Origin of the sequence: Amycolatopsis sp. cmx-8-4 (genome assembly GCF_046548675.1) — a bacterium.
Taxonomy (GTDB): Bacteria; Actinomycetota; Actinomycetes; order Mycobacteriales; family Pseudonocardiaceae; genus Amycolatopsis.
This window is the reverse complement of record NZ_JAEBDZ010000007.1, coordinates 1-57,671: the sequence shown is the minus strand read 5'-3', so window position 1 is coordinate 57,671 and position 57,671 is coordinate 1. Positions and strand designations below refer to the sequence as shown.

At 72.0% G+C, this 57,671-nt stretch carries 43 protein-coding genes and 1 pseudogene (1 of these 44 running past the window's edge); 28 read left to right on the top strand and 16 right to left on the bottom strand.

The features are described 5' to 3' along the window. From pucD to ACLJQZ_RS16435, 7 genes are all read left to right on the top strand, one after another. On the top strand, positions 1–867 hold the final stretch of the coding sequence (gene pucD, locus ACLJQZ_RS16465) for a xanthine dehydrogenase subunit D (RefSeq protein ID WP_410620854.1). The gene continues 1,425 nt to the left of window position 1, outside the view; only the last 867 of its 2,292 coding nucleotides appear in the window; the start codon falls outside the window, past its left edge; the stop codon is at positions 865–867. A gap of 1 nt (position 868) precedes the next feature. After that, positions 869–1,351, top strand: a complete 483-nt coding sequence (locus ACLJQZ_RS16460; protein WP_410620853.1) for a nucleoside deaminase — start codon at positions 869–871, stop codon at positions 1,349–1,351. Between the two features lie 124 nt (positions 1,352–1,475). Beyond that, positions 1,476–2,930 (top strand): NCS2 family permease, encoded by a 1,455-nt coding sequence (locus ACLJQZ_RS16455; RefSeq protein ID WP_410620852.1) that lies wholly within the window; start codon positions 1,476–1,478, stop codon positions 2,928–2,930. Positions 2,931–2,939: 9 nt separating this feature from the next. Further along, positions 2,940–3,317 carry a gamma-glutamylcyclotransferase gene (locus ACLJQZ_RS16450; RefSeq protein WP_410620851.1) on the top strand — a complete coding sequence of 126 codons (378 nt, stop codon included), beginning with the start codon at positions 2,940–2,942 and terminating at the stop codon, positions 3,315–3,317. Beyond that, the gene (locus ACLJQZ_RS16445) at positions 3,314–4,414 is read left to right on the top strand and encodes a glycerate kinase (RefSeq protein WP_410620850.1); all 1,101 of its coding nucleotides are present in this window, start codon (positions 3,314–3,316) and stop codon (positions 4,412–4,414) included. Before ACLJQZ_RS16450 ends, ACLJQZ_RS16445 begins: the two co-directional genes overlap by 4 nt. A gap of 35 nt (positions 4,415–4,449) precedes the next feature. Next, positions 4,450–5,148, top strand: coding sequence for a TetR/AcrR family transcriptional regulator (locus tag ACLJQZ_RS16440; protein WP_410620849.1), 699 nt, complete (start codon positions 4,450–4,452; stop codon positions 5,146–5,148). A 347-nt stretch (positions 5,149–5,495) separates the two neighbouring features. Continuing rightward, positions 5,496–7,718, top strand: coding sequence for a glycoside hydrolase family 15 protein (locus tag ACLJQZ_RS16435; protein ID WP_410620848.1), 2,223 nt, complete (start codon positions 5,496–5,498; stop codon positions 7,716–7,718). On the opposite strand, the gene ACLJQZ_RS16430 is transcribed toward ACLJQZ_RS16435, so the two are convergent. The 5 genes from ACLJQZ_RS16430 to ACLJQZ_RS16410 form a co-directional block, all read right to left on the bottom strand. Then, a complete protein-coding gene (locus tag ACLJQZ_RS16430) occupies positions 7,706–8,575 on the bottom strand; it encodes a hypothetical protein (RefSeq protein ID WP_410620847.1) in 870 nt (289 codons plus the stop codon). The two genes, ACLJQZ_RS16435 and ACLJQZ_RS16430, sit on opposite strands and share 13 nt — an antisense overlap. Beyond that, entirely contained in the window at positions 8,572–9,867 is a 1,296-nt protein-coding gene (locus tag ACLJQZ_RS16425) for a hypothetical protein (RefSeq protein WP_410620846.1), read from the bottom strand. The genes ACLJQZ_RS16430 and ACLJQZ_RS16425 overlap by 4 nt, the downstream gene beginning before the upstream one ends. Before the next feature lie 37 nt (positions 9,868–9,904). Further along, the gene (locus tag ACLJQZ_RS16420; RefSeq protein WP_410620845.1) at positions 9,905–10,207 is read right to left on the bottom strand and encodes a DUF6403 family protein; all 303 of its coding nucleotides are present in this window, start codon (positions 10,205–10,207) and stop codon (positions 9,905–9,907) included. 124 nt (positions 10,208–10,331) lie between these two features. Then, entirely contained in the window at positions 10,332–11,201 is an 870-nt protein-coding gene (locus ACLJQZ_RS16415; RefSeq protein WP_410620844.1) for a hypothetical protein, read from the bottom strand. Then, the gene (locus ACLJQZ_RS16410) at positions 11,198–12,199 is read right to left on the bottom strand and encodes an SPFH domain-containing protein (protein WP_410620843.1); all 1,002 of its coding nucleotides are present in this window, start codon (positions 12,197–12,199) and stop codon (positions 11,198–11,200) included. The genes ACLJQZ_RS16415 and ACLJQZ_RS16410 overlap by 4 nt, the downstream gene beginning before the upstream one ends. A gap of 85 nt (positions 12,200–12,284) precedes the next feature. On the opposite strand from ACLJQZ_RS16410, the gene ACLJQZ_RS16405 reads away from it, so the two are divergent. Continuing rightward, the gene (locus ACLJQZ_RS16405; protein WP_410620842.1) at positions 12,285–12,962 is read left to right on the top strand and encodes an NUDIX hydrolase; all 678 of its coding nucleotides are present in this window, start codon (positions 12,285–12,287) and stop codon (positions 12,960–12,962) included. Between the two features lie 20 nt (positions 12,963–12,982). Here the strand turns inward: ACLJQZ_RS16405 and ACLJQZ_RS16400 are convergent, their stop codons facing one another. Further along, a complete protein-coding gene (locus tag ACLJQZ_RS16400) occupies positions 12,983–14,128 on the bottom strand; it encodes an FAD-dependent monooxygenase (RefSeq protein ID WP_410620841.1) in 1,146 nt (381 codons plus the stop codon). Between the two features lie 91 nt (positions 14,129–14,219). Here ACLJQZ_RS16400 and ACLJQZ_RS16395 point away from each other — a divergent pair, with 91 nt between their 5' ends. Continuing rightward, the gene (locus tag ACLJQZ_RS16395; RefSeq protein ID WP_410620840.1) at positions 14,220–14,909 is read left to right on the top strand and encodes a TetR family transcriptional regulator; all 690 of its coding nucleotides are present in this window, start codon (positions 14,220–14,222) and stop codon (positions 14,907–14,909) included. Positions 14,910–14,927: 18 nt separating this feature from the next. On the opposite strand, the gene ACLJQZ_RS16390 is transcribed toward ACLJQZ_RS16395, so the two are convergent. The 4 genes from ACLJQZ_RS16390 to ACLJQZ_RS16375 form a co-directional block, all read right to left on the bottom strand. Further along, complete coding sequence (locus ACLJQZ_RS16390; protein WP_410620839.1) at positions 14,928–15,548, bottom strand: hypothetical protein; 621 nt, start codon at positions 15,546–15,548, stop codon at positions 14,928–14,930. A 61-nt stretch (positions 15,549–15,609) separates the two neighbouring features. Further along, the gene (locus ACLJQZ_RS16385; protein ID WP_410620838.1) at positions 15,610–17,772 is read right to left on the bottom strand and encodes a glycoside hydrolase family 2 TIM barrel-domain containing protein; all 2,163 of its coding nucleotides are present in this window, start codon (positions 17,770–17,772) and stop codon (positions 15,610–15,612) included. A 114-nt stretch (positions 17,773–17,886) separates the two neighbouring features. Then, the gene (locus ACLJQZ_RS16380) at positions 17,887–18,423 is read right to left on the bottom strand and encodes a sugar-binding domain-containing protein (RefSeq protein WP_410620837.1); all 537 of its coding nucleotides are present in this window, start codon (positions 18,421–18,423) and stop codon (positions 17,887–17,889) included. A gap of 242 nt (positions 18,424–18,665) precedes the next feature. Further along, positions 18,666–20,057: an amino acid permease gene (locus ACLJQZ_RS16375; RefSeq protein WP_410620836.1), complete on the bottom strand. Its 1,392-nt coding sequence runs from the start codon at positions 20,055–20,057 to the stop codon at positions 18,666–18,668. Positions 20,058–20,226: 169 nt separating this feature from the next. Here ACLJQZ_RS16375 and ACLJQZ_RS16370 point away from each other — a divergent pair, with 169 nt between their 5' ends. Continuing rightward, positions 20,227–21,129 (top strand): glutaminase, encoded by a 903-nt coding sequence (locus tag ACLJQZ_RS16370; protein ID WP_410620835.1) that lies wholly within the window; start codon positions 20,227–20,229, stop codon positions 21,127–21,129. Here the strand turns inward: ACLJQZ_RS16370 and ACLJQZ_RS16365 are convergent. After that, positions 21,126–21,743, bottom strand: coding sequence for a transcriptional regulator (locus ACLJQZ_RS16365; protein ID WP_410620834.1), 618 nt, complete (start codon positions 21,741–21,743; stop codon positions 21,126–21,128). The two genes, ACLJQZ_RS16370 and ACLJQZ_RS16365, sit on opposite strands and share 4 nt — an antisense overlap. Continuing rightward, complete coding sequence (locus ACLJQZ_RS16360) at positions 21,740–22,879, bottom strand: threonine synthase (protein ID WP_410620833.1); 1,140 nt, start codon at positions 22,877–22,879, stop codon at positions 21,740–21,742. The genes ACLJQZ_RS16365 and ACLJQZ_RS16360 overlap by 4 nt, the downstream gene beginning before the upstream one ends. A 757-nt stretch (positions 22,880–23,636) precedes the next feature. Between ACLJQZ_RS16360 and ACLJQZ_RS16355 the strand changes: the two genes are divergently transcribed. The 8 genes from ACLJQZ_RS16355 (at position 23,637) to ACLJQZ_RS16320 (ending at position 39,996) form a co-directional block, all read left to right on the top strand. Continuing rightward, the gene (locus ACLJQZ_RS16355) at positions 23,637–30,557 is read left to right on the top strand and encodes an SDR family oxidoreductase (protein WP_410620832.1); all 6,921 of its coding nucleotides are present in this window, start codon (positions 23,637–23,639) and stop codon (positions 30,555–30,557) included. 5 nt (positions 30,558–30,562) lie between these two features. Next, the gene (locus tag ACLJQZ_RS16350) at positions 30,563–34,861 is read left to right on the top strand and encodes a beta-ketoacyl synthase N-terminal-like domain-containing protein (protein ID WP_410620831.1); all 4,299 of its coding nucleotides are present in this window, start codon (positions 30,563–30,565) and stop codon (positions 34,859–34,861) included. Next, entirely contained in the window at positions 34,858–35,163 is a 306-nt protein-coding gene (locus tag ACLJQZ_RS16345; protein ID WP_247051642.1) for an acyl carrier protein, read from the top strand. Before ACLJQZ_RS16350 ends, ACLJQZ_RS16345 begins: the two co-directional genes overlap by 4 nt. Further along, positions 35,160–35,966 carry an alpha/beta fold hydrolase gene (locus tag ACLJQZ_RS16340; protein ID WP_410620830.1) on the top strand — a complete coding sequence of 269 codons (807 nt, stop codon included), beginning with the start codon at positions 35,160–35,162 and terminating at the stop codon, positions 35,964–35,966. The genes ACLJQZ_RS16345 and ACLJQZ_RS16340 overlap by 4 nt, the downstream gene beginning before the upstream one ends. Continuing rightward, complete coding sequence (locus ACLJQZ_RS16335) at positions 35,966–37,129, top strand: glycosyltransferase (RefSeq protein ID WP_410620829.1); 1,164 nt, start codon at positions 35,966–35,968, stop codon at positions 37,127–37,129. Before ACLJQZ_RS16340 ends, ACLJQZ_RS16335 begins: the two co-directional genes overlap by 1 nt. A gap of 47 nt (positions 37,130–37,176) precedes the next feature. Continuing rightward, the gene (locus ACLJQZ_RS16330) at positions 37,177–37,632 is read left to right on the top strand and encodes a GNAT family N-acetyltransferase (RefSeq protein ID WP_410620828.1); all 456 of its coding nucleotides are present in this window, start codon (positions 37,177–37,179) and stop codon (positions 37,630–37,632) included. 80 nt (positions 37,633–37,712) lie between these two features. After that, entirely contained in the window at positions 37,713–37,865 is a 153-nt protein-coding gene (locus ACLJQZ_RS16325) for a hypothetical protein (RefSeq protein WP_410620827.1), read from the top strand. Between the two features lie 91 nt (positions 37,866–37,956). Further along, on the top strand, positions 37,957–39,996 hold the full coding sequence (locus ACLJQZ_RS16320; protein WP_410620826.1) for a DHA2 family efflux MFS transporter permease subunit: 2,040 nt from the start codon (positions 37,957–37,959) through the stop codon (positions 39,994–39,996). Positions 39,997–40,198: 202 nt separating this feature from the next. Here ACLJQZ_RS16320 and ACLJQZ_RS16315 read toward each other — a convergent pair whose 3' ends face one another. Continuing rightward, a complete protein-coding gene (locus ACLJQZ_RS16315) occupies positions 40,199–41,038 on the bottom strand; it encodes a PHP domain-containing protein (RefSeq protein ID WP_410620825.1) in 840 nt (279 codons plus the stop codon). Between the two features lie 39 nt (positions 41,039–41,077). On the opposite strand from ACLJQZ_RS16315, the gene ligD reads away from it, so the two are divergent. Next, complete coding sequence (gene ligD / locus ACLJQZ_RS16310; RefSeq protein WP_410620824.1) at positions 41,078–42,031, top strand: non-homologous end-joining DNA ligase; 954 nt, start codon at positions 41,078–41,080, stop codon at positions 42,029–42,031. 19 nt (positions 42,032–42,050) lie between these two features. Beyond that, entirely contained in the window at positions 42,051–42,485 is a 435-nt protein-coding gene (locus ACLJQZ_RS16305) for a hypothetical protein (protein WP_410620823.1), read from the top strand. On the opposite strand, the gene ACLJQZ_RS16300 is transcribed toward ACLJQZ_RS16305, so the two are convergent. Further along, positions 42,416–43,612, bottom strand: a complete 1,197-nt coding sequence (locus tag ACLJQZ_RS16300; protein ID WP_410620822.1) for a thiolase family protein — start codon at positions 43,610–43,612, stop codon at positions 42,416–42,418. The genes ACLJQZ_RS16305 and ACLJQZ_RS16300 overlap by 70 nt on opposite strands. Positions 43,613–43,745: 133 nt before the next feature. Here ACLJQZ_RS16300 and ACLJQZ_RS16295 point away from each other — a divergent pair, with 133 nt between their 5' ends. From ACLJQZ_RS16295 to ACLJQZ_RS16285, 3 genes are all read left to right on the top strand, one after another. Further along, positions 43,746–44,180, top strand: a complete 435-nt coding sequence (locus ACLJQZ_RS16295; protein WP_326949498.1) for a helix-turn-helix domain-containing protein — start codon at positions 43,746–43,748, stop codon at positions 44,178–44,180. Between the two features lie 331 nt (positions 44,181–44,511). Then, a complete protein-coding gene (locus ACLJQZ_RS16290) occupies positions 44,512–48,117 on the top strand; it encodes a discoidin domain-containing protein (protein ID WP_410620821.1) in 3,606 nt (1,201 codons plus the stop codon). Between the two features lie 85 nt (positions 48,118–48,202). Next, complete coding sequence (locus tag ACLJQZ_RS16285) at positions 48,203–48,964, top strand: SDR family oxidoreductase (protein ID WP_410620820.1); 762 nt, start codon at positions 48,203–48,205, stop codon at positions 48,962–48,964. A 144-nt stretch (positions 48,965–49,108) separates the two neighbouring features. Here the strand turns inward: ACLJQZ_RS16285 and ACLJQZ_RS16280 are convergent, their stop codons facing one another. Both ACLJQZ_RS16280 and ACLJQZ_RS16275 read right to left on the bottom strand, forming a co-directional pair. Beyond that, the gene (locus tag ACLJQZ_RS16280; RefSeq protein WP_410620819.1) at positions 49,109–50,539 is read right to left on the bottom strand and encodes a carotenoid oxygenase family protein; all 1,431 of its coding nucleotides are present in this window, start codon (positions 50,537–50,539) and stop codon (positions 49,109–49,111) included. 36 nt (positions 50,540–50,575) lie between these two features. Beyond that, the gene (locus tag ACLJQZ_RS16275; RefSeq protein WP_410620818.1) at positions 50,576–51,187 is read right to left on the bottom strand and encodes a TetR/AcrR family transcriptional regulator; all 612 of its coding nucleotides are present in this window, start codon (positions 51,185–51,187) and stop codon (positions 50,576–50,578) included. Positions 51,188–51,298: 111 nt separating this feature from the next. On the opposite strand from ACLJQZ_RS16275, the gene ACLJQZ_RS16270 reads away from it, so the two are divergent. The 5 genes and pseudogenes from ACLJQZ_RS16270 to ACLJQZ_RS16250 all read left to right on the top strand — a co-directional run bounded on the left by ACLJQZ_RS16270 (position 51,299) and on the right by ACLJQZ_RS16250 (position 57,087). Then, positions 51,299–52,504: a lipase family protein gene (locus ACLJQZ_RS16270; RefSeq protein ID WP_410620817.1), complete on the top strand. Its 1,206-nt coding sequence runs from the start codon at positions 51,299–51,301 to the stop codon at positions 52,502–52,504. A gap of 112 nt (positions 52,505–52,616) precedes the next feature. Further along, positions 52,617–54,968 carry a glycosyl hydrolase family 95 catalytic domain-containing protein gene (locus tag ACLJQZ_RS16265; protein WP_410620816.1) on the top strand — a complete coding sequence of 784 codons (2,352 nt, stop codon included), beginning with the start codon at positions 52,617–52,619 and terminating at the stop codon, positions 54,966–54,968. Between the two features lie 60 nt (positions 54,969–55,028). Then, positions 55,029–55,397: a DoxX family protein gene (locus tag ACLJQZ_RS16260; protein ID WP_326949505.1), complete on the top strand. Its 369-nt coding sequence runs from the start codon at positions 55,029–55,031 to the stop codon at positions 55,395–55,397. A 20-nt stretch (positions 55,398–55,417) separates the two neighbouring features. Then, a pseudogene (locus ACLJQZ_RS16255) lies at positions 55,418–56,146 on the top strand (alpha/beta fold hydrolase); the annotation flags it as partial. Between the two features lie 59 nt (positions 56,147–56,205). Then, positions 56,206–57,087: a LysR family transcriptional regulator gene (locus tag ACLJQZ_RS16250; RefSeq protein WP_410620815.1), complete on the top strand. Its 882-nt coding sequence runs from the start codon at positions 56,206–56,208 to the stop codon at positions 57,085–57,087. Positions 57,088–57,671 lie beyond the last annotated feature (584 nt).

The window sequence follows — 57,671 nt, the reverse complement described above, 5'->3', positions numbered from 1 at the left end:
GCCCGCGTCCGGCTGGAGGTGATCGGCGGCGAGCCGGTCGCGCTCGTGCACACCGCGGCCGCCGAGGTCGGCCAGGGCCTGGTGACGCTGCAGCAGCAGATCGCCCGCACCGAGCTGGGGTTGACGCGGGTGAGCGTGCACCCGGCCGACACGAGCGTCGGCGACGCGGGTTCCAGCTCGGCCTCCCGCCAGACCTACGTCACCGGCGGCGCGGTCCGCAACGCCTGCCGCGCGGTCGCCGACGCGGTGTACGCCCGGCTCGGCCTGTCGTCCGAAGGCATGTCCCTGACGGGCGGCAAGATCGTCGCGGCCGACGGCGAAGTGGTCGCCGACCTCGCCGACCTGCTCGGCGAGACGGCCGTCGAGGAGACCCGCGAGTTCCACCACCGCAAGACCTACCCGCTCGACCCGGAGACCGGCCAGGGCGACGCCCACGTGCAGTACGGCTTCTCCGCCCACCGCGCGGTCGTCGACGTCGACTTGGACCTCGGCCTGGTCAAGGTGGTGCAGCTGGATTGCGCCCAGGACGTCGGCAAGGCGATGAACCCGGACGCCGTCGTCGCCCAGATCCAAGGCGGCTCGGCCCAGGGCCTCGGGCTCGCGGTGATGGAGGAGATCCTGGTCAAGGACGGGAAGGTGCGGAACCCGTCGTTCACCGACTACCTGATCCCGACCATCCTCGACATGCCGCCGATGCGCGTCGACGTCCTCGAGCGCCCCGATCCGCACGCGCCCTACGGCGTCCGCGGCGTCGGCGAACCGCCCACGATCTCCGCCACCCCGGCGATCGCCAACGCCATCCGCGCGGCCACCGGCCTCGAGCTGCCGCGCGTCCCCATTCGCCCCGAACACATCACTGGAGTTTGAGATGACCACGTCGATTTCCGCCGAGCAGGAGTGGCTGGCGGAAGCCATCCGCATCGCGGAGACCAACGTCGCGAACGGCGGCGGCCCGTTCGGCGCGCTGATCGTGCGGGACGGCGAGATCGTCTCGACCGGCGTCAACCGCGTCACCGCGAACCTCGATCCGACCGCGCACGCCGAGGTCGTCGCCATCCGCGCGGCCTGCCAGGCCCTGGGCACGTTCACGCTCGACGGCTGTGTGCTCGTCTCCAGCTGCGAGCCGTGCCCGATGTGCCTGTCCTCGGCGCTGTGGGCGCGCGTCGACAAGGTCCTCTACGCCGCCGACCGCGACGACGCGGCCCGGGCCGGCTTCGACGACCGCGTGTTCTACGAGCTGTTCGACCGTCCCCGGGAGACCTGGACGGTCCCCGTCACCCGGCTGTCCGCAACGGACGGCTTCGCGCCTTTCGCGGCCTGGCTCGACAAGAGCGACCGCACGGACTACTGACCCGCCGCTTACTGACCCACAAGGCCAGCTGACCGGAGCATTCCCGAAGAGAACGTCCCGCTCGCCCAGGCACGGTGTGGTGCCTTGGCCTGGCCGAGCACACCCACCGGCAAGGGCAGGACGCATGACCCAGGCAGAAACCCAGGACCCCGTACTCGACGAAGTACCCGAACCGCCGCCCGGCCGCAGGACGCTGCTGGACCGGCTGTTCGAGATCCGCGCCCGGCAGACGACGATCGGCCGCGAAGTCCGCGGCGGTCTCACGACGTTCGTCGCGATGGCGTACATCGTGCTGCTCAACCCGCTCATCCTCGGCGCCGCCACCGACATCACCGGCGCCCGGCTGTCGGCCGCGCAGGTCACGACGGCGACCGCGCTGGCCGCCGCCGTGATGACCATCCTCATGGGTCTCGTCGGCAACGCGCCCCTCGCGCTGGCCGCCGGCCTCGGCATCAACGGCATCGTCGCGTTCCAGATGGCGCCGACGATGACCTGGCCCCAGGCGTTCGGGCTGGTCGTGCTCGAGGGCGTCTGCATCGTGCTGATGGCCGTCAGCGGCGTCCGCGAGCGGATCATGAACGCCATCCCCCGGCCGCTCAAGACCGCGATCACCGTCGGCATCGGGCTCTACATCGCCCTGGTCGGCCTGGTCAGCGCCGGGTTCGTGACCCGGGTGCCGGACGCGGCGGAGACCACCGTCCCGGTGCGCCTCGGGGCGAGCGGGCACCTGCACGGCTGGCCGATCGTGGTGTTCTGCTTCGGCCTGCTGCTGATGATCGTGCTGATGGCCCGCAAGGTCCCGGGCGCGGTGCTGATCAGCATCGGCGTGGCGACGGTGTTCGCCGTCGTGCTGCACGAGGGGTTCGGCGTCGGCGGCTGGGGCCTTACCGCCCCGGCGTTGCCCGACCACGTCGTCGCGGCGCCGGACTTCGGGTTGTTCGGCCACATCGACCTGTTCGGCGGGTTCGCCTCGGCGGGTGCGCTCGCGGCCACGGTCTTCCTGTTCACGCTGGTGCTGTCCGGGTTCTTCGACGCGATGGGCACGATCACCAGCGTCTCCGACGAGGCCGGGCTGTCGAAGAACGGCAAGGTGCCGCGGATGGGCCGGATCCTGCTGGTCGACGGCGCGGGCGCGATCGCCGGCGGCGTCACCGGCTCGTCGCCGAACACCGTGTTCCTGGAGTCCGCGGCCGGTGTCGGGGAGGGCGCCCGGACGGGCCTCGCCAGCGTCGTCACCGGGCTGCTGTTCGCCGGGACGCTGCTGTTCACGCCGCTGGCGGGAGTCGTCCCGGCCCAGGCCGCGGCGCCCGCGCTGGTCGTCATCGGCGGCATGATGGTCGCCCAGTGCCGCAACATCCCGTGGCACGACCCGGACTACACCATCCCGGTGTTCTTGACCGCGGCCCTGATCCCGTTCACCTACTCGATCACCAACGGCGTCGGCGCGGGCCTGATCGCGTTCGTGCTGATCAAGATCGGCCGTGGCAAGTGGCGTGAGGCCGGCTGGCTGCTTTCGCTGCTGGCCATGGTGTTCGCGGTGTACTTCGCCGTCGACGGCGTCGAAGCCCTCTTCCGTTAGGAGTTCCCGGTGGCCTTGATGTTCTTCAACGGCGGCGCCATGCGTGGCGAGCCACTGCACCACCTGCTCGACGGATCGCCCTTCGTGACGAGCGCCAAGACCGCGCCGAAGTACCGGTTCTACGCCGTCGGCGAGCAGTGCCCGGCGCTGTACCCGGTGTCGCACGGCGGCGCGGAGGTGACCGGCGAGGTGTACGACGTCTCACTGGACGCGTTGCGGGACAAGGTACTCCCGTCCGAACCGCACGAGCTGGAACTGGGTGTGGTGGAGCTGGCCGACGGCAGCTCGGCGTTCGCGATGCTGCTGCGGCGGCCCTACACCTCGCACGTCGCCCTGCGCGACATCACCGAGGTCGGCGACTGGCGGGCGTACAAGGCGAGCGCGTGAGGGTCCTGGTCGCGCCCGACAAGTTCAAGGGGTCGCTGACCGCGGCCGAGGTGGCGTCGGCGGTGGCCCAGGGCCTCGCCGACGTCCACCCGGCCCTCGCGGTGCGGTGCCTCCCGGTGGCGGACGGCGGTGACGGCACGGTCGACGCGGCCGTCGCCGCCGGCTTCCGCCGGGTGCGGGTGCCGGCGCGCGGGCCGACCGGGTGGCCGCTGACCGCCTGTTACGCGGTGCGCGGCGACACCGCCGTCGTCGAACTGGCCGAGGCGTCCGGGCTGCACCGCCTGCCCGGCGCGCCCGCGCCGCTCGAGGCCACCAGCGCGGGCACCGGCGACGTCATCGCGGCCGCCCTGCGCGCGGGGTGCCGCCGGATCGTGCTCGGCGTCGGCGGCAGCGCCTGCACCGACGGCGGCGCCGGGATGCTGGCGGTCCTGGGCGCCCGGCTCCTGGACGGCGCGGGTCGCGAGCTGCCGCCCGGCGGGGCGGCCCTGAGCCGGCTCGCCGAGCTCGACCTGTCCGGTCTGGACCCGCGGTTGTCCGAAGTGGACATCGAGCTGGCGAGCGACGTCGACAACCCGCTGTTCGGCCTCAACGGTGCCGCTGTGGTCTACGGGCCGCAGAAAGGGGCGTCGCCCGACGACGTCGAGGTGCTCGACGAGGCGCTGCGGCACTGGGCGTCCCACGCCGGCCCGGAGTTCGCGGACCGGCCGGGCGCGGGTGCGGCCGGGGGAGTGGGGTTCGCCGCGATGGCGGTGCTCGGCGCCCGGATGCGCCCGGGCATCGGGCTGCTGCTGGAGTTGCTCGGCTTCGACGACGCCCTCGCCGGCGCGTCGCTGGTCGTCACCGGCGAGGGATCGCTGGACCGGCAGACGCTGTCCGGCAAGGCCCCGGCCGGCGTCGCCCGGGCCGCGGCGGACAAGGGCATCCCGTGCGTCGCCGTCGCCGGGCGTTGTCGACTGTCCACTGAGGAGCTTTCGGGCGCGGGCCTTTCGGCCGCTTACGCCCTGACGGACCTCGAACCCGACCCGGCCCGCTGCATGGCCGATGCCTTCGCGTTGCTGCGCCGCGTGGCCCACCGGGTCGCGGTGGACCGGCTCTGAACAGCCGTTACGCCGGTTTTGTTATCATCGGAACCATGGCGACGAAGACGGCGACGGACACCCGCGAGCGGATCCTCGAGGCAGCGGCGGCCCTGCTGGTCGCCGAGGGCCGCGACGGTTTGTCGACCAGAGCGGTGAGCGCCGCGGCGGGCGTCCAGCCACCGGCGCTGTACCGGCTGTTCGGTGACAAGGACGGCCTGCTGGACGCGGTCGCGGCGTACGGCTTCGGCGAGTACCTGACGAGCAAGCGCGAGCTGGGCTCGACCGGCGACGCCGTCGAGGACCTCCGGCGCGGCTGGGACCTCCACATCGAGTTCGGCTTGTACCGACCGGAGTTCTACGTCCTGATGTACGGCGACGCCCGCCCGGGCCGCACCTCCCCGGCGGCGCGCGAGGCTGAAGCGATGCTGCACGGCATCGTCACGCGAGTCGCCGAAGCGGGCCGGCTGCGGGTGAGCGTCGAGCGCGCGGCGCGGCTAGTCCACGCGACCGGCATGGGCGTGGTGCTGAACCAGATCGCGACGCCTCTCGACGACCGCGACCCCGACCTGTCGGCGACGGCCCGCGAGACGGTCCTGGCCCGGATCCTGACCGAGGAGTCGACGCCGTCGGGCGCGGACGACCTCCCGGGCCGGGCGATCGCGCTGCGCGCGGGGCTGGCCGGGACGACGGCGTTGACCGACGCCGAGCGGGTCCTGCTGTCCGAGTGGCTGGCCCGCATCGCCGACGCCTGACCGCCACCCGCCCCGGCCAACACGCCACCCGGAGCAGCCAACACGCTGACCCCACCGGCCAACACGCTGCCCGCAACGGCCAACACGCTGACCGGAGTGGCCAACACGCCGGCGGTGGTGTTCCGGTGTCGGCCGGGGGCGGCGTGTTGGCCACTCCCGTTGTCGTGTTGGCCGTTCCGGGTGGTGTGTTGGCCACTCCGGAGGGCGTGGCGAACGCTGGAACCGGCTCGGTGGCTGTGGTGCAGGGCTGGATCGGTTCAGAACTATCGGACATTGCCTGTCATCGCTCCGTGGCGCAATATGTTGCGGTCCGCAACATATTGCGACAACGACGTCGGAGGGTCCCGATGATCAGCTGGAAAGCGGTCCTGGCCTGCGCCGGAGTGAGCGTTCTGCTCGCCGGCGCACTGCCCGGCACGGCGCTGGCGAGCGGCACGGCGACGGACTGCTGCGGCGGTGGTGCGTCCTGGGCCACGGGCAACAAATCCGCCCTCGGCACCTCGGCGACCAGTGCGAGCCCGGTGTGGTTCACCGTCGCCAACGGCGTGACCTCGGAGGTGTTCTACCCGCGCGCCGACGTCCCCAACATGCAGGATCGCCAGTTCGTGATCACCGACGGTTCGACATTCGTCGACCTGGAACGCGACAACACCAACCACGTCGTCACCATGCCGGACGAGAAGGCGCTGCAGTACACCGTCACCAACACCGCCAAGAGCGGGAAGTACCGGATCGCCACCGACTACGTCACCGACCCGGCCCGCGCCACGCTCGTCACCAACACGCGGTTCCAGTCCCTCGACGGCGGCAGCTACCGGCTCTACCTCCTGGCCAACCCGTCGATGGCCGGCGGCGGCGCCAACGACAACGCCTGGTGGGACGGCAGCGGCCTCCTCGCCAGCGGCACCGAGACGCTCTTCGGCGGCGCGGCCACCACCGTCGTCTCCGCACTGCGCGTCTCGACCGGCTTCACCGCGCACGACAACGGCTACACCGGCGCCGGCAGCGACTGCCTGACCGACTTACGCGCCGACAAGACTCTGAACAACCAGTTCGACAACATCTCCGGCAATGGCAACGTCGTCCAATGTGGACAGATCCCGGTCGGCGCGGATACCACGTTCACCGTCGCGCTCGGCTACGGCGGCACCGCGGCCGCGGCGACGTCGGCCGCGAGCGGGTCGCTGAGCAGCGGGTTCGCCGCCACCTCAAGCGCCTATCGCAGCGGCTGGAACTCCTACGTGGCCAGCCTGAAACCCGCCCCCGCCAGCGTTTCCGGGGACACGCAACGCCGTCGCGCGTATTACGTCGCGGCGATGGCGCTCAAGACCGCCGAGGACAAGCAGCACCCGGGCGCGAGCGTCGCGGGCCTCGCGACGCCGTGGGGCGACTACACCAACGGCGACCAGCTCAACGACGGCTACCACCGCGTCTGGGGCCGTGACCTCTACCAGCAGGCGACCGGCCTGCTCGCCGCCGGCGACGCCGCGCAGGCCAAGCGGATGGCCCAGTTCCTCTGGAACTCCCAGTGGATCGGCAGCCCGACCGCGGGCGACGGCGTGACGTACCCGGCCGGCTCGTTCCCGCGCTACAGCCCGGTTTCCGGCGTGGCCGGCGCCAGTGCGCAGCAGCTCGGCTGCTGCGAGCAGCTCGACCAGGACGCCGACGCGATCCTGCTGGCCTGGCTGACCGGCGTCACCGACGCCTCGACCTACGCCAAGGTCAAGACGACGGCCGGCCACATCGTCGCGACCGGCCCGGACACCACCGAGCGGTGGGAGGAGCAGTACGGCAAGTCGCCGTCGTCGATCGCGGCCGAGATCGCCGGGCTCGTCGCGGCGGGCGCGATCGCGCGGGCCAACGGCGACACCGCGAGCGCGACGTCGTGGGAGTCCACAGCGGACTCCTGGCGCAACTCCCTGGCGGGCTGGACGGTCACGACGTCCGGTTACTGGGGCGGCCACACCTACTACGAACGCCTCGACCGCAGCGGCAACCCGAACGACACCGGCACGATCTGTTTCGACGAAGGCTGCTTCTACGAGCACGACGTCACGGACTTCGGGTTCCTCGACCTGGTCCGCCTCGGCATCCGCTCGGCGAACGACACCACGATCGCGAACTCGGTCGCCCCGACCGCCGCCGCGTCCGACGGCAACTCGACGGTGCAGGTGACGCTGCCCAACGGCGACGTCTACTTCCACCGGTACGCCCACGACAACTACGGCGAGAGCACCGCGAACTGCAGTGGCTGGCCCGCGGGCGGCGCGCAGCGGTTCGGGCGGCTGTGGCCGGTGCTTTCGGGGGAGCGCGGCCAGTACGAGCTGGCCAACGGCCGCTCGGCGGCGGTGTACCTCAAGTCGATGGCGGACTCGGCCAACGACGGCTACTTCGTCCCCGAGCAGGTCTGGGACCGCGCCGACGTCGGCTGCTTCGGCCTCGGCCGCCCGACCGGCAGCGCGGGCCCGCTGATGTGGGCCGAGGGCCAGTACCTCCGGCTCGCGCAGAACATGGACGCGGGCCACAACCTCGACACGCCGTCGATCGTCAAGGCCCGTTACGGCACCTGAGCGGCCAGCTTCCGGGCCCGGGTCAGCAGCTTCTCGACCCGGGCCCGCAGCTCGGGCGTCTCTCGACCGAGGTCCGGCAGCAGATTCGTGTAGTCCGACACAAGACTCCGGTAGCCGCGGACGAACTTGCTCTTGGCCTTCTCCCGCGCGTACCGCTTGTCCAGGTCGATGATCTCCTGGGCCAAGACCGCGGCCGCGGCCGACAGTTCCGTCCGGGCGTCCGCTTCGGCGTCACGGCGTTCCTGGCGGGCCAGCGCCGTGCGGGCGGCCCGGCGAGCGGCCAGGTACAGCGCGGCCGCACCCAGGAGGACGGCCGCGATCGCGGCCACCGCGACGAGGTAGCGCGGCAGGGACGGGCTGACCGTGCGGCCGCCGTCGGGGATCGCGCCGGAGCGGACCAGCAGGTCGTAGTTGACGACCGCCACCTTCAGCGCGTCGACCGGGTTGTTCGTGAACGCGTCGATGCCGTTGCCGATCATCGACTCCGCGACGAACGCCTTGCCGAAGTTCTCGTCGTCCTTGTCCGGCAGCTGGGAGCAGCCGTACTTCTCGAAGTCGTCGCCGTCGCGGCTGAGCATCAGGGCGAGGGTGCCGTCGGCCGCGCCGGACACGCTGTCGCACGCGTCGCTCAGGTCGGTGCCCGGCTCGAGGAACGCGACGGTCAGCCGCCGGTTGCCGATCACGCGTTCCGCGGCGGCCTGGTCGATCGCGACGCCGGGCGCGGCGTACACCGACGACGTCCGCAGCTGCCGGGCGATCGGGCCATCGAACACGCCAGCGGACCACACCGCCCAGCCCGCCAGCACCAGGCAGCCGAGCACCGCGACACCGAACGCGCTGCGGAAGAACCGTTTCACGCGAGCCTCCCCTGCAGGAACGCGGCCGGCCGGTAGTCCGCGCGGCCCAGCAGGTCGGCGGTCGTGTCCAAATCGGACTCGGCCGCGTCGAGCAGACCGTGCACGTGCTTGTCCGGCAGCTTCTGGTCGAACGCTTCGCGAGCCGCCGTCAGCTGGGTGATCCCGCGGGTGAGCGACGCGTCCGACGCGCCGTCCGTGAGGCTCGAGATCTCCACGGCGAGTGCGGTCAGACCGGCCAGCCGCGCCGGGACGCCGACCCCGGTGCCGGGCCGGCCGGGCCGCAGCACCTTGCGCGCCGACAGGGCGAGGAACCCGACCGCGCAGGCGGCGAAGAGCCACGGCAGCGCGGGCAGCGCGACGCGGACGGGGTCGAACGGCACGTAGGGCAGCGGACGGTCGAACAGCCCGGCGTAGCGGATGGCCGTGACGCGGTCGAGCCAGGCGCCCAGGACGTTGCGCTGCGGGTAGGCGTACTCGCTGAGCCGGTCGCCGAACTGGCCGTAGAAACTGGCGGTGGCGACGTCGGCGAACGCGGCGGCCGACGGCCCGTCGTACTCCACCCACGAGCCGTACATCGCCACGATCGGGCGACCGGGGAACTCCTTGGCCAGCGCCGGGCCGTAGTGGATCAGCGGCTGACCGGCCGGCTGCTGCGGCAGGGCGACGTACAGCGGCTGGGCGCCGGGGAACGCCGCCGTCGACGCGGGGACGTCCTTCATCGTCGCTCCCAGCGCGATGAACCGGCCGGTGCTCTCGAGCGCCGCGGTGGCCGCGGTCAGTTCGCCGGCGGTCGGGTCGCGCCGGGCGAGTGCGGGCTGGTCCGGCGCGTCCGGCTGGTGGTTGAGGTGGGCGATCAGGGTGGTCAGCGACTCGGTGACGTCGCCGGTGGCGAACTGCCGGATCCACTCGCCCGCGCGGTCGGCCGAGGCCTGCAGGACACCGCCGCTGACCTCGGTCCCGATGACGCGGACGGTCGCGTCGTCGACGTCCCGCAGCCGGGTGCTGTCGTCCTTCTTGAGCCCGGGCGGCGCGACGAGGATCCGGGCCCCGGCGCTGCCGGCGGCGGCCTTGACGGCCTGGTCGTCCCAGGACGCGATCGAGCCGGGCAGCCGCACGACGGGGGCGGCCTTCACCATCGCCGTCAGCTGCTCGGTGGACGGGACGGTCGCGCCGCTCAGCTCGCCGGCCGAACCCTCCGGGATCGGGTCGGCGCCGGCGGGGGCCTGGCCGTAGCTGACCTGGGTGCTCTGCTTCTGCACCAGGAGGAACGCCACCAGCACGACTACGGCCACGGCGAGCAGGATCCACCGCAGCCGGTCCGGCCACCGCCTAGTCACGGGCGGCCCGCCAGAGTTCGTCGGCACGCACGGCGTGGTCGTGGGCCGACTCGGCCGCCCGCGGCCCGCCGTGCGCGGCGGCGAGGGTCTCGGCGCGGGCGAGGAGCTGCTCGGCTTCCGGCTGGGACGTCGTCGCGGCGTCGCGGCTCACGGCGGCGCTGTCGATCGCGGCCCGCGCGGCCGACCAGGCGGTCCGCCGGCGCAGGTCCCGGTCCCGCAGCCGCGGCACGGCGACCACCCCGGCCCCGGCGACGACGACCAGCGCCGCGGCGACCACCCACACCACCCACGTCATCCCGGTCCACCTCCGCTAGTCGGGGAGGAGATCATTCTGGCCGTCTCGCCCCATGAATGTGACAACGTTGCCACATCGTGTCCCAGCCGGACCGGCACGCCCCCTCGGTGTGCCGGTCCGGCCGTCACCGGACCAAGTGGACGGTCTTCGCGGCCGGGACGAACCTCGCGCTCTGGCCGCGAGTCAGGGTGACGCTGTCCGTCTCGAGGCCGTCGCCGAACGCGACCAGGCGGTCCGACTCGACCTCCACCGTCAGCGGGGCCGACGTCAGCTCGCCTTCCGTGTGCGCCGTCCCGGTCCACGGCGACGGCCACGCCTCCCGCACGAACCAGACCAGCCGCGCCTCGCCGGGCGCGGGCAGGCGCAGCGGGCTGCGACGTTCCTGCCACACCGAGCCGCACCAGCCCGTCGCGCCGGTGCCCGTCCCGACCAGGACCCCCGACGACGCCTGGCGTTCCGCCGGCCCGCCACCGACCCCCAGCCGGTAGCGGGCCGTCTGGTGCCCGGCGTGGCCGAGGTAGATCTCGTTGAGCGCCAGCAGCCGCTGGCCGTCGTCCGCGGTGAACTCGGCCATCGTCCGGTGCTCGACGTTCCCGGTGGCGCGCACCAGGTCCGCGACCGCGGCGGCCGGGTGCCGCACCAGGACACCGGGCGCGCCCGGCGCGATCCCGACGACCGGCTGGCCGTCGAGGTACTTGGCGACGTTGGCGACCAGCCCGTCCTGGCCGACCACGACGACGACGTCCTCGGGGGTGAACAGGAACCGCGAGAGGTCGCCGCGTTCGACCTCGCCGCGTCGCCAGTCCAGCGGGATCGCCGCCGACGCCGTGGCCAAAGCCGTGCGTACTGCGGCGTCCGCCTCCGTCACCTCCGCCAGGTCACGGCCGCGCGTGCGCAGGAAGAACTCGGCCTGGCCGCGGGTGCCGTGCCGGGCGAGCAGCTCGTCGAGCTCGGTGCGCCGGTGCACCAGCACCACGCGCGGGGCGAGGCTCACGACCGCACTCCCAGCTTGGTCAGCAGCGGCGTGAGCAGGTCCGGCGTGAGTACCAGGCTGTCGATCTTCGGCAGGTTTCCGGCCAGTTCCTTGAGCGCCAGTCCGGTCAGCACTCCTTCGGGCAGGTCGCGGTACGCCGCGAGCCGGGCCGCCTCGCCGGCCGCCGCGGCCTCGCCGAGCGCGCGCTGGCCGTCGGCCTTGACCTGCGTCAGCCGCTCTTCCCGCGACGCCTGCGCCTCGGTGTCGATCCGGTTCGCCTGCGCGGCCTCTTCGGCCTGACGCCGGGCGTTCGCGCCGCGCTGGGCGAGCAGCTGCTCCTCGCGGCGGGCCAGCTCGATCTGGCTCTGCAGCTCGTTCTCGCTGATCGCCCGCTCGCGTTCGACGGCCAGCGCGCGCCGCTCGAACGTCGCCCGGTCGGCCTCCTGCTGTACCTTCTCCCGCGCCGTCGTCTGCAGGGCTTTCTCGACCTCCGGCTCGGCGCGGATGGAGACGACGCGGACGTCGAGCACCGCCGAGCCGGTCTGCGAGAGCCGCGTGTCCTCGTCGGCGAGCGCGGCGCGGATCCGGTCGCGGACCGCGCCGACGCCGTCGACGAGCGCGGTGGCCAGGGGAGTGCGGGTGAGCACCTCGACCGCGTACTGCTGGACGTTCTCGGTGAGCAGCCCGCTGATCTGGGCCAGCGGGTCGCTTCTCCAGCGCCCGGTGTCGGGGTCGATCGAGAAGTCGATCCGCTGCGCGGCCAGCGCCGGGTCCACGATCCGGAAGGTCAGCGCGAGCTGCACGGTGACGTCCTGGAAGTCGGCCGTGCGGGCGTGGAACAGCAGCGGCAGCTCGCGGTCGTCGACCGGGACCTCCGAGACGACCGCCGTGAGCGGCCGGTACCAGAACGACAGCCCGAGCCCGTCGTGCGCGAGCTTGCCGCGGCGGTAGTGGCGGATGTGCACGGTCGGGGCGCCGCGCAGGTGCCGGAACCCGAACCGGCGGATGATGTCGGCCATCTGGTGCCTCCTCTTATCGTCGGCCTGACGATATGGGGTCGACGGCCTAATCGTCAAGCTGACGATTACCGGCTAGGGTGGTGGCATGGGTCACCCACCGTTCGCCGTCACCGCCGACCTCGTCGTGCTCACCCTGACCGGGGACGAGCTGTGCGCCCTCGTGGTCCGCAGGGGAGTGGAGCCGTTCCTCGGCGGCTGGGCGCTGCCCGGCGGCTTCGTCCGCGCGGACGAGGACCTCGAGGAGGCGGCCCGCCGCGAACTGGCGGAAGAGACGGGGCTGGCGCCGGGCACCGTCCACATCGAACAGCTCGCCGGCTACGGCGCCCCGGACCGCGACCCGCGGATGCGCGTCGTCACGGTGGCCTACCTGGCGCTGGCCCCGGACCTCCCGACCCCGCGCGCGGGCACCGACGCGGCGGACGCGCGCTGGGCCCCGGTCCGGTCCCTGGCGGGCGAAAGCCTGGCGTTCGACCACGACCGGATCCTCGCCGACGGCCTGGAGCGCGCCCGCGCGAAGCTGGAGTACTCACCGCTGGCGACGGCGTTCTGCCCGCCGGAGTTCACGGTCGCGGAGCTGCGCCGGGTGTACGAGCTGGTCTGGGACACCCGCCTCGACCCCCGCAACTTCCACCGCAAGGTGACGGGCGCGGACGGCCTCCTGGAGCCGACGGGCCGGACGACCACCCGCGACGGCGGCCGCCCGGCCCAGCTGTACCGGCGGGGCAAGGCGGAGCTGCTGTACCCACCGATGCTGCGCGCCTGACGCTCAGCCTTCTGGTCCGGCTACGCCGCCCGTGCGGGCACGAGCCGTCGGGCCGCGGACACCAGCGGCATCAGGCGCGTGCCGAGGTTGCGGGCCACCAAGCCTCGGCGCGTGGCCGGGATCAGCATGGCCGCGGCCGCCGAGACGTTGCGCTGCTTGGGTTCCACCAGCTTCCGGTGTTCGGCTTCGTACCGCCGGAACGCCGCCGCCGGGTCCTCGGGCGTCCGCCCCAGCTCGGTCGCCAGGGTGTACGCGCCCGCCATCGCCAGCGTCGAGCCGTCGCCGAAGAGGGAGACGCACGAGGCCGCGTCGCCCGCCAGGACGATCCGGCCCGCCGCCCAGCTGTCCATCCGGACGCGGCTCACCGAGTCGAAGTACAGGTCGTCCGCCTCGCGCACCTGCGCCAGCAGCTTGGGGACGCGCCAACCCGCGCCGGCGTACGCCTCGGCGAGCATTTCCTTGTGCAGCGCGGTGTTCCGGTAGTCGAAGCCCGGCACATCGGCGCCGCGGAACATGAACGCCGCGATCGCGTGGCCGCGCGACGGGTGGACGGCGACCGCCCGGCCCGGCGAGTTGTACATGACCAGCTCGGTGCGGTCGGCCGGCGGTTCGGCCAGCGGCAGCGTCGCGATGTAGACGCCCATGTGCTCGACGAACGCGTGCTCCGGCCCGAACGCCAGCCGGCGCACGCCCGAGTGCAGGCCGTCGGCGCCGATCACCAGGTCGAAACGCCGCGAGGCGCCCCGCTCGAAGGTGACGTCGACGCCGCCGTCGTCCTGGTGCAGCTCGGTGATCGAGTCGTGGAAGACGAACTCGGCGCGGTCCGCGGCCGTCTCGTAAAGGATGGCCGCGAGGTCCGTGCGCGACAGTTCGACGTCGTCGCCGCTGCCCAGCACGCTCGTGGCCACCCGGCCGGTGCGCCGGCCCGCGTCGTCGACGAACTTCAACGCCGTGACGTCGGTGCTCGCTTCGCGCAGCTTCCCGGTGAGGCCCATCTCGGCCGCGACGTGGGTGGCGGGGCCGCGGACATCGACCGGGCTGCCGCTCGAGCGCAACCCCTTGGCGCGTTCGACGACGGTCGGCCGGTAGCCCGCGCGGGCCAGCCAGTAGGCCAATGTCGGCCCGGCGACGCCGGCGCCGGAGATCAGTACCGTCTGCTCGTTCATGGTGGTACCCCCTGGATGATGTTCCTGACCATCGGTCAGTCTCGAAGGTACGCCACTGTCCGGCGGTCAGGCAAGCGGCTAGGCTCGGGGGATGACGGAGGCCGATACCCGCGCCCGGATCCTGCGCGCCGCGCTGGAGGAGTTCTCGGAGCGCGGCTACCACGCGACGTCGGTGCGTGAGCTGGCCGAACGCGTCGGCGTGACCAAGACCGCGGTGCTCTACCACTTCCCCGGCAAGGCCGACATCGTGACGGCGCTGGCCGAGCCGCTGCTCGACGACCTCGAGGCGACGATGGGCAAGGCCGAGGCCGCGGCCGACCCGCGCGCCGCGGCGATCGAGGGGGTCCTCGACGTGTGGCTGAGCCACCGGTACCTGCTGCGGATGAACCTGCGGGACCTCGGCCTGACGGCGTCGAAAGCGGTGTTCGAGCGCTTCCGCGACGGCATGCTGAAGGCGAACGTGCTGGTCGCGGGCCCGGACGCGGACCTGGCGGCGCGGGTCCGCGCGGCACAGGCGATCGCGATGCTCAGCGACCCGGTGGTGCTGTTCGCCGACGCCCCGATCGACGAGCTGCGAGCCGCGATCCTCGACGGCGTCGCCCGGTTGTTCGGCACGCCGGCGGCTGCCCGCGGCCGCCGGGGGAGGCCGAGCGTGATGAGCCCCGAGACGGTGGAGGCGGCCCACCGCCTCTACGACGCCGGCCACCCGGCGGCCGACATCGCGACGGCGCTGGGCGTCTCCCGCGCGACGATCTACCGGCACCTGCCGGACGCGGAATAGTGAGACGACTTATGAGACTTATTGAGACGGCGCCGTGGCCGGGTCGACCGCGACCTCGATGGCCGGCAGTGCCTTGAGCTGCTCCGCCGTCATCCGTTCCGCAGCCGTGAAGACCTTCTGCTGCTGCTCCTTGATCCGCTCGTCGACCAGCCGGCTCAGCTCGAAGGCCAGCCGTCCGGTCTGGCGGACCGTGACGTCGTCCACCAGCGGCCGGACGGCCGACGTGATGACGATGCCCGCGGCCTGACCGGACTCGGATTGTGAGACGCCGACCGAGTAGTCCTCACGCGGGTTGGTCGCGCCGTCGATCGCGAAGTCGCGGATCCGGCCGAGCAGCTCGTGCCACTCGGCGACCTCGCCCGGCACCTCGGTGGCCTTGACGTCCTCCACGGTCAGACCCATGCCGCGGTCGCCGGTGCGGAAGCAGCGCGCGTACGAGTTCAACGCGGACACCCACAGCGACTCGATCAGCACGGCGTCCAGCCGGCCCGGGGGCCGTTCCAGCTCGGCGACGAGCCGTTCGCAGCACTTGAGCGCGAACTGCAGGTCGTCGAAGATCCCGACGAGGTCGGCCAGGCCCAGGGCGCCGGGCGTCGCCAGCAACCGGGCGCGTGAAGGGGCGGTCGTGGGCTGGGTCATCCGGGCACGCTCCTGACGGTCTGAGCCTCCACCACACCGCATCCGGCGCGCCCCGGCGGTCTCAATTTGCGACACCGAACCCCAGCGTGAACTCCGTCTTCCGCACCTGAAGCCGGTACCGCGGCAGCACCCCCGGCCCACAGGACGCCGAGCCCAGGCCGTGCTGGGCGACGTCCAGGGTGAGGTGCACCAGGTCGCCGGCCACCAGATCGGACGTGTGCCGCGCGGCTTCGAGTGCGGCCGACGTCCAGCGGCGGGCCGTGAAGTCGAACGCCGGATCGCCGTCGACGCGGATTCCGGTGCCCTCCGCGTCGGTCAGCCGCAGCCAGCGGACGTCGACGCGATTGCCGTTCTCCTGCGGGAAGACGTACGGCGTCTGCAGGTCGTCGACGCCGCGGGAGAACCGCCCGATCCGCGCCGCCTGGCGGCTGTCCGGGTACGCCTCGCCGGGTCCGCCGCCGAACCACTCGGCCGAGCCGAACGCGCCCGGGACGGCCATGGTCAGGCCGAGCCGGGGGAGCGTGCCCGCCGGACCGTCGGGCGTGATCTCGACGCGCAGCCGCAACCGATCGCCGAGCGCCGTCCACGTGTAGTCCGTGAGCAGCCCGGACGCCTGCGCCGGCGGCGCCACCCGGGTCCGCACGACCAGGTCGTCGCCGTCGGCGTCGACGGCGATCACCCGGTGCTGCAGCCGGTGCAGCCCCGCCTCCCGCCACTCCGAAGCCGACTCGGCGCGGTCGTTGTCCGTGGTCGCCCGCCAGACGTCCAACCGCGGCCCCTGCACCGGATGGCCGCCCAGCGCGATCAGCCGGCCGGTCACCGGGTCGAACTCGCCGACGCCCAGCCGCAGCCGCCCGCCGGTGCGGAACACCGGGCCGCGACCCGCCGGCCACACCACGGCGGGCGCGGGCGACACCGGCAGCTGACCCCAGCCGACGACGTGCCCGGCCGGAGCCCACGAAGCACCTGACGTCAGCGCCGCCGAAACCGTCAGCCAGGATTCACCGCCGGTCGCGGGCAGCCGGGGGAAGGGAACCAGCACATCTTGTCCGGATTGGATGGTCGGAACGTCGAGAATGCCTTCCGTGACCGGGACTCCCTCGGACTCCAAGACCCAGGTGAACGTGAGGTGCGCGGTGCTCACGAAGTCATAGTGGTTCGACACCCGGATCCCGCCGGGAGCGGTCTCGATCCGGACCGGCTCGATGATCTTGGCGAACTCCGCGAGCCCCGGCGACGGCGTCCGGTCCGGGAAGACGAGCCCGTCGACGACGAAGTTGCCGTCGTGGATCGCTTCGCCGAAATCGCCGCCGTAGGCGAAGTGGTCACCGGCGAGCAAGCCGTGGTCGAGCCACTCCCAGACGAACCCGCCCTGACAGTTCGGGTACCGCTCGAACAGCTCCCGGTACTCCAGCAGCCCGCCCGGGCCGTTGCCCATCGCGTGCCCGTATTCGCAGAGCAGGAACGGCAGGTCACGCCGCCGCTCGTTCGAGTCTTCGCGAAGCCCGATCGACTCTACTTCGGCGTGGGTCGCGTACATCCGGCTGTGGACGTCCACATAGGAGCATGCGTGGTCGCCCTCGTAGTGCACCGGCCGGGTCGGGTCGCGGTGGCGCGTCCACTCGGCCATCCGCTCGAGGTTCGGCCCGGTGTGGCTCTCGTTGCCGAGCGACCAGGGGATCACGCTCGGCCGGTTCTTGTCCCGCTCGACCGTGCGCCGCATCCGGTCGAGGTAGGCGTCTTCCCACGCCGGGTCGGCGCTCGGGTTGCGATCCCACTCCAGCGGCCCGAAGCCGTGCGTCTCCAGGTCGCACTCGTCGATCACCCAGAGGCCGTACTCGTCGCACAGCTCGAGGAACGCCGGATCCGGCGGATAGTGGCTGGTCCGGACGGCGTTGATGTTGTGCCGTTTCATGAGCAGGACGTCGGCCAGCGCGACGTCGCGGGGCACGGCCCGGCCGGTGCGCGGGTGGTGCTCGTGCCGGTTCACGCCGCGCAGCAGCAGCCGGCGGCCGTTGACCTTCAGCCGGCCGTCGTCGATCGCCACGGTCCGGAACCCGATCCGCACCGGCACCCGCTCGGCCACCGTCGACAGCGAGCCGTCGTACAGCCGCGGCGACTCCGCGCTCCACGGCTCGACCGGCAGCTCCAGCGGTAACCCGGCCGGGTGAGCCGACACCCCCAACTCGGGGATAGCGAGCAGCGCGTCGGCCTCGGTCTCCACACGGACCGTGCCGAGGCCGGTCGTGTGGTCGTAGTCCGCGCGGAGCCAGTAGTCGCCGATCCCGCCGACGGGCCGCGCGAGCAGCGTGACGTCGCGGAAGATCCCGGACAGCCACTACATGTCCTGGTCTTCGAGGTAACTGCCGGCCGACCACTGGTGCACGCGCACGGCCAGGACGTTGTCCCGCGGCCGCAGCAGCGGCCCGACCTCGAACTCCGCGGGCAGCCGGCTGCCCTTCGTGACGCCGAGCTCGACGCCGTTGAGCCAGATCCGTGCGCACGAGTCGATCCCGTCGAAACGCAGCACCGCGGGCCCGGCGGGCCACGACGCGGACAGGTCGAACCGCCGACGGTGGTCGCCGGTCTGGTTGTCCGACGGCACGTGCGGCGGGTCGACCGGGAACGGGTACCGCACGTTCGTGTAGGCGGGCTTGCCGTACCCGTGCAGCTGCCACATCGACGGCACCGGCAGCTCGTCCCACGCCGAGTCGTCGAAGTCGTCACGCTCGACGCCGGCCGGCGCGGCGGCGACGGCGGAGAAGAGCCGGAACCGCCAGGTGCCGCTCAGCGACAGCGCCGGGGCGTCGGAGGTGAAGGCCGCGCGCGGCGGCACCGAGCCGTGGCCGGGGGCCGGGTCTTCGAGGTACGACATGACGTCCTTTCAGCCCTTCATGGCGCCGGCCGTGCGGGCGACGTCGTGGATCCCCACCCGCCGACGACCGAGTATGCCGCCCTCGGCCGGACCGGGCGTGATCGAAGCGCCAACTCGCGTGATTGAGGCGCCAACTCGCGTGATTGAAGGGTCGACACGGCTTCGCGCGCCGTGTCGACCCGCCAAACACGCGTGTCGACCTCCTGATCACGCGTGTCGACCCTTCCGTCACCGCCCGGCCGCTATTCGGCCGGGACGCGTTCGCGGCGCTTCGAGATGACCCGCCAGCCGACCGCGAGCACGATGGCCAGCACCGGGATCGAGTAGAACGCGATCTTCTCGGCGCCGTCGGAGAAGCCCATCAGCACCACCACCAGGGCGAGGAACGCCAGCGTTGCCCAGCCGGAATACGGCGCCCACGGCATCCGGTACGACGGTCGTTCCAGCTCGCCGCGCAGCGCCGCCTGGCGCAGCCGCATCTGGCAGAAGATCAGTGTCGCCCACGTCGTGATCACGCCCAGGGACGCGATCGCGATGGCGATGTCGAACGCCTCCTTCGGCACCAGGTAGTTCAGCACCACGCCGAGCAGGTAGGCGATCGAGGTGAACATGATGCCGCCGTAGGGGACCTGCCGCCGGTTCATCCGGCCGACGAACGCCGGCGCCTCGCCCTTGTCGGCCAGCGAGCGCAGGATCCGGCCGGTGGAGTAGAGCCCGGAGTTGACGCTCGAGAGCGCCGCGGTCAGCACGACGGCGTTCATCACGTCGCCGATGCCCGGGATGCCGAGGCGGCTGAACACCGTGACGAACGGGCTCTCGTCGCCGTTGTAGAACGGCCAGGGCAGCAGCATCGCCAGCATCAGCACCGAACCGACGTAGAACACGCCGATCCGCCAGACCACGCCGTTGATCGCCTTCGGCAGGACCTGGCGCGGATTCTTCGTTTCGCCGGCCGCGATGCCGACGACCTCGATGGCCGAGTAGGCGAAGATGACCGCCTGCAGCGTCATCAGGGCGACGCCGACGCCGGCCGGGAAGAACCCGCTGTGGTCGGTCAGGTTGTGCACGCCGGCCGGGGTACCGCCGATGTCGGCGCTGGTGAACACCAGCCCGAGCGCGGTGATCAGGAAGACGACGATGGCCAGCACCTTGACCACCGAGAACCAGAACTCCAGCTCACCGAACAGCTTCACCGAGACCAGGTTCACGGCCAGCAGGACGCCGAGGGCGACCAGGGCGGTGATCCACTGGGGCACATCCGGCAGCCACTTGTGGACGTAGATCGCGACCGCGGTGATCTCCGCGATCCCGGTCATCGCCCAGTTCACCCAGTACATCCAGCCGGAGGCGAAGCCGGCCCACGGCCCGATGAACTTCCGGGCGTAGGTGACGAAACTGCCCGAACTCGGCTCGTGCAGCACGAGCTCGCCGAGCGCGCGCATCACGAAGTAGGCGGCCACCCCGCAGATCGCGTAGGAGAAGATCAGCGACGGGCCGACCTGGTGGAGCTTGCCGCCGGCGCCGAGGAAGAGCCCGACACCGATCGCGCCGCCGATGGCGATCATCTGCACTTGGCGGTTGCCGAGCGCTTTCGAGTAGCTTTCACCTTTTTCGGTGACCAGCGAGGAATCCATGGTTGCCAGACGCTAGAGGCGTTAGCCGCAAGTGACCAAGCACACTAAGGAAGACTTAAGGTGTGCGAGAGATCACCTCGATGGTTCCCGCGTATTTCCCGTTTCGATTTGACAAGATCACCTTCGACCCCCAATCCTCGCGCGTCCCGCCCGCCTCTACGCTACGGCCGTGGATCTCGCGGCGCTGCTGGACCGGATCGCGGACGACGTCGCACCCGAGGTCGGCCGCGGCGCCGTGGCGGACTACATCCCCGCCCTGGCCCGGGTCCGGCCGGGGTTCGGCATCGCGGTGGCCGATGTGGACGGTGCCGTGCACGGCGCGGGCGACTGGCTGCGGCCGTTCTCCGTGCAGAGCATGTCGAAGGTCTTCACCCTCGCCCTGGTGCTGGCCCGCGGCGACGACGTCTGGACGCGGGTGGGCCGCGAACCGTCCGGCGATCCGTTCAACTCCCTGGTGCAGCTGGAACACGAGGACGGCATCCCGCGCAACCCGTTCATCAACGCGGGCGCGCTGGTGGTGACCGACGAGCTCACCTGCCACGGCGACGCGGTGGGCGCGCTGCTCGCGTTCCTGCGCGCGGAAAGCGGCCGCGCGGACATCGACGTCGACGCCGAGGTGGCCGCGTCCGAGGCCGGCCACGCCGACCGCAACCGCGCGCTCGCGTACTTCATGGCCTCCTACGGCAACATGCGCAACCCGGTACCGTCCGTTTTGGACCAGTACGTCCGCCAGTGCTCGATCGCGATGTCCTGCCGCGACGTCGCCCGCTCGGCGTTGTTCCTGGCCCGCCACGGCATCCGCAACGACGGCACCCGCCTGCTCGGGCTCAGCTCGGCGAAGCGCATCAACGCCGTGATGCTGACGTGCGGCACCTACGACGCGGCGGGCGAGTTCGCCTACCGCGTCGGCCTCCCGGGCAAGAGCGGCGTCGGCGGCGGGATCGTGGCGATCGTCCCGGGCCGCTGCGCGGTCTGCGTCTGGAGCCCGGGCCTGGACGCCCGCGGCAACTCGGTGGCGGGCGTCGCGGCCCTCGACCGCTTCACGACGCTGACCGGCTGGTCGGTCTTCTAGCGCAGGTAGTTGTAGACGCTCGCCCGCGAGATGCCCAGCAGCTCGGTCAGCGCCGGCACCGCGTTCTTCAGCTCCAGGAACCCGCGGGCCTTCAGCAACCGCACGAGGTCCTTCTTCCCGGCCGCCGGGAGGGTGCGCGGGGTGTGGCCGAGGTCGGCCGCGTAGTCCTCGACCAGCGCTCGCAGCTCGTCGGCCGTGCGGGCCCGCAGGGTCTCGGTCAAGGGCGCCGGGTCGTCGGTGCGGGTGAGGCGGGTCAGGGCGTGGGCGGCCGAGCCGAGCACGGAGACGTCGAAGTTGAGGCACAGCGCGGCGACGTACTCGCCGGCCGAGTTGCGGAGGCCGATCGACGTGCTTTTGGCCGGGCGGCCGTCGGCGAAGCGGTTCGGGTAGTTCTGCAGCACGTCCGGGAACGCGGGGTCGGCGATCCGGGCCAGGCCCAGCTCGGTCGCCGGGTCGCCGACGGCGCGCCCGGACAGGCCGCCTTCGATCGCGCGCACCCCGTGCGCCGGGTCGCGCAGGTCGTGCAGCACGACCTCGCACAGCCCGGGGAACATCCGGCCGACGGCGTGCGCGATCTTCTCCGCCTCGCGCAGCAGCAGCTCGTCCTCGGTCATCCGAGCAGTTCCCGCAGCTTGTCCGGCGCCTTCAGCCCGGATCCGGTGAGTACGACGACGGTGGTCTCGCCCGGCCGGATCGCGCCGCGGTCGCGGAACACGTCGATCGCCGCGGCGGCGCTCGCGCTGGTCGGTTCGGCGTAGAGGCCGAGGGACGCGAGGCGCCGGGCGGCCGCGGCGATGGCGTCCTCCTCGATCGCGGCCGTGTCGCCGCCCGAGCGCCGGATCGCCGCGACGACCTCGGGGAGCCGGATCGGATGCCGGATCGCGGTGCCTTCGGCGACGGTCGGGGCGAACGGCGGCGGCTGCCGGTCGTGGAACGCGGCGTCGATCGGGGAGCAGTTGCGGGGCTGCGCGACGAGCAGACGCGGCCGTCGCGCGATCGAACCGGCGTCGAGGAGTTCGCCGAACCCGAGGTCGAGGCCCAGCACGATGCTGCCGGCGCCGGCGACCGTGACGACCGCGTCCGGCGCGCGGAACCCCAGGTCCTCCCACAGTTCGTAGGCGAGGGTCTTGGTGCCCTGCAGGAAGAACGGGTGCCAGTTGTGGCTGGCGTAGGTCGTCGACGCCGAGCGCCGGACCGCCTCGGCGGCGGTGTCGTCGCGGGTGCCGGGCACGAGTTCGACGGTCGCGCCGTACGCGCGGGTCTGCAGGACCTTCGCGGCGGACGTCCCCTCGGGGGCCAGGACGGTCGCGGCGATCCCGGCAGCGGCGCTGTAGGCCGAGACCGACGAGCCGCCGTTGCCCGAGCTGTCCTCCAGGAGTTCCGTCACGCCGGCGCCGGCCAGCGCCGCGACCATCACGCTGGACCCGCGGTCCTTGAAGCTGCCGGTCGGGCTGAACCACTCGAGCTTGAACCGGACCTCGGCCTCGCCCCACGGCTGCCGGACCAGGGGAGTGCAGCCCTCTCCGAGCGAGAGCGGACGCAGGTCGCCGGGCAGAGCGGCGCGGTAGCGCCAGAGCGACCGGACGCCGGTGTCGACGTCGCCGGGCGTCAGGCCGGGCCGCGGCGCGACGGTGAGCGGGGCGCCCTCGTCACCCCGCCAGCGCCGCGGGTCGCCCGGGTAGCGCGTCCCCGACCGCTCGTCGACGTACCAGTACTCCACGACCACCTCCACGCTGGACAGTTGGTCCAAGCTTAGACGTCATGTCTACGGTTACCGACAAGTACGCGAAATGTTTTCAGCTTCTTCTCAGGAAAGATCCGTAACGCGCGTGGTGGAGATTTCGACCTCGGCCGCGCGGGGTCTGGTATCCGGGGGAACCGATGGTGTCCGGGCGAATACCCGCAGTCGCCTGCGCGGGCGGGCGTGCTCCGGGCTCCGGGCGCGGGGATCCGGCCCTTCCGGGTCGTGTGAACACGGGGAATCCCGGAGGTCGGCGAATCCACAGTGGACTCGCGGGGGTGCGGCGAGCCCGGTCCGGTCTTTTACGATTATTCTTCGGGGTGTCCGCAAAAATGCCGGGTGAATAGTCCCCGCGTGATCTGCGGCACGGTTCCGCGTTATTGCCGTGACGGCTTCGGCGCATGGCCGATTTTACCGTCGCGACACTTCGCGTTGGCTCCCGGGAAACAGTGGACCCGCCGGACGGAGTGGTCCGGTGTGGCCAGTCCCGCTGCGTCCACCGGGTGAGATGGCTTGCCCCGTATGGAGGTGTGGGACACGTGTACCACGAGGTATGACTATTGACCGCCGTACAAGGCAATCCCGCGTCCGATCTCGACCCGTGGTACGTGACGGCCGCGTTAAATTCTTGCGTCTCCAGCCTGGTCGCTCCCGAATTTTCTGCACAACCACCACGAATTCGTGGTGGGTTGTTGACGGAACGGGATGAACGCGCTTAAGTACTCCCCGTTACCCCATCACCCTTTCGTGCGTAGCGGGAGTTCCCATGCGTGTCTCGAAAGACGTCCGCGTACCGGCCGTGCCGGTCGTCGCCGTCTCGCCGCTCGCGTGGCCTTCCGCGCGGGGCGTCGCGGCCGCCGCGCGCGGTGGCGGGCTCGGCGTGCTCGACCTCACCGGCCCGGGCGACACCGCTTCGGAAGAGCTCGCCCTCCTGGCGGAATGGGAGATCCCGGCGTTCGGGGTCCGGCTCACGCGCCTGGCCGCGGGCATGGAGTTGCCCGAGGCCGCCGGCACTGTCCTGCTGACCGAGGACTCGCCGTGCACCGCGCGCGACTTCCCGGGACGACGGGTGCTGGCCGAGGTCACCAGCCGCGCGTCGGCCGCGCGGGCGGTCGGCGGTGGCGCCCACGGCTTGATCGCCCGCGGTCACGAGTGTGGCGGCCGGACGGGTGAGCTGAGCACTTTCGTGTTACTCCAGGCCTTGCTGGCCGACGAGACCGTCCCGGTCTGGGCGGCGGGCGGGATCGGCCCGCACACCGCGGCCGCCGCCATCGCGGGCGGCGCGGCCGGCGTCGTCGTCGACACCCAGCTCGCGTTGCTGCCGGAGGCGGAACTGCCGTCGGCCCTCACCACCGCCGTCACCGGCCTCGACGGCTCCGAGACGGTGGTCGTCGACGGCGTCCGCGTGCTGTCCCGCCGCGGGACAGCCGTGACGTCGATCGAGGCCGGCCAGGACGTCTTCCTCGCCACCCGCTTCCGCGACCACTGGGGCACGGTGACCGCGGCCGTGCGCGGTCTCGGCGACGCGATCGGCGACGCACTGCGCGCGGACGTCACGGTGCTCGGCCCGGACACCGCGGGCAGCCGCGCGTTCGGCACCACCCAGCCGGTCGCGCAGGGCCCGATGACCCGGGTGAGCGACCAGGCCGCCTTCGCCGCCGAGGTCGCCGCGGGCGGGGCGCTGCCGTTCATCGCGCTCGCGCTGTCCGGCCCGGAGCAGACCCGCGAAGTCCTGGAACGCACGCGCGAAGCCGTCGGCGGCGCGCCCTGGGGCGTCGGCGTGCTCGGCTTCGCCGCCGACGACGTCAAAACCGCGCAACTCGAGGTCATCCGCGAACTGCGGCCCACCCACGCGATCATCGCCGGCGGCCGCCCGGCCCAGGCCGCGGCGCTGGAAGACGCCGGCATCGCCACCTTCCTGCACGTGCCCTCACCCGGCCTGCAGAAGCAGTTCCTCGAGGCCGGCGCGCGCAAGTTCGTCTTCGAAGGCTCGGAGTGCGGCGGGCACGTCGGCCCGCGCACCAGCTTCCCGCTCTGGGAGGCCCAGCTCGGAATCCTCGGCGACTTCCTCGCCACCACCCCGGACGCCGCCGCGCAGCTGCAGATCCTGTTCGCGGGCGGGATCCACGACGAGCGCTCGGCCGCGATGGTCGCCGCCCTCGCCGCGCCGGTCGCCGCCCGCGGCGCCGCCATCGGCGTGCTCATGGGCACCGCCTACCTCTTCACCCACGAAGCCGTCGACGCCGGCGCGGTGCTCCCGCTCTTCCAGCGGCAGCTGCTCGAGGCCCGGCACACCGACCTGCTCGAAACCGCGCCCGGCCACGCCACCCGCTGCGTCCGCAGCCCGTTCACCGAGGAGTACGCCGCGCTCAAGGCGGACCTCGCCGAGCAGGGCGTGCCCAGCCGCGACGCGTGGGAGCAGCTGGAGACGCTCAACGTCGGCCGCCTCCGCCTGGCCAGCAAGGGCATCGAACGCGTCGGCGCCGACCTGCGCGAGGTCGGCGAAGACCGGCAGCTCACCGAAGGCATGTTCATGGCGGGCGAGGTCGCCGTGCTGCGCTCGGCCGTCACCACGATCGCCGAGCTGCACACCGCCGTCGGCGACGGCGCGAACGCCTTCCTCCGCGAGCGGGCCGCCGCGGTCGGCGTCACGACGCCGGAGCCGCCCGCCCCCGAACCCCTCGACATCGCGATCGTCGGGATGGCCTGCATGTTCCCGCAGGCCCCGGACCTGGCGTCGTTCTGGGCGAACGTCCTGGCCGGCGCGGACGCCGTCACCGAGGTCCCGCCGCAGCGCTGGGACACCGGCCTCTACTTCGACCCCGAGGGCCAGGGCGAGAAGACGCCGTCACGCTGGGGCGGCTTCCTGCCCGAGATCGGGTTCGACCCGCTGCGCTACGGCATCCCGCCGTCGTCGCTGGCCAGCATCGAGCCGGTCCAGCTGCTGGCGCTCGAAGCCGCGCACCGGGCGCTCGCCGACGCGGGTTACGGCGAGCGCGCCTTCGACCGGACGCGGACGTCGGTCGTGTTCGGCGCCGAGGCGGGCAGCGACCTGTCCAACGCGATGAGCCTGCGGACCGTCTTGCCGTCCTATGTGGGCGAACTGCCGGCCGGGCTCGACGAGCGGCTGCCGAAGATCACCGAAGACTCGTTCCCGGGTGTCCTGGCCAACGTCATCGCGGGCCGGATCGCCAACCGGCTCGACCTCGGCGGCGCGAACTACACCGTCGACGCGGCCTGCGCGTCTTCGCTCACCGCCGTCGACGTCGCCTGCAAGGAGCTGACCGCCGGCACCAGCGACCTCGTCCTGTGCGGCGGCGCGGACCTGCACAACGGGATCAACGACTACCTGCTCTTCGCCTCCGCGCACGCTCTTTCGCCGACCGGGCGCTCAGCGACGTTCGACAGCGCGGCCGACGGCATCGCGCTCGGCGAAGGCGTCGGCTGCGTCGCGCTGAAGCGGCTCGCCGACGCCGAACGCGACGGCGACCGGGTGTACGCCGTGATCAAGGGCGTCGGCGCGGCGTCCGACGGGCGCGCGCTCGGGCTGACGGCGCCCCGGCCGGAAGGCCAGCACACCGCGCTGACCCGCGCCTACCGCAACGCCGGCGTCTCGCCCGCGCAGGTCGGGCTGGTCGAGGCGCACGGCACCGGGACCGTCGTCGGCGACCGGACCGAACTGAGCACGCTGACCAAAGTCTTCACCGAGGCCGGGGCCGCGCCGGGCGGCTGCACAATCGGTTCGGTGAAGTCGCAGATCGGCCACACCAAGTGCGCCGCGGGCCTCGCCGGGCTGATCAAGACGGCGCTGGCGCTGCACACCGGCGTCAAACCGCCGACCCTGCACGTGACCGCGCCGAACCCGGCGTGGGACGCCGCGACCAGCCCGTTCGTGTTCCAGTCGGCGCCGCAGCCGTGGAGCGCGCCGGCCGCCGAGCGGATCGCCGGGGTCAGCGCGTTCGGCTTCGGGGGCACCAACTTCCACGTCGTGCTCGGCGCGCACGACGGCGTCCCGCCCGCCCAGGTCGGCGACGAGTGGCCGGCCGAGCTGTTCACCTTCGCCACGGACGCGGCGGCGCGGGACCTCCTGGCGCTGGCCGAGGACGTCCCGGCGGGCAAGCAGCCGTGGCGCCTGCGGGATCTCGCGCTGAGCGCGTCGCGCCGGTCCGAGGCCGCCGGGAAGGTCCGGCTCGCCGTTGTCGCGTCCACAGTGGACGAACTGACCGGGTTGCTGCGTCAGGCGTTGGCCGGCTCCGACGCGCCGGGCGTGTACCGCTTCGGGGACTTCGAGCCGGGCGAGGTCGCGGTGCTGTTCCCCGGCCAGGGCAGCCAGCGGCCGGGGATGTTCGCCGAGCTGTTCGTCACGTTCCCCGAGCTGCAGCGCTACCTGCGGCTCGACCCGGCCACCGCCGCGACGGTGTTCGGCCCGGCCGCCTTCGGCGAGCCGGCCCGCCAGGCCGCGGCCGACCGCGTCACCGACACCCGGGTCGCCCAGCCCGCGCTCGGCCTCGCCGGGCTGGCCGCGTTCCGGCTGCTGACCCGCGCCGGCGTCCGGCCCGCGATGGCCGGCGGTCACAGCTACGGCGAGCTGATCGCCCTGGCCGCGGCCGGCGCCCTCACGCCGGAAGCGCTGCTGCACGCCAGCCACGCCCGGGCCGACGCGATTCTCGACGCGATCCCGGCGTCGGACCCGGGCGCGATGGCCGCGGTCTCGGCGTCCGCCGCCACCGTCGGCGAGGTCATCGCCGACCTGGACACCGTGGTCCTGGCGAACCACAACTCGCCGGCGCAGACGGTGATCTCCGGACCGACCGCCGACATCGAGACGGCGGTCGGGCTGCTGCGGGCCGCCGGGCTCGGCGTGAAACGGCTCACGGTCGCGTGCGCGTTCCACAGCCCGCTGGTCGCGGCCGCAGGGGAGACGTTCGGCCGGGCCCTCGGCGCGATCGGCGTCGTCCGGCCCACCATCCCGGTTTACGGCAACCGCACGGCGGCGCCCTACCCGGACGACGTCCGCGGCGAACTGGCCGCGCAGATCGGCTCGCCGGTCCGGTTCGTCGAGCAGATCGAAGCGATGTTCGCGGCGGGCGCCCGGGTGTTCGTCGAGGCGGGTCCCGGCGCGGTGCTGGCGAAGCAGGTCGCGGCGATCCTCGGTGACCGTCCACACCGGACGGTCGGGTTCGAGCAGCCGGGCCGCCGTGGCCTGCCCGGGTTCCTGAACGCGCTCGCGCAGCTGGCGGTCTCCGGCGTGCCGATCGAGACGGGCTGGCTGTTCCGCGGCCGCGACGCCGTCGACGCGGCGTCCGTCCCACGCCCGAAGCGTCCCGGGTGGACGGTGGACGGCCACCTGCTCCGCACCGCGGACGGCACGATCCCGGCGGGCGCGCTGCGGCCCGCGGAACGCCTCCCGCAGGTCCAGGCCCCGGCCGCCGCTCCGGTGTCGGCGGGCACGTCGGACGCGATGGTGGCGGACTTCCTGCGCACGAGCCGCGAGATGATCGCGGCCCAGCGCGACGTACTGCTGGGCTACTTCGGCACCGACATCCCAGCGGCCGTCGCCCCGGTCGTCGAGGCGGTCCCGGTGCCGGCCGGTGGCCAGCGCCCCAATGTGGCGTTGGGTGCGTCCAGCGCACCGAACGCCACATTGGGTGCGTCTGATGCACCCAACGCCACATTGGGGCGCTCGGTGCTGGACACCGTCATCGAGGTGATCGGGGAGCGGACGGGGTATCCGGTGGACATGATCGAGCCGGATCTCGATCTGGAAGCCGATCTGAGCGTGGATTCGATCAAGCGCGCGGAGATCGCCGGGGAACTGGCGACCCGGCTGGGCCTCGACGCGGGTGAGGACATTGAGACGTTCGCCAAGGCGCGGACCGCCGCGTCGATCGCCGAGTTGATCGGGGCTGGGGTACCGCAGCCTGTCGTGCCGGTCGTTGTGGTCGCCGCGCGGTCCGTTTTGGACACCGTCATCGAGGTGATCGCCGACCGGACCGGGTATCCCGGGGACATGATCGAGCCCGACCTCGATCTCGAAGCCGACCTGAGCATCGACTCCATCAAACGCGCCGAGATCGCCGGGGAACTGGCCACGCGCCTCGGCCTCGACCCGGACGGTGACGTCGAGGAACTCGCCAAGGCCCGCACCGCCGCCGCGATCGCCGCGCTCGTGGGTGGGGCAGCCGAGCCGAAGCCGGTCCCGGCCAGTGACGCAGCCGACCAGCCGCGAACCCAGCCCGAGGCCGAGACTGGGCCGCAGCCCGCCACCGTGGGTGGGCCGCGGCCGGTGATCGTCGCGCCGAAGCGCCTGGTCATGGCCGAATTCGACCTCTCGCCCGCCGCCACTCCCGACGTCGCCGGTCGGACGTTCCTGATCCTCGGCACCGGCCCGCTGGCCGAAGCTGTCCGGACGAGGCTGACCGCCCTGGGCGCCACGGCCGAGATCGCCGACGCCGTCCGCCCGGGCTTCGACGGCGTCATCGACCTGCCCGACGCCGACGCCGGGCCGGTGCTGCCCGCAGCCTTCCCCCGCTATCGCGACGCTCTGGCCGGAAACCCCGCCTGGCTGCTGACCGCCGGTCCCGGCGAAGGACTCCGCGGCTTCTACCGCAGCGTCTCGCGCGAATACCCGGAGACGATCGCCCGGGTCGTCGAGCAACCACCGGGCACGAATGTTGCCGACCAGGCCGAAAAGATCGTCGAAGAATTGTCCACTGTGGACCGCGAACCCGTCGTGCTCCGGGACGGCGGGAAGCGCAGCGGGCTCCGGATGACCGAACAGGGCCTCGGCCTGCTCGGCAGCAGCGGCGCCGGACCGGCCGGTGACGGCACCGCCGAAGCGGCCGCGGCCGGGCTGGACCGCGAGTCGGTCGTCCTGCTCGTCGGCGGGGCCAAGGGCATCACCGCCCGGTTCGCCGCGACGCTCGCCGCCGCGTCCCGCTGCCGTCTCGAGCTGGTCGGCCGGACGCCCGTGCCGTCCACCGAGGACGAATACCCGCACGCGACGGACGCCAAGGAACTGCGCGCCGCCCTGATCGCGAGCGGTCTGAGGAGTCCGGCCGAGATCGAACGCGAGGTGCGCCGCATCCTCGGCGAACGCGAGGTCCGGGGCACCCTGAAACGGCTCGAAGCGCTCGGCAGCCCGGTGCGCTACCAGTCCGTCGACATGCTCGACGCCGAGGCCGTGCACCGCGCGGTCAAGGAGATCCACGCCGAGCACGGCCGCCTCGACGGCATCGTCTACGCGGCCGGCGTCATCGAGGACAAGCTCGTCGCCGAGAAGACACCCGAGTCGTTCACCCGCGTCTACGGGACCAAAGTGGACGGGGCCAAGACGCTCCTCGAAGCGACGGCGGACCTGCCCGACGAGCCGAAGTTCGTCGTCCTCTTCGGCAGCATCGCCGCGGCGCTCGGCAACCGCGGCCAGTCGGACTACGCCGCCGCCAACGACGCCCTGGAAGCCCTCGGCCGCCGCTGGCCCGCCGGGCGTGCGGTGACCGTCCACTGGGGACCGTGGGCGCCGACCGGCACCAACGACGGCATGGTCACGCCGGCGCTGATGCGGGAGTACGCCCGCCGCGGCATCGAGCTGATCGACCCGGAGGAAGGCACCCTCGGCCTGCTGCGCGAGCTGGCCTGGGGCCGCCCGGAGACCGCCGCCGTCGTCCACACCGCCTCGGGCTGGTGACGCGGATGCCGGGCCCCGTCGCGATCGTCGGCATGTCGGTGCTGCTGCCCGGCGCGCCGGACCTCGACACGTACTGGCGCAACCTCGTCGGCGGCGTCGACGCGATCACCGAGGTGCCGCCGGAGAAGTGGGACAGCGCGCACTACGCCCCGGACGCCGAGCGGCGCGCCGACCGGATCTACTGCCGGCGCGGCGGGTTCGTCGACGAACTGGCCGAAGTGGACGTCACCGGCTTCGGGATCATGCCGAACTCGATCCCCGCCACCGAGCCCGACCAGCTGATCGCGCTGCGGGTCGCGGCCCAGGCCCTGGCCGACGCCGGTGGCCCGGACCGGTTGCCCGCCGACCGCTCCCGCGTCGGCGTCATCCTCGGTCGCGGCGGCTACCTGACACCGGGATTGGTGCGGCTCGACCAGCGCGTCCGCACCGCGAGCCAGCTCGTGCGCACCCTCGGCGAGCTGCTGCCGGAGCTGGACGCCGACCGCCTCGACGCCGTGCGGCAGGCCTTCACCGACCAGCTCGGCCCGGAGGCGCCGGAGTCCGCGATCGGGCTCGTGCCCAACCTGGCCGCGTCGCGGCTCGCCAACCGCCTCGACCTGCGCGGCCCGGCGTACACCGTGGACGCCGCGTGCGCGTCGTCCCTGATCGCGGTCGACCACGCCGTGCGCGAGCTCGCCTCCGGCCGGTGCGACGTCGTGCTCGCCGGCGGCGTGCACCACTGCCACGACATCACGTTCTGGAGCGTGTTCACCCAGCTCGGCGCCCTGTCGCCGTCCGAACGCATCCGGCCGTTCCACCGCGACGCCGACGGCGTGCTGATCGGTGAGGGCACCGGCGTGGTCGTGCTCAAGCGGCTCGTCGACGCCCAGCGCGACGGTGACCGCGTCTACGCCGTGGTCACCGGCACCGGCGTCGCCTCCGACGGGCGGACCGCCAGCCTGGCCAACCCGGACTCCGGCGGCCAGGTCCGCGCCGTCCGCCAGGCCTGGGCCGCCGCCGGGCTCGACCCGCGGGACCCGGACTCGCTGGGGCTGCTCGAAGCGCACGGCACGGCGACCCCGGCCGGCGACGCGGCCGAGCTCACCACGCTCGCCGAGGTGTTCGGCCAGGCCGGGAGCGCGGTGCTCGGCTCGGTGAAGTCGATGATCGGCCACACGATGCCGGCGGCCGGCGTGGCCGGGCTGGTCAAGGCCGCGCTCGCCGTCCACCACGGCGTCCTGCTGCCGACGCTGCACTGCGACGACCCGAACCCCGCCCTCGAAAAGACGCGCTTCTCCACTTTGGACACCGCGCGCCCTTGGGACGCGGCGGTGCGCCGCGCCGGGGTCAACGCGTTCGGGTTCGGCGGGATCAACGCCCACGTCGTGCTGGAGCAGGCCCCGGACCGAGCTGCCCCGGTCGTCGTGCGCGAGGCCGAGCGCGTGCTGCGGCTCGCCGCGCCGACCGTCGAAGCGCTGCGTAACGTCCTTTCCGGACCGGATCGCGCGGTGCTCACCGCGCCGGAGGGCACCGGGCCCGTGCGGCTCGGCATCGTCGACCCGACCGAGAAACGCCTGGCCCTGGCCCGCAAGGCCGTCGGTCGGGCACGGCCGTGGCGCGGCCGCAACGACGTCTGGTTCGCCGACAAGCCACTGCTCGGCCCGGGCGGCGGCAAGCTCGCGTTCGTCTTCCCCGGCCTCGAAGCCGAACTGGCCCTGAACTGCGGAGACGTCGCCCGCCACTTCGGGTTGCCATGGCAACACACCGACGCAGAGGTCGGCGACGTCGGCCGTCAGGGCGCCGCGGTGTTCGAGCTGGGCCGGCTCCTGGAAACGGCTCTGCGGCGGATGGGCGTGACGCCGGACGCCGTCGCCGGCCACAGCCTCGGCGAATGGACCGCGATGGCCGCGGCCGGGATGCACGCGACGGCCGAGATCGACGCCTTCCTCGCCGGGTTCGACCCGGACACGCTGGTCGTGCCGGGCCTGGCGTTCGCCGCGATCGGCGCGCCCGCCACGCAGGTGCTCGCCGAGCTGGCCGGCCGCGACGACGTCGTGCTGTCCCATGACAACTCCCCGAACCAGGCGATGGTCTGCGGGCCCGCCGCAGCCGTCGACGCGCTCGTGAAGACGTTCCGGGCAGCCGGGACCGTGTCCCAGGTCCTGCCGTTCCGCTCCGGCTTCCACACCCCGATGCTGCGGCCTTACCTCGGCCCGATCCGCGCGGCGGCCGACGGCTTCACGCTGCACCCGCCGCGGGTGCCGATCTGGTCGGCGACGACGGTGTCGGAGTACCCGGCCGCCGAGGCCGACGTCCGCGCGCTGTTCGTGCGGCACCTGCTCGAACCGGTCCGGTTCCGGCCGCTCGCCGAGACGCTGCACGCGGCCGGGTTCCGGGCGTTCGTGCAGGTCGGCGCCGGCCAGCTCGGCTCGCTCATCGGCGACACCCTGCACGGCGAGGACCACCTCGTCGTCGCGGCGCACTCGCCGCACCGGCCCGGACTCGCCCAGCTGCTGCGCGTCGCCACCGCGTTGTGGGCCGAGGGCGCGTCCCTCGACGGCACGGCGCTGCCGGGCCAGGCCCGCGCCGTGACCCGCAAGGCCGTCAAGCTGGACCTCGGCGGGCACGTCATCACCCTGGACGACCGGACCCGCGCGCAGGTCGGCGCCCGGCTGGCCCAGGGGTCCACTGTGGACGTCCTGGCCGGGAAGGGACCTCTCGCCGCGGAGTTCGCGGCGCTGTTGCAGGACACGGCGAACCTGGCGTCCACTGTGCTCGGTGGGCGCAAGACCACCACGCCGCCGCCGGTCGAGCTGCGGACCACTTTGGACGTCTCGGTCGACGCGATGCCGTACCTGCTCGACCACTGCTTCTTCAAGCAGCCACCGCGGGCCGACCCGGGTGACCGCTGGCCGGTGGTGCCCGCCACCACGGTCATCGACCACCTGATGGGCTTCGCCGAGCAAGCCGCGCCCGGCCGGCGCGCGATCGCGGTGCACGACGTCCGGCTGAACCAGTGGATCACCGCGATCCCGGCGGTCACCGTGCCGGTGCACGTCGTGCCCCGAGGTCGTGACCGGGTGTTCGCCGCACTGGGCGGCTACTCCCAGGCCGTCGTCGAGCTGGCCGGGTCCTACCCGGCCGCAGGCGTTGCGCCGTGGCGGTTCCCGGCGTCGACGGAGGAAGTCCCCGAGACCCAGGCTCGCGAGCTGTACGACGATCGGTGGATGTTCCACGGCCCGCGTTTCCAGGGCGTCACTGAGCTGACCGCCGTCGGCGACCGGCACGTCCGCGCCGTGCTCACCACCCCGGCCGCGCCCGGCGCGCTGCTGGACAACGTCGGCCAGGTGCTCGGCTACTGGATCATGTCCCGGCTGCCGGAACGCACCACCGTCTTCCCGGTCGCGATGCGCGAGATCCGGTTCCACGGACCGCACCCGGCGCCGGGGGATCGGCTGGAGTGCCTGGTCAGGATCACGTCGCTGACCCACGAGTTTCTCGACGCCGACATGCAGCTCGTCCACAAGGGACAGGTCTGGGCCGAGTTCACCGGCTGGCGCGACCGCCGGTTCGACAGCAACCCGGAGATCCGCCAAGCCGACCGGACGCCCGAGCGCTCGACACTGTCGAAGGAACAACCCGGTGGCTGGGCGCTGGTCCACGAGCAGTGGCCGGACCTGGCGACGCGCGAGCTGATCATGCGCAACTACCTCGCTGGCCCGGACCGCGGCGCCTACGACCGGCGCCCGCCGCGCGGCCGCCGTCAGTGGTTGCTCGGCCGGATCGCCGCGAAGGACGCCGTCCGCCAGTTCCTCTGGGCGCGCGGCGAACCCGAGATGTTCCCGGCCGAGCTGAGCATCGGCAACGACGACGCGGGCCGCCCGTACGCGACCGGCGCGTACGGCCGGGAGCTGCCGGAGGTGACGATCTCGGTGGCCCACCGCGCCGAGGCCGGCGTGGCGATCGCGCGGTTCGGCCCCTGCGGGATCGACGTCGAAGAGGTCGCGCCGCGCGCGGAGTCCACTGTGGATGCGGCGTTCGGGCCGGCCGAACGGGCGCTGTTCGCAAGTCAGGAGGGCGATCCGGACGTCTGGTTCGCCCGGTTCTGGACCGCGAAGGAAGCCGTCGCGAAACTGCGCGGCACCGGCCTGCGGGGTGAACCCCGCGACTTCGAGGTCGTCGCGGCGGCGCCGGAAGCGCTGACCGTCCGGGTGGCCGGGCACGACCACCACGTCCGCTGCACCGAGACCGCGAACCTGCCGGGCGCACCGCCGCGCCGGTACGTCGTGGCCTGGACCGAGGAGACGAAGGAGACTGCGGAATGAGCATCGAGACGACGGCCACCGGCGAGGCGGCGGTGCTCGCGCAACTCGGCGGGATGCTGCGCGAACTGCTCGAGGAGTACGGCCTCGACGACGCGGAGATCACCATGGACACCACGTTCCACGACGACCTCGAGCTGGAGAGCGTCGACCTCGTGGCGTTGTCCGGGCAGCTGCGCGAGCACTACGGCGAGCGCGTCAACTTCGCGACGTTCATCGCCGAGCGCGACCTCGACGAGATCATCGCGTTGACCGTCGGCGAGCTGGTCCGGTACATCGTCGCCTCGCTGCGGGACCGGCCGTGAGCCGGATCCGGGCGGGCGAGCTGGACGTCCACGTCCAGCGCCTGACCCCCGACGTCCCGCTCGACGGCGACGCGCCCATCGTGGTGTGCGTCCACGGGCTGCTCACCGACAGCCTGGCCAGCTACTACTTCACCCTCGGGCCGGCCTTCGCCGAACGCGGCCTCGACGTGCTGATGTACGACCTGCGCGGGCACGGCCGCACGACCCGGCCGGAGAGCGGCTACCAGCTCGAATCGTTCGTCGTCGACCTGGTCGACGTCCTCGACGCGCTCGGGATCACCCGGCCGGTGCACGTCATCGGCAACTCGTTCGGCGGCTCCGTGGCCTTCGGGCTGGCCGCGGCGCGGCCCGACCGCGTCGCCAGCGTCATCGCCATCGAAGCCGAGCCGCCGACGGCGGCGTGGACGCGGCACATGGCCGACGGCCTCGCCGACGCGAAGACCCGCCTCGCCATCGACGAGGTGATCGGCTGGATCAAGGACAACCACGGCGCGCACACCGCGCGGCTGTCCAAGGCGGCCAACCGGATCCTCCAGACGACCACGATGGCCGACGACATCCCGCGCAGCGCGACCATCAACGCGGACCTCTCGGACGTCCACTGCCCGGTGTTCGCTCTCTTCGGCGGCGATTCGGGGCTGGCGGCGCAGGTGCCGCACTTCGAGGAGCACCTCGACCACTGCCGCACCGTGGTGCTGCCCGACCAGGGGCATTCGGTGCTGGTCGAGCGGACCGCCGAGACCATCGAGCTGATCTTCGACTGGGTCCGCGACGTCTCCCGGCTCCCGGCCCGGGTGCGGTAGTGGCCCGGTTCCTGTTCGTCGTTCCGCCGCTGGTCGGGCACGTCAACCCGGCCGCCGGGGTGGCCGCCGAGCTCACCGCGCGCGGTCACGAGGTCGCCTGGGCCGGGCACGACGAGCTGCTGTGGCACCTGGCCGGCCCGGACGCGCTCGTGTTCTCGTGCGCCCTGCCGCCGGACGCGCCGGAGCGCCCGCCCGAGCTGAAGGGGCCCGCCGCGCTGCGGTTCCTCTGGCAGGACTTCCTCGTCCCGCTGGCCGACGCGATGGCGCCCGGGGTCGCCGCGGCCATCGACGCGTTCGGACCGCACGTGGTCGTCGCCGACCAGCAAGCTCTCGCCGGCGGCCTGCTCGCCGACGCGCGCGGCCTGCCGTGGGTCACCTCCGCGACGACGTCCGCCGAGCTGGTCGACCCGCTCGCGGGCATGCCGAAGGTCGCGGACTGGGTGGCCGAGCTGCTGGACGGCCTGCGCGCGCGGATCGCCGGCGGCTCAGCCGATCCCCGGTTCTCGCCGCACGGCGTGCTCGCCTTCACCACCCGCGAACTGCTCGGCGCGGTCGCGCTGCCGCCGAACGTCCGGCTGGTCGGCCCGTCCATCTCCGGCCGGCCGTCCACAACGGATTTCCCGTGGGAGTGGCTCGACCCGCTGCGGCCCACGGTGCTCGTCTCGCTCGGCACCGCGAACACCGACGCCGGCACGGGATTCCTCACGTCCACTGTGGACGCCTTCGCCGGACGGGAAGCCCGGGCCGTCGTCGTGGACCCGGGCGGGGTGCTCGGTGCCGTGCCGCCGAACGTCCTGGTGCGCCCGCGCGTCCCGCAGCTGCCGCTGCTCGCGCACGTCGACGCCGTGGTGTGCCACGCCGGGCACAACACCGTCTGCGAGACGCTCTGGCACGGCAAGCCGCTGGTGGTGGCGCCGATCCGCGACGACCAGCCGATCGTGGCCGCCCAGGTGGCCGCGGCCGGCGCGGGCGTCCGCCTGCGGTTCGGCCGCGCGGACGCCGGCCGCGTCGGCGCGGCGGTCGACGAGGTGCTCACCGAGCCGTCGTACCGCCGGGCCGCGGAGACGCTGTCGGCGTCGTTCCGCGCCGCGGGCGGCAGCCCGGCCGCGGCGGGACACCTGGAACAGCTGGCGCTGGAGAGCCTGGCGCACCTGCGGCCCTGAAAGATCGATATTTACACCGAAAAATCATCCGGGTTACCTTGCTCGGCATGACAGTTTCCGAGTGCACGGCCGAGGAAGTCCCGCAGCTCGTGGCGTCGGCGGCGGGGTTGTTCGCCGAAGACGGCGGCCGCCACGACCCGTTCATGGACACCGGCTGGCCCGCTCGGGAGGGCACGGCCTACTACGCCGCTCTGGTCCGGGATCCGGCCGTCCTCTGCCTGCTGGCCCCCGGTGGCGGTGGCCACCTGGTGGGACGGCTGTGCCGGCCGAACCCGCTGCGGCCGGGCGTGGTGACGGCGGACCTGGAGAGCCTGCGGGTCGACGCCGGGCACCGGCGCGCCGGGATCGGCGCCGAACTCGTGGCCGCCTTCTTCGCCTGGGCGAAGGAAAACGGGGCGACCGAGACCAGGGTCAAGGCCTTCGCGGCCAACGAGGGCGCGCTGGAGTTCTACCGGGCGCAGGGCTTCGAGCCGTTCGAGGTGATACTGCGGCGAACCTCCTGAGTCGTACTGGGCCGCCAACCTGGCTCGCTCCGCTGGAGACCTACCTGCTCAGTGACCTGTCGGCGGGGATCACCGACCAGGTGCTGCGGCCGGCCGAAGGGCACCCGCACGTCGTCCGCCGGCCCGCGATCGTCCGGCCCGTGCCGCACCGGGAGGAGTGGACGGCCGAGGAGATCGCGGCGGCCGTCGCCGGAGCGCTGGAACCGCCGCCCCGGGACCGCTGGACACTCTGACCGTTTCACCGGAACGGGTGACTCTCCACAGTGGACTCCGCGCCGGCCGCTCCCGCGCACTAGCTTGGGAGGCCGAGCGAGGGAGGGTGCCATGACGGCCACCGCGGAGGTCGCCCACGAGCCGGCGCCCGCGCAGCTCAGCGAGGGCCGGGTCAACGCCGTCTTCGGCGCGGTGCTGCTCGGCATGCTGCTGGCCGCGCTCGACCAGACCATCGTCGGCACCGCGTTGCCCACCATCGTCGGCGACCTCGGGGGCGCCGGGCACCTGTCCTGGGTCGTCACGTCCTACCTGCTCGCCGAGACGATCATGACCGTCGTCGTCGGCAAGCTCGGCGACCTGTTCGGCCGCAAGCTGATGTTCCAGCTGTCGGTGATCGTCTTCGGCATCGGCTCGTTCTGCGCCGGGTTCGCCGACAGCATGGTCTGGCTGATCGTCTGGCGCGCGGTGCAGGGCCTCGGCGGCGGCGGGCTGATGGTCACCTCGACCGCGCTCATCGCCGACGTCGTCCCGCTGCGCGAACGCGGCAAGTACCAGGGTGTGCTCGGCTCGGTGTTCGGCGTGGTGACCGTGGCCGGCCCGATGCTCGGCGGGTTCTTCGTCGACCACCTCTCGTGGCGCTGGGCGTTCTACGTCAACATCCCGCTGGTCATCGTCGTCCTGATCGTCGCGTCCGCGGCGATGCCGAACGCGCGCGCCGCGGTCAAGCCGGTGATCGACTACCTCGGCATCCTGCTCATCGGTCTCGCCGCGACCGGCCTGACGCTCGTCACAAGCTGGGGCGGCACCCAGTACGCGTGGGGGTCGCCGACGATCATCGGAATGGCGATCGGCTCGGTGGTGCTGCTGGGCGCGTTCGTCTTCGTGGAGCTGAGAGCCGCGGAACCGATGCTGCCGATGCGGCTGTTCCGGAACCCGGTGTTCACCGTCGGCGGGATCATGAGTTTCGTCGTCGGGTTCGCGATGCTCGGTGCGTTGTCCTACCTGCCGACGTACATGCAGTACGTCCAGGGCACGTCGGCGACGACGTCGGGGGTGCGGCTGCTGCCGATGGTGCTGGCGTTGCTGGTGGCGTCGATCACCGCCGGCAACGCTGTCAGCAAGACCGGGCGGTACAAGATCTTCCCGCTGGTCGGCGCCGCGGGGATGACGATCGGGCTGTACCTGCTCTCGCGGCTCGACACCGACACCGGGTTCTGGGAGGCGTCGGCCTACATGGCCGTGCTCGGCTTCGGCATCGGGCTGGGAATGCAGGTGCTGACCATCGCCGTGCAGAACACCGTCGACTACGCCGACCTCGGCGTCGCCACCTCCGGTGTGACGTTCCTACGGTCGATCGGCAGCTCGTTCGGCGCGGCGATCTTCGGGACGGTGTACGCGAACCAGCTCGCGCCGAACCTGGCCGCCGCGGTGGCCGCCCATCCGCTGCCACCCGGCGTCGACCCGCGCGTGACGCAGATCCCGAGCGCCCTGCACGCGCTGCCGGACGCGGTGTCGGCGCCGGTGATCCAGGCCTGCAGCGACTCGCTGCACGTCGTGTTCCTCGCCGCCGCGCCGGTCGGCCTGGTCGCGTTCGCGCTGGCGTTCTTCCTCAAGGAGGTCCCGCTGCGCGACACCGCGCGCGCCGCGGCGCCGGACCTCGGCGACGGCTTCGCGATGCCGGAGGCCCGCACGGACGACCGCGAGCTGGAACGCGCCGTCGCGACGCTCTTCTTCCGCGAGCGTCGCAAGGTCGCCCCGGCGATCGTCGAGCGCGCCGGCAGCGACCTCGACGAGGGCGGCATCTGGTGCCTGCTGCAGGTCCACCTGCGGGAACGCCGGGGCGAGCCGGCCACGCTGCGGGCGATCGGCGAGCACTTCGGCGTCCCGGCGCCGGTGCTGGAACCGGCGTTCAACCGCCTGGAGCTGACCGGCCACCTGCGTTACGCGGGCGGTGGCTGGGAGCTGACGGACGCGGGCCGCGAGGAGTTCGCCAAGGTGGTCCGGGCGTGGCACGACTGGCTGGCGTCCCGCCTCGGCGACTGGGGCACGGGCGACCGGGCCGAGCTGGACGCGGCGATCGGCCGGGTGGCCACGCGGCTGCTGGACCAGAGCACGGAGGTCCGCGCCTACGGCCGCCACGCCCTGGCGTGACCCGTCACCTTCGAGTGAAGCTTTGCTGCGCAAAGCGGAGCTTTCGTAGGGAAAGATGCGTCCAGGCGGCCTCCAGACGCATCTTTCCTAGCGAAAGTGGCGTCCGGACGGTCACCAGAGGGGGCACCTTTAGGGTGACTCAGGTGGTCACTTTCACGTGAAAGTGACCGCCTGGGGGCGGCGCTTTCACGTGACTGTGGCGTCAGCGGCGCCAGAAGTCGTGTGGGGTGCGGCCCGGGCGAAAGCTGCAGGACTCCACCAATGCCGCCGCTTCGGTGAAGCCGTGGCCGACCAGGCCCGGCTCGTGGGCGTCACTGCCGAACGCTACCGCGTCGCCGCCGTCCTCGAACCACCAGCGGACCACTTCGCCCGGCAGCGGCACCTTCGTGTTGACCTCCAGGGCGCGTCCGCTGCCGGCCAGGGCTCGCAGCACCGTGCGGAACTCCTCCTCGAAATCCGCCGCCACGAACGGTGGTCCCTCGGCGGGCCACGAGCGCAGGGCGTAGTCGATGTGCGCCAGCACGGCGAAGTCCGCCGTCGACTCGACCAGGCCCAGCACCTCCGACAGGTACGCGCGCAGAATCGCGGCCGCCGGGCGATCCGACACGACCGTCAGCTCCTGATGGTGACCGTCGTCGCCCGGCAGCGAGTGCACCGAGCCCAGCACGCGATCAAACGAGTGGGAAGCCAGGAGGGCGTCGGCGCGCGAGCGGTGCCAGTGCGGCTCGCTCAGCTCCACTCCGGACAGGATCCGCAGGTCCGAGAACCGGCCGCGGCACTCGTCGACCGACGCCAGGTAGCCCTCGACGTCGAGGTCCGGTGGCTCCAGGACGCCGTCCGGGCGCAGCCGGACCCGGAAGTGGTCCGGCAGCAGCGGGCGGATCGGCTCCGGGATCAGCCACGGCGTGAGATCCGCGTGCTCGGTGAACGCGACCGACGGCAGCCCCAGCTCCAGCGCGCGTGCACACGAGCCGATCATCGACCCGGTGACCGTGTCCCAGGACCATTCGGTGTGGACGTGGCCGTCCGTCGGCAGACTCACCGGACCACCGTAACGCCGGATTTGAGCTAGCGTCTGCGTATGGCGCAGAAGGCGGTGGAGCTGGAGGTCGGGCCGCACACGGTGCGGATCTCGAACCCGGACCGGGTGTACTTCCCGGCCCGCGGCGAGACCAAGCTCGACCTGGTCAACTACTACCTCTCGGTGGGCGACGGCATCGTCAACGCGCTGCGCGAGCGGCCGTGCATGCTGCACCGCTTCCCGTCCGGCGTGGCGGGGGAGAAGGTACACCAGAAGCGCGTCCCGAACGGCGCGCCGCCGTGGCTGGAGACCGTCCGGGTCGAGTTCCCGCGTTACAAGCGGCACGCGGACGAGCTGTGCGTGACCGAACTGGCGCACGTCGCCTGGGCCGTGCAGATGTCCACTGTGGAGTTCCACCCGTGGAATTCGCGCCGTGCCGACACCGAAAAGCCCGACGAGTGGCGCATCGACCTCGACCCGATGCCCGACTGCGGTTACGACCGCGTCCGCCGCGTCGCGCACGTGGCCCACGAGATCCTCGACGAACTGGGCGCGGTCGGCTGGCCCAAGACGTCCGGCGGCCGCGGGCTGCACGTCTACGTCCGGATCGAGCCGCGCTGGGGTTTCCAGGACGTCCGCCGCGCCGCGCTGGCCTTCGCGCACGAAGTGGAGCGACGCGCCCCGGACGAGGTGACGACGACCTGGTGGCGCAAGGACCGCGACCCGCGCACGCTGTTCGTCGACTACAACCAGAACGCGCGCGACCACACGATCGCCAGCGCGTATTCGGTGCGCGGCAACCCGGAAGGCACGGTCTCGACGCCGGTCCGCTGGGACGAGATCGACGACGCCGAGCCCGGCGACTTCACCATCGCGACCGTCCCGGCCCGCTTCGCCGAGCTGGGCGATCTCCACGCCGGCATCGACGACGCCGTGTTCTCCCTCGACCCGCTGCTGGAGTGGGCCGACCGCGACGGCATCGAAAAGGCTGTCGAAGAACCGCCCGGAGACTGACGTATTTCCGGGCGGTCTCATGGCTCCGCTCGGTATGAAGATCGTGCTGTCCGGTGTGGACGCCGGGGCGTGGAGCCTGGTCGCGCTGCAGGTGATCCTCGAACGCGAAGGCCACGTCGTGTGCGTGGCGGCCGACGTGCTCGCGGCGTGCCGCCGTGAACAGCCGGACTGCCTGGTGCTGTCCACCGTGTTCGGTGCCTCGGGCGTGGACGTGCTGCTCCGCGTGCGCGCCGACCCCGGACTGGGCGGGTTACCGGTGGTGATCGGAGGCCGCCTGCCGGGCACGCGCGCGGACCTGCTCGACCTCGGTTACGACGACGCGTTCCCGGTCGCCGCCACGGATCCCGGGGGAGCCGTGGCGGCGTTGCGGGCCTACCTCGTACGTCAGTCGAGACGCTCGATGATCGTCGCGTTGGCGAGGCCGCCCGCCTCACACATCGTCTGCAGGCCGTAGCGGCCGCCGGTTTCCTCCAGCACCGACAGCAGCGTCGTCATCAGGCGGGCGCCGCTGCCGCCGAGCGGGTGGCCGAGCGCGATCGCGCCGCCGTGCACGTTGACCTTCGCCAGGTCCGCGCCGATCTCGGCCTGCCAGGCCAGCACGACGCTGGCGAACGCTTCGTTGACCTCGAAGGCGTCGATGTCGGACACGCTGAGCCCGGCCCGGTCCAGGACCTTGCGGGTCGCCGGGATGACGCCGGTGAGCATGTACAGCGGGTCGTCGCCGACCACGGCGAAGTTGCGGATCCGCGCTCGCGGACGCAATCCGAGCGCCGCGGCCGTCTCGCTGCTGGTGACCATGAGCGCGGCGGCGCCGTCGTTGATCGGCGAGGAGTTGCCCGCGGTGACGCGCCAGTCCAGGTCCGGGAAGCGCTGCTCCCAGACGTCGGCGCGGAACGCGGGCTTCAGCCCGGCCAGGATCTCCGGTGTGGTGCCCGGGCGGACCGTCTCGTCGGTCGTGACGTCGACGAGGACGCCGTCGGGGCCGGGAGCCTTCAACGGTGCGACCTCGCGGGCGAACTTCCCGTCGGCCCACGCCTTCGCGGCGCGCTGGTGGCTTTCGGCGGAAAACGCGTCGAGCCGCTCCCGCGTCAGGCCCCACTTGGCCGCGATCAGTTCGGCGCTGATGCCCTGCGGCACCAGGCCGTCCGGGTAGCGGGCGGCGACCTGCGGGCCGAACGGGTCACGCCCGGCGACCTGGCTGCCCATCGGCACCCGGCTCATCGACTCGACGCCGGACGCGATCACGGCGTCGTACGCGCCGGCGATGACGCCCTGCGCGGCGAAGTGGACGGCCTGCTGGCTGCTGCCGCACTGCCGGTCCACCGTCACGGCGGGTACCGACTCCGGCAGGCCGGCGGCGAGCGCGGCCCAGCGGGCGGTGTTCATGCTCTGCTCGCCGATCTGGCCGACGGCGCCGCTGATGACGTCGTCGATCCGGGCCGGGTCGACGCCGGTGCGCTCGACGAGCGAGCGGAGCGCGTGGGCGTGCAGGTCGACCGGGTGCACCCCGGCCAGTGTCCCGTTCGGCTTGCCCTTGCCGATGGGGGTCCGTACCGCGTCGACGATCACCGCGTCCGTCATGGCGTCTGCCTCCTCGCAGATCGGGGATACCCTCGGTATACGCCGGGTGAGTTGGATTGCACAACTGACCTGTTCGCCAGGTCACACGCTCTTGACGTGCTAGGTTGGATTTTCAACCCGTGGAGGTGACGTCGTGCGGCGTGGTCGCGAGTGCTCGGTGGCGGAAGCCCTCGAAGTCGTCGGCGAGCGGTGGAGCCTGCTCGCCCTGCGCGAGATCATGCTGGGGGAGCGGCGGTTCAACCAGATCGCCGAGAACACCGGCGCGAGCCGCGACATCCTCGCCGCGCGGCTGCGCAAGCTCGTCGACGCGGGCGTGCTCGAGAAGGTCCAGTACGAGGCGCACCCGCCGCGGCACGAGTACTACCCGACCGAAGCCGGCCGCGCGCTGCAGCCGATCCTGCTGGGCCTGATGGCCTGGGGCGACAAGTACGTCCACCAGGGCGAACCGCCCACGTTGTGGCGGCACGCCTGTGGCGCCGAGCTGCGCGCGGTGACGGTCTGCGAGCACTGCGGCGAGCCGGTCAACGCACCCGGCACCCACGCGATCCGGCTGGGCGCCGTGCACTGACGTCCGCACCTCCGTCTCCCGGAAGGCCCTTCGCGCTCGCGAGGGGCCTTCCGGCCGTTTGGGCGTTGACTTGAGACCCCCGTCACTGTAACTCTTGAACGAATCAGTGCAAGAACCTGACAGCAGCGCGAGAAATCGCGGCAGCAGTCAGGAAGATCCCGCCCAGCTCCTCAACGCCGAGGTGTCCATGACGGCTGCTTCGCCCTGCCCACGCGCGCCTCCGGCCCGGCCGGTCGCGCCCGTCCGTTCCCCGGTCTCCGCCGTGCCCGCGCTCCGCGGGCCGGTCCTCGCTCCTGTCGTCTCCCCGTCCTCCCCGGATCAGAGGAACCCCATGAGAACGAAGCGACTCCTGTCGCGCGCGGCGACCTACGCCGCCCTGTCCCTGCTCCTGGCGGCACCCGCCGTCGCGGCGAGCGGCGCCCCGGCCGCGACCGCCGCCCCCACCGCTGTCGCGGCGGTCCAGCCTGCCGCCCAGGCCGCCTCGGCGACCTACACCGCCAGCAGCCAGATCGCCGAGTACCCCGCCTCGAACGTCGGCGACGGCAACCAGGCCACCTACTGGGAAAGCACGAACAACCAGTTCCCGCAGTGGATCCAGGCCGACCTCGGCGCCACCACGAACCTCGCGCAGCTCGTGCTCAAGCTGCCGGCCGGCTGGGAAGCGCGCACCGAGACCTTCACCGTGCAGGGCAGCACGAACGGCACGGGCTTCAGCGACCTCGTCGCCTCCGCCGGCTACCGGTTCGACCCGGCCTCGGCCAACACGGTGACGATCAACGTCACCGGCAGCACCCGTTACGTCCGGCTGAACGTCACCGCCAACACCGGCTGGCCCGCCGCGCAGCTGTCCGAGTTCGAGGTGCACGGGAGCACCTCCGGCGGTGACACCCAGCCCCCGTCCGCGCCCGGCAACCTCGCCTACACCGCGCCCGCGAGCGGCCAGCTCCGGCTGACGTGGTCGGCCTCGACCGACAACATCGGCGTCACCGGCTACGACGTCTACGCGAACAACGCGCTGCGCGGCAGCGTCGCCGGCAACGTCCTGACCTACACGGACAACCAGCCCGACGGCACGACCGTGGCCTACTACGTCCGCGCGCACGACGCCGCGGGCAACCAGTCGGCGAACAGCAACACCGTGACGCGTAACGGCACCCAGGTCGGCACGAACCTCGCGGTCGGCAAGCCGATCACGGCGTCGTCGACGGAGTTCACGTTCGTCGCCACGAACGCGAACGACAACTCGACCAGCACGTACTGGGAGGGCGGCGGCGGGACCTACCCGAACCTGCTGACCGTCGGGCTCGGCTCCAACGCCGACCTCAGCCAGGTCGTCGTCAAGCTCAACCCGGACGCCTCGTGGGGCCCGCGCACCCAGACCATCGCCGTCGAAGGCCGTGAGCAGGCGTCCTCGACGTTCACGACGCTGGCCGCCGCGCAGACGTACAACTTCAACCCCAGCAGCGGGAACACCGTCACCATCCCGCTGAGCGGCCGCGTCGCCGACGTCCGGCTGCGCGTCACCGCCAACTCCGGCGCCGGTGGCGGGCAGGCCGCGGAGTTCCAGGTGATCGGCGTCCCCGCGCCCAACCCGGACCTCACGGTCTCGGGCGTGTCCTGGTCGCCGCAGAACCCGGTGGAGTCCGACGCGATCACCGCGTCGGCGACCGTCCGCAACGCCGGCACGGCGGCCGCGGGCGCGACGAACGTCAACCTCTACCTCGGCACCACGAAGGTCGGCACCGCCGCGGTCGGCGCGCTGGCCGCCGGAGCGTCGACGACGGTGTCGGCGAACATCGGCGCCCAGAACGCGGGCAGCTACCAGCTGACCGCGAAGGTCGACGAGGCCAACGCCGTGCTCGAGCAGAACGAGAACAACAACTCGTTCACCGGCTCGACGGCGCTCGTCGTCAGCCCGGTGCAGAGCTCCGACCTCGTCGCGGCGACCGGCTGGTCGCCGAACTCGCCGTCGGCGGGCAACACGGTGACCTTCAGCGTGACGCTGCGCAACCAGGGCACGATCGCGTCGGCGTCCGGTGCGCACGGCGTGACCGTGACGCTCGCGGACACGAGCGGCGCCGTCGTGAAGACGCTGACCGGCTCGTACACCGGCGCCATCGCGGCCGGGGCCACGGCGTCGCCGGTGAACGTCGGCACGTGGACGGCGGCCAACGGCAAGTACACCGTGAAGACGGTCGTCGCGAACGACGCCAACGAGCTGCCGGTGAAGCAGGCCAACAACACCAGCACGCAGACGCTGTTCGTCGGCCAGGGCGCGAACATGCCCTACGACATGTACGAGGCCGAGGACGGCGTCCTCGCGGGCGGAGCGGCCGTGGTCGGCCCGAACCGCACCATCGGCGACCTCGCCGGTGAGGCGTCCGGACGCAAGGCCGTGACACTGAACTCGACCGGCTCCTCGGTGGAGTTCACGACGCGGGCGGCGACGAACACGCTGGTCACGCGCTTCTCCATCCCGGACTCTTCGGGCGGTGGCGGGATCAACTCGACGATCAACGTCTACGTCAACGGCACGTTCCTCAAGGCGATCGACCTGACCTCGCACTACGCGTGGCTCTACGGCGCCGAAACCGGCCCGGGCAACTCGCCGGGCACCGGGCCGCGCCACATCTACGACGAGGCCAGCGCGCTGCTCGGCACCACGGTGCCGGCGGGCAGCAGGATCAAGCTGCAGAAGGACGGGGCGAACAGCACGAACTACGCGATCGACTTCGTGAACTTCGAGCAGGCCACCGCGCAGGCGAACCCGGACCCGGCGCACTTCGCCGTCCCGGCCGGGTTCACGCAGCAGGACGTCCAGGCGGCCCTGGACAAGGTCCGGCAGGACAGCACCCTCACCGGGGTCTACCTGCCGGCCGGGGACTACTCGCTGTCGAGCAAGGTGAACGTCTACGGCAAGGCCATCACGCTGATCGGCGCCGGGCCGTGGTTCACGAAGTTCTCCGCGCCCGCCGGGCAGGAGAACACCGACATCGGCTTCGACGTCCAGTCGACCGCCAACGGGTCGACGGTCAGCGGGTTCGCGGTGTTCGGGAACTACACCTCCCGCATCGACGGCCCCGGCAAGGTGTTCAACCTGGCCAACGTCGCGAACCTGACGATCGACAACATCTGGGTGGAGCACCAGGTGGTCATGGTGTGGGGCACCAACGTCGACAACACCACGATCAAGAACTCCCGGATCCGCGACACCTACGCCGACGGGATCAACCTCACGAACGGGAGCACCGGCAACCACGTCGTCAACGACGAAGCCCGGTCCACCGGTGACGACAGCTTCGCGCTGTTCGCCGCCACGGACATCAACCAGGGCAACCAGTACGACAACGTGTTCGAGAACCTGACCGCGCTCACCCCGTGGCGCGCGGCCGGCCTGGCGGTCTACGGCGGGTACAACAACACCTTCCGCAACCTCTACATCGCGGACACGCTGACGTACTCGGCGATCACGATCAGCTCGCTCGACTTCGGCTACCCGTTCCTCGGGTTCGGGCCGCAGCCGACGACGGTGCAGAACGCCTCGCTCGTCCGGGCGGGTGGCCACTTCTGGGGCCAGCAGACCTTCCCGGCGATCTGGATGTTCTCCGCTTCCAAGGAGTTCCGCGGGATCCGGGTGTCCGATGTGGACATCCAGAGCCCGACCTACAGCGGGATCATGTTCCAGACGAACTACGTCGGCGGGCAGCCGCAGAACTCCGTGCAGGACACCGTGTTCACCAACGTGAACATCAGCGGGGCCCAGCGCAGCGGTGACGCCTTCGACGCGAAGTCCGGGATCGGCATCTGGGCCAACGAGCTGCCGGAACCGGGTCAGGGCCCGGCCGTCGGCTCGGCGACGTTCACCGGGCTCACGCTGAGCAACAACGCCCAGGACATCCGGAACACCACGAGCACGTTCACCATCGTCCGCAACTGATCAAAGAAAGCCGTCAAGGCCACCTTGCGGGCGACAGACGCCCGTAAGGTGGCCTTGACGGCGTTGATGGGCGGAGGTGGGCCTCGTGCGGATCCTGGTCACCGGCGGCACCGGGCAGCTCGGCAGGGTGGTCGCCGAGCGGCTGCGCGCAGCGGGCGAAGACGTCCGCGTCCTCAGCAGACGGCCCGGGCCGGACGTCGTGCCCGGCGACCTGCGCACCGGGCGCGGCATCGACAGCGCCCTGGCCGGCGTCGACACCGTCGTCCACTGCGCCACCGACTTCCGGCACGAGACGGCGCTCGCGCGGACGCTGCTGGAGGCCGCGCGCTGGACCGGTGGGCCGCACCTGGTCTACGTCTCGATCGTCGGCGTCGACCGCGTCCCGCTGGGCTACTACAAGAGCAAGCTCGCGACCGAGGAGCTGATCGCCGCGTCGGGCCTGCCGTACACGATCCAGCGGGCGACGCAGTTCCACGCGCTGGTCCGGACGTTGTTCGCGGGCGCGTCCCGGCTGCCGGTGCTGCCCGTGCCGCGGGTGCGGTTCCAGCCGGTGGACGTCCGCGACGTCGCACCGCGCCTGGCCGACCTGGCCACCGGCGACCCGGCGGGCCGCGTCGACGACTTCGGCGGCCCGGAGATCCTGGCGGCGGCCGAGCTGGCCCAAGCGGTCGCGGAGGCGAGCGGGCGGCGCCGCCGGATCGTCTCGGTGAAGGTCCCGGGGGAGACGTTCCGGGCGTACGCCGGCGGCGGGCACCTCGCGCCGGACCACCTCGACGGCGAGATCACCTTCGCGCAGTACCTGTCCGAGCAGGCCGACGCCGGGGTGCTGGGGTACCGGAAGCGCTAGTGTAGCGAGTTGTCATGCGCCCCAATGTGGCGTTGGGTGCGTCGGACGCAACCAACGCCACATTGGGGCGCATCACCTGCCGCCCCCGAAGGTCGAGACCTTGGTGTTGCACCGGGCTCTGCCGCGCGATCAACAACATGCGACCTAGCTCGGCAGCCAGTTGCCGTGGAAGCCGATCGGCACCCGGTCCGGCAGGTGGATCGCGGCGACCGTTTCGAGCGTGCCGGCGTCGAGCAGGGTGAGTTCGCTGCGCTCGGTCGCCGCGTCGTGGACGAAACCGGCCAGGACGCCGTCGTCCTCGGCGGCGTCCGCGGCCCGTGGCACGAACACGAACTCCGCGGGCGAGCGCCCGGGCCCGAACGACCGCACCTGCGTCGAGCCGTTCGAGAAGTCGTGCTTGTACAACGAGTCCGCCGGGCTGGCGCCGGTGGTCACGGACGGGGCGTAGCCGTAGCGGTGCGGGCGGCCGACCACCCGTTCGTCGACGCGCGGGAACTCCTGGCCGCGGTCGTCGAGGCGCTCCTCGATGACCTTGCCGGAGGAGAAGTCGACCGTCCACCGGTCCAGCGTCGGCACACCCTCGTCGGGACCGTGCAGCTCCCGGTCGAAGATCCGGGGGTGCCGGACGACGTCGAGCACGACGCTGTCGCCGTCGTCGTAGGCGTTGAGCGGGTGGAAGACGTAGCAGGGCTCGACGTCGAACCAGCGGACGTCGGCGTTGCCGCCTTCGCGCGGCATGACGCCGATCCGCGCGGGGTACTTCGGGTTCCAGTGGTAGGGCAGGCCGCCGTTGGCCGCGATCTTCGTGGCCAGCCGCGCGGTGATCGGGTCGGGGATCCGCACCCGGCCGATGACCGCCGACAGCACGAGCCGGGCGGTGGTGCGCAGCAGCCGGGACGGGATCGCCGCGGTCGCCATGCCGGCGTCGAAGGTCACGGGCAGGTCGTAGAAGACGACGTGCCGTTCGGTGAGGGAGAAGTCGTGCATCATCGGCGCGCCGGTGACCTCGACGTCGACCTCGCGCCGGACCCGGCCGGCCGCGTCGATCACGGAGTAGGTGACCTTGCTGCCCTTGGCCATCGAGTACGAGACGGCGTGCAGCTCGCCGGTCAGCGGGTCGCGTTTGGGGTGGGCGGTGTACCCGCCGGAGAGGGTGCCGTCGAAGTCGCAGCGGCCCTCGGTGTCGAGCTCGTCGGACAGCTCCCAGATCGTGGCGCCCGCCTCCATCAGCGCGAGCGTCTTGCCGGCGTGGCCGATGACGTTGGTGTTGGCGCTGAGGCCGTGCGGGGTGCGGCGCGGCCGGTCGCCGTCGAGGATCGCGTCGATCGAGGGGTTGCGCACCCAGCGGTTGCGGTACCACTCGGCCTTGCCGTCGCGCAGGCGGACGCCGTGGACCATGCCGTCGCCCATGAACCAGTGATAGGCCGCCGGGTCCACTTCGGACAGCGGGTTCGGGCCGTTGCGCAGGTAGCGGCCGTCGAGGAAGTCCGGGATGGTCCCGGTGACCTCGAGCTCGGTGAGCGTGTGCTCCTGGCTGATCGGGGCGAAGTTGCCTTCGAGGAAGGGATTGGTCATCACCGGTAGTAGACCTTTCGTCGCACCTGGAAACCCCTAGACGTCGGCCGGCCGGGGCGTCACGAGCAGTTTGAGCACGTCGCTGAACAGCGACGACGGGACCGCGTCCGGGTCGACGCCGCGTTCCACCGCGAGGCCGTTGGACAGCGCGAGCACCACCACCGCGAGGTGCTCGGGCGCCAGGGGCAGCTTGATGCCGTGCCGGTCGGCGACCTTGGCGATCGCCGCGGTGACCGCCTCGCGCAGCCGGGCCCGGCGCTCGGCCAGTCCCTTGTGGACGGCCGGGTTCCGCATGGCCAGTCCCCAGTACTCCAGCAGCAGCCGGTGCCAGGTGGCGTCCGAGTCGATCCCGGCCAGCAGCCGCGCGCCGGCCTCGGTGGTGGCCTCGTCGAGGTCGGCCAGGTCGGCGAACGCCGTCGTCGCGCCCGCCATCCGCTCGACGATGTGCTCTTCCATGATCGTCAGCACCAGGTCGTCGCGGCCGGTGAAGCTGGAGTAGACGGCGCCCTTGGTCAGGCCGGCCTCGGCCGCGACGTCGTTGAGCGACGTCGCGGCGATGCCCTGACGGGCGAACACCGTGGTGGCGGCGTCGATGATCCGCCGCCGGGTCTCGGCGCGGCTCGGGCGGCGGCGTGGGGGGCCGGTCATGGAGCGCAACGCTACCGCCTCCCTCACCTGGGCGTCCTTCGTTGACTGTGACGCGGGTCATCTGGTAAATCGGACACACGATACCAGTCGGTATCGAAATTGGGAGGTCCCGTGCCCACTGTCAGCGCCGACATCCGCCGAACCCTCACCGTCGTGGTCCTCGCCGCGGCCGCTCTCGTCGCCCCCGTCGCCGCGTCCGCCACCGGGCGGCCGCCGAACCCCGCCGCCGATCCCTTCTACGCCCAGCCGTCGCCGTTCCCCGACGTCGCGCCGGGCACGATCCTCGACTCGCGCCCGATCACGATCCGGGCGCTCACCCTGCGGGTGCCGATCCGGGCCTGGCAGGTCAAGTACCGCTCGTCGGACACGCGCGGCGCGGCCATCGCCGACGTCGCGACGGTCATGCAGCCCGTGTCTTCCACCTCGAAGACGCTGGTCTCGTACCAGACCGCGCAGGACGGGCTCAGCCTCGACTGCGCGCCGTCGTACGTGCTGGCCACCGGGACGGCGTTGCCCGCCGAAGAACTGGCCTTGATGGTGCCGCTGCTCGCCGCGGGCCACACCGTCGTGACCGCCGACTACGAGGGCCCGCGGTCCGAGTGGACGGCCGGGCTCAACACCGCGCACGGCGTCCTCGACGGCATCCGCGCGGCCCAGTCGTTCGCGCCCGCCGGGCTTTCGGGACCGGCGACGCCGACGGCGTTGATGGGCTATTCGGGCGGGGCACTGGCGAGTCAGTGGGCCAACGAGGTCCAGCCGGAGTACGCGCCGGAACTGAAGTTCGCCGGTGTCGCCGCCGGTGGTGTGCCCGCGGACATCGAGTACGTCGCGCGCCGCATCGACGGCGGGCCGTTCGCCGGGATCTACATCGGCGCCGCGGTCGGGCTGAGCCGCGCGTACCCGGAGATCGACACGGCCACGCTGCTCAACACGCGCGGCAAGCAGGCGTTCGAGGACGTCGGCAAGCAGTGCATCAGCCAGTTCAGCGTCGCCCAGGCGTTCCACCGGATGAGCGACTACACGACCGTGCCGCAGCTGCTGGACGTGCCGGTCGTGCGGAACGTGATCGCCCAGAACGTGATGGGCACCCGGAAACCCGGCTCGCCAACGTACTTCTACCAGGGGATCTTCGACGAGCTGGCGCTCACGCCCCCGGTGGACGCGCTGGTGCGGAAGTACTGCGCGGAGGGCGTGACCATCCAGTACCGGCGGATCCCGATCGGCGACCACGTCACCGTCGCGGTCCAGGGTGCGCCCGGTGCGCTCGCCTACGTCCACGACCGGCTGGCCGGGAAGCCCGCGCCGTCGAGCTGCTGAAATCTTCGTATTATCGGATTAATTACGAAGAATCTTGACCTCGGATCCGAATAGGTCATATGTTTGGCGGGCTTCACGCCGGTCCCCGCCTTCAACGCCGAACGGATCCGACATGTCGAACCCTTCCCTTCCGCCCTCGCGCCGCGCGTTCCTCAAGCTCGGTGGCGCGGTCGGCGCCGGGATCGCCCTGAGTGGCGTTCGTCCTTTCGTCGCAAGCGCAGACGTCGTCCGTCCGGCTGTCGCGGATCTCGTTCCCGGCAGCCGGGCGACGACGCTGTGGTACCCGTCGTCCGCGGCGGAGGGCAAGATCATCGAGCAGGGCTTGCCGATCGGCAATGGTCGGATCGGTGCCCTCGTCGGCGGCGACCCGGCCGCCGATTTCCTGTACCTTGCCGACGCGTCCCTCTGGACCGGCGGCGCCAACGACGTCCTCGAAGACGACGGCCAGTTCCCGTACGAGCGCGAGAAGTTCGGCACGCTCGGGCTGCTGGCGAAGGCGCGGATCTCGGTGCCCGCGCACACCGGCGTCACGGACTACCGGCGCACGCTCGACCTGAGCAACGGCCTGGTGACCGTCACCTACGCGTGCCAGGGCACCCGGTACCGGCGGGAGGTCTACGCGAGCCACCCCGACGACGTCGTGGTCGTCCGGCTGACCAGCGAAGGCCGCGGGACGCTGACCGGCACGGTCGTCCTCGAGCCGACGCGGGACGAGGTGCTGAGCGGTCCCGCGTTCGCGGCGACGTTCGCCAACGGGCTGAAGTACGCGTGCACGACGTCGGCGTCGAGCCAGGGAGGAAAGGTTTCGCAGCAAGGGAACACGGTCACCTTCACCGGCTGCCGCGAAGTCGTCATCGTGCTTTCGGGTGGCACGAACTACGTGCCCGACGCGGCGCGGAAGTTCCTCGACGCGTCGGTGGATCCGCTGGCGCTGTCGAAGCAGAAGGCGGCTCGCGCACTGCGCGCCGGAGGTGGCGCGTTGCTCGCGACGCACGTCGCCGACTACCGGCGGCTTTATGACCGGATGACCCTCGACCTGGGCGCGTCACCGGCGTCGAAGCGCTCGCTGGACACGTGGGCGCGGCTGGTGGCGCGGCACGACGACCCGGCCGCGCCGGACCCGGAGCTGGAGGCGTCCTACCTCCAGTACGGCCGGTACCTGACGATCACCGGCTCGCGCGACGGCCTGCCGATGGGCCTGCAAGGCCTGTGGCAGAACAACAACACGCCCGACTGGATGAGCGACTACCACACCGACATCAACGTCCAGATGAACTACTGGCTGGCCGACCGCGCGGCACTGCCGGGCAGTTTCACCGCGCTGGCCGACTACTGCCTTTCGCAGCTTCCCGTGTGGACGGACACGACGAAGAAGCTGTTCAACGACCCGAGAAACCGCTTCCGCAACACGAGCGGCAAGATCGGCGGCTGGGCCATCGCGTTCTCCACCAACATCTACGGCGGCTCCGGCTGGTGGTGGCACCCGGCCGGCAACGCGTGGCTGTGCAACTCGCTGTGGGACCACTACGCGTTCACCCAGGACAAGGCCTACCTCGCGCGGATCTACCCGCTGCTCAAGGGGGCCACCGAGTTCTGGGAGGCGCGGCTCGTCACCACGACCGTCGACGGCCGCGAGGTGCTGGTCGACGACCACGACTGGTCACCCGAGCACGGCCCGCAGGACACGCTCGGGAACACGTACTCCCAGGAGATCGTCTGGGACCTGTTCGAGCACTACCGCGCGGCGGTCACGACATTGGGGCGCGACCGCGCGTACGGCGACCGGATCGCCGGGCTACAGCGGAAGCTGTACCTGCCGAAGGTGAGCCCGGCGACCGGCTGGCTCGAGGAGTGGATGTCGCCCGACAACCTGGGCGAGACCACGCACCGGCACCTGTCGCCGCTGATCGGGTTCTTCCCGGGCGACCGCATCGCGACGGACACGTCGCCTGCCGAGCTGCTCGGCGGGGTGCGTGCCCTGCTGACCGCGCGGGGGATGGACAGCTTCGGCTGGGCGACCGCGTGGCGGTCGGCGTGCTGGGCGCGGCTGAAGGACGCGGACAAGGCGTACCAGCTGCTGCTCACGGTGATGCGGCCGTCGGTGGCCAACGGCAACGGCACGGCGCCGAACTTCTTCGACATGTACAGCCAGGGCAGTTACACGATCTTCCAGATCGACGCCAACCTCGGCGCGCCCACCGCGATGCTGGAGATGCTGCTGTACTCGCGCCCGGGCGTGCTGGAGCTGTTGCCCGCGTTGCCGTCGGCGTGGGCTCGCTCGGGGAGGGCGACCGGGATCGGCGCGCGCGGCGGGTTCGAGGTCGACGTCGCATGGCGCGACGGCAAGGTGACCCGGGCGGAGATCCGCAGTGTCGGCGGGACCCGGACCGAGGTGCGGGCCGGTGCCTGGAAGCGCACGATCTCCCTGCGGCCCGGCGCGTCGGTCACGATCACGCCAAGTTGAGATGTGACCTCCGGAAAGTGGCGTAGTGTTCAATCACTTATTCCGGAGTAGGGAGTCACCGTGAACGTCGTCCTGTGGATCGCCGCCGGCCTGCTGGCTGTTCTGTACCTCGGCGCCGGAGGCATGAAGCTCGCCACGCCGCGGGAGAAGCTCCTGGAGAACCCCAACATGGGGTGGACGGCGGACTTCTCGGCGGCGGCGATCAAGGGGATCGGCGCGATCGAGATCGTCGGCGCGATCGGCCTGATCCTGCCGTGGGCGCTGGACATCGCGCCGGTGCTGACCCCGCTCGCGGCGACCGGGCTGGCGATCGTCCAGATCGGTGCGATCATCGTCCACGCGCGCCGCAAGGAGACCAAGGCGCTGCCGATGAACGTCGTGCTGCTGGTGCTGGCGGCGTTCGTCGCCGTGGGCCGGTTCGCCGGCTGAGCTTCCCTTTCGGAGGATCGATGACGCTCCCCGCCTTCACGGATCACGGCGGCCCGGGCCCGGCGGTCGTGCTGCTGCACAGCTTCCTGATGGACGGCCGCATGTTCGCCGCGCAGCTGCCGGCCCTGAAGGGCTTCCGCTGCATCACGGTCGACGAGCGCGCCCACGGCGGCACGCCCGCTTCCGGCCAGTTCGACTACTGGGACGTGGCTCGCGACGTCCTGGCGGTCTTGGATCACCTGGGTATCTCGTCCGCGGCAGTGGTCGGCACGAGCCAGGGCGGGTTCGTCGCACTCCGGATGGCGCTGCTGGCCCCTTCCCGGGTGACTTCGCTGGCGGTCTTGGGCACGTCCGCGGCAGCCGAGGACCCGGCGGTGGCGACGGGCTACCGGGCCGTCCTGGACGCCTGGGTGTCGGGCGGTGCCCCGCCGGAGGTCCTCGACGGCGTCGCGACGATCTGCTTCGGCCCGGCGGACGTGGGGGAGTGGAAGCGGCGCTGGGCAGCGGTTCCGGCGGACCAGCTGACGTTCGCGATGACGGCCCTCGTCGATCGCGACGCCGTGCTGGACCGGGCGGGGGAGATCGCGTGCCCGGCCCTGGTCCTGCACGGCACGGCGGACCTGGCGTACCCGGTGGACCGGGCGGCCGAACTGGCGTCGGCGCTGCCTGACGCGTCTTTGGTCGTCGTCGAGGAGGGGGCGCACTTCCTGAGCTACACCCACCCCGACGAGGTGAACCCGCACCTGCGGCGCTTCCTCGATGCCAACGCCTCATACCCTGGAGGTCTCACCGGAACGGGAGGCCGCTGGTGGACGTCGATCTGCGGAAGCTGCGGTACTTCGTGGCGGTCGCCGAAGAGCTGCACTTCGGCCGGGCCGCCGAGCGGCTGCACATCGCGCAGCCGGTGCTGTCCCGGCAGATCCGCGCCCTCGAGTCGGAACTACGAGCGCAGGTCTTCATACGGGACAGGCGATCCACAGAGCTGACCGAGGCCGGCCGTCAGCTGCTGGAGGACGCGCGTCCCCTCTTGGCCGCCGCCGAAGCCCTGCGGCGACGGGTCGCACTGGCCGCGCGGGGGACGTCGGCGTTCACCATCGGGTTCATGCCCGGGATCACGGTGACGGGCGCGGTACGCGACTTGACCGCACGGCACCCGGCCCTGGAGGTCGGCCTGGTGCGCACGACGTGGGACGACCAGATCGAGGTGCTGCACGACGGCCGTGCGGACGTCAGCGTCGTCCGGCTGCCGGTCGACCCGCGCGGCCTGACCCTGCGGCCGCTGTTCCGGGAGCCGCGGGTCGCGGTGCTGCGCGCCGACCACCGCTTGGCCGGCAAGGAGTCGGTGACGGTCGCCGACCTGGCCGGTGAGCACCTGCTCAACGACCCGGGCGCGGTGCCGGAGTGGCGGGAGGTCGCCGTCGAACTGCGGGACGGTACGGCGTTGCCCTTCCGCGGGTTCCAGAGCGTGGAGGAGAAGCTGGAGCATGTCGCGGCGGGGACGGGGATCGCCGTCGTGCCGCTCTCGACGTCGGAGTACTACACCCGGCCGGACGTCACGCACGTGCCGGTCGCGGACCTGCCGCCGAACGAGGTGTGCTTGGCGTGGGTGGCCGCTCGCCGGTCGCGGGTGATCTTCGAGTTCGCCGAGATCGCGTCATCCTGGTTCGACGGGTCTTGTCAGTCGGTATAACCGTATATCAGAATGACAGGCAGACCGTCTATCAGTCAGACAGTCTGACGGCCAGCAGCAACCCGAGCACCTGCCCACCTGACTACCTACTGACGTGGCGATCTGACTGCCCGACCCGGCGTCAGCTCCGCCGACTGTCCGGCAGTTTGACGACCGGTGGACTGACTGACTTACCGACTACCAGCCAATCGGTATCACTGACTGGCTGGCTGACTGACTGACTGACTTCCAGCTAGCCAGCCGATCGGTAAGACAGTCAGCCGGTATGACCGAGTGCCTAACTGCGGTCTGATCGACTACCGGTCTGACTACTGGCTAGCCGACGGACTGGTGCACCGAATAGTCGGCGGACCGATGGACTGCCCGACGGAATAGCCGGCTGGCTGTCTCACCGTCTGACAGTCAGTCGGTATAACCGAGTGACCGGCTGCGACCGCCTGCGACCGCCTGCGACCGGCTGCGACCGGCTGCGACCGGCTGCGACCGGCTGCGACCGGCTGCGACCGGCTGCGACCGGCTGCGACCGGCTGCGACCGGCTGCGACCGGCTGCGACCGGCTGCGACCGGCTGCGACCGGCTGCGAC

What these genes read in the sequence shown, in the direction of transcription:
- ACLJQZ_RS16460 (WP_410620853.1), top strand. Translation starts at nt 869, where the DNA reads ATGACCACGTCGATTTCCGCCGAGCAGGAGTGGCTGGCGGAAGCCATC.
- ACLJQZ_RS16455 (WP_410620852.1), top strand. Translation starts at nt 1,476, where the DNA reads ATGACCCAGGCAGAAACCCAGGACCCCGTACTCGACGAAGTACCCGAA.
- ACLJQZ_RS16440 (WP_410620849.1), top strand. Translation starts at nt 4,450, where the DNA reads ATGGCGACGAAGACGGCGACGGACACCCGCGAGCGGATCCTCGAGGCA.
- ACLJQZ_RS16435 (WP_410620848.1), top strand. Translation starts at nt 5,496, where the DNA reads ATGATCAGCTGGAAAGCGGTCCTGGCCTGCGCCGGAGTGAGCGTTCTG.
- ACLJQZ_RS16420 (WP_410620845.1), bottom strand. Translation starts at nt 10,207, where the DNA reads ATGACGTGGGTGGTGTGGGTGGTCGCCGCGGCGCTGGTCGTCGTCGCC.
- ACLJQZ_RS16410 (WP_410620843.1), bottom strand. Translation starts at nt 12,199, where the DNA reads ATGGCCGACATCATCCGCCGGTTCGGGTTCCGGCACCTGCGCGGCGCC.
- ACLJQZ_RS16405 (WP_410620842.1), top strand. Translation starts at nt 12,285, where the DNA reads ATGGGTCACCCACCGTTCGCCGTCACCGCCGACCTCGTCGTGCTCACC.
- ACLJQZ_RS16400 (WP_410620841.1), bottom strand. Translation starts at nt 14,128, where the DNA reads ATGAACGAGCAGACGGTACTGATCTCCGGCGCCGGCGTCGCCGGGCCG.
- ACLJQZ_RS16395 (WP_410620840.1), top strand. Translation starts at nt 14,220, where the DNA reads ATGACGGAGGCCGATACCCGCGCCCGGATCCTGCGCGCCGCGCTGGAG.
- ACLJQZ_RS16390 (WP_410620839.1), bottom strand. Translation starts at nt 15,548, where the DNA reads ATGACCCAGCCCACGACCGCCCCTTCACGCGCCCGGTTGCTGGCGACG.
- ACLJQZ_RS16380 (WP_410620837.1), bottom strand. Translation starts at nt 18,423, where the DNA reads ATGTCGTACCTCGAAGACCCGGCCCCCGGCCACGGCTCGGTGCCGCCG.
- ACLJQZ_RS16375 (WP_410620836.1), bottom strand. Translation starts at nt 20,057, where the DNA reads ATGGATTCCTCGCTGGTCACCGAAAAAGGTGAAAGCTACTCGAAAGCG.
- ACLJQZ_RS16365 (WP_410620834.1), bottom strand. Translation starts at nt 21,743, where the DNA reads ATGACCGAGGACGAGCTGCTGCTGCGCGAGGCGGAGAAGATCGCGCAC.
- ACLJQZ_RS16355 (WP_410620832.1), top strand. Translation starts at nt 23,637, where the DNA reads ATGCGTGTCTCGAAAGACGTCCGCGTACCGGCCGTGCCGGTCGTCGCC.
- ACLJQZ_RS16350 (WP_410620831.1), top strand. Translation starts at nt 30,563, where the DNA reads ATGCCGGGCCCCGTCGCGATCGTCGGCATGTCGGTGCTGCTGCCCGGC.
- ACLJQZ_RS16345 (WP_247051642.1), top strand. Translation starts at nt 34,858, where the DNA reads ATGAGCATCGAGACGACGGCCACCGGCGAGGCGGCGGTGCTCGCGCAA.
- ACLJQZ_RS16330 (WP_410620828.1), top strand. Translation starts at nt 37,177, where the DNA reads ATGACAGTTTCCGAGTGCACGGCCGAGGAAGTCCCGCAGCTCGTGGCG.
- ACLJQZ_RS16320 (WP_410620826.1), top strand. Translation starts at nt 37,957, where the DNA reads ATGACGGCCACCGCGGAGGTCGCCCACGAGCCGGCGCCCGCGCAGCTC.
- ligD (WP_410620824.1), top strand. Translation starts at nt 41,078, where the DNA reads ATGGCGCAGAAGGCGGTGGAGCTGGAGGTCGGGCCGCACACGGTGCGG.
- ACLJQZ_RS16305 (WP_410620823.1), top strand. Translation starts at nt 42,051, where the DNA reads ATGGCTCCGCTCGGTATGAAGATCGTGCTGTCCGGTGTGGACGCCGGG.
- ACLJQZ_RS16300 (WP_410620822.1), bottom strand. Translation starts at nt 43,612, where the DNA reads ATGACGGACGCGGTGATCGTCGACGCGGTACGGACCCCCATCGGCAAG.
- ACLJQZ_RS16290 (WP_410620821.1), top strand. Translation starts at nt 44,512, where the DNA reads ATGAGAACGAAGCGACTCCTGTCGCGCGCGGCGACCTACGCCGCCCTG.
- ACLJQZ_RS16280 (WP_410620819.1), bottom strand. Translation starts at nt 50,539, where the DNA reads ATGACCAATCCCTTCCTCGAAGGCAACTTCGCCCCGATCAGCCAGGAG.
- ACLJQZ_RS16275 (WP_410620818.1), bottom strand. Translation starts at nt 51,187, where the DNA reads ATGACCGGCCCCCCACGCCGCCGCCCGAGCCGCGCCGAGACCCGGCGG.
- ACLJQZ_RS16265 (WP_410620816.1), top strand. Translation starts at nt 52,617, where the DNA reads ATGTCGAACCCTTCCCTTCCGCCCTCGCGCCGCGCGTTCCTCAAGCTC.